The following is a 56,123-nucleotide window of genomic DNA, read 5'->3' as shown; positions in this document are numbered from 1 at the left end:
GCTCTCAACTTCGCACACTCAAAATTGCCATTGAATGGCGCAGGGCCACGCGCGCGGCCAGCGACAAGAAGACCGCCCCCGATATCCTCGAACGCTGGACGCGAATAGAGGACGAGGTCATAGCCGTATACCGCGCCGTGAGCAACGAAGCAGGGTTGTACTGGATTTAGGGTTGCCGATCACCCAAGAACATGGTTTAATTACTGGTGTCGGAAGGGGGAGGGCAGCCCCCCGTCCGACACCGCGGGGCCAGCCGGCCCCGGACGCCTATCTCTCACCAGGAGGACCGCGACATGCCCCGTAAGCCGAAGATGACCGACGAAGAGCGCCGGGCCTATTCCGCCAAGATGCGCGGTGAGCTCGAAGCCGTCATGGATCGCGCGTACGGCGCGATGGTCGACAGTGAAGAGTTCTGGGACGCCGTCATGCGCACGGCCGCGAACCTGACCCACACGGACCGCGACGACCGCAGCCCCACCAACTGCATGGCCATCGCCGCCCAGTGCCCGAACGCCACCCACGTACTCAGCTCCGGAGACTGGCGAAAGGTCGGGCGCTTCCCGGCTAAGGGGACCACTTCCCTCCGCATCTGGACGCCGATCAAGCGGCGGTCCGAGGAGGGGCAGGAGGTCCCGGCCGCAGCCGCCGACGGCGGGCAGCGAGAGGCCGCCAGCGAGGCCGCCGAGGGTGAGACGCGAAAGGTGTCCGGGTTCAAGGCCGGGCCGGTTTTCGACATCAGCCAGACCGACGGCGACGCCTACGAACCGCCCGCCGCCGCCCCGCTCGCCGCCGAGGTCATCCGCGATGTCCTGGTGAACCAGTACCGCGACCAGTACCACGAGGACCCCGAGCAGGCCGGAGGGTTCGACTTCACCCAGGACGCCCCCGACAACGCCGTCCGCATCCTGCTGTACGGCCACGCGTGGCGACGTATCACCGAGGCGGACGCGCCCCTTCCCGGCCAGCACGCCGCCGAGGTCGCCTCAGCCGCGCACGTGGCCGCGCTCATCCTCGGAATCACTCCGGGCCCCGCCGTCATGCCGCCGCTCGCGGGCATCATCACCCAGGACAGGAAGCCCCCGGTTCACGAGTCCGCCGTCCGGGCCATCGAAACCGGCCGCGCCATCGCCCGCGCCGTCAGGGCCGCCGCCGGGCACTGCCGCGAACTTGCCGTGACCGGTTGACCCGAACCCAGAAACATGGTTTAATTAATGGTGTCGGAAGGGGGAGGGCAACCCCCCGACCGACACCGCCGCCGGGGCCGACCGGCCCCGGCGGAATCTCTCACCAGACAGGACGCGACATGCTCACCACCGACAAGAAGCCCACCGTTCAGGACTTCCCCACCGCGACGCTCGTGATCGGCGGCCCCTGGTTCCGGGGCCACCAGCTCGACACCCGCCCCGCCGTCGTCGTCGGCCCGTTCGGCGAGCCGGAGTTCGCGGACGAGGCCACCATGTCCGTGGTCTGGTTCTTCACCCTCGGTGCCCCGCAGCCGGGCGACAGCGTCCAGGCGATGTTCCCGCACGAGCTGACCCCGCTTGACGACACGCTGACCACGATGCACCAGGACACGTTCCGCGACATCGTCCGCGACCTGCGCCGGGGACGGTTCGCCTACGACGACGGGGACGCGCTCTGCGCCGCCGTCCGCCAGGCATGGCGCGAGCGGACCGGACTCGCCGACGCCGACCCGGCCGCCCGGCACACGCTCCACCGCAGCTGACACCACGGCCCGCCGGTCCGGGGGAGGGCAACCCTCTGGACCGGCGGGCCCCCAGCACCCCAGCGGACACCCCCTTCGGGGCGGCAGGACAGGTCCGGTGCGTTCACCGCCGCCGGCCGACTCCGCCGCAAGCGGCTCCGCCGACCGACGACGGGCACCGGACCGCAGCGGACGCGCCCCGCGGGGGCGCGACAGCCCCTGTCGTTGCGCAGGCGCGACGACCCGCGATCCGATCGTCCCTCACGGCCCGCGCCCGTGGTGCAGCGCCGCTGCCAACGCACGGTCCGCCCTGCGGACGGACCAAACTCTCACCAGGAAAAGCCAGTTCAGTGACTATCGAGATCACCCACACACGCCGAGAAGGAACCCTGATCGAGGGGACCAGCCGGGGCGACGGATCGGCCGAGATCCTGCGACTCCGCGAGTACGGCCGGACCCAGCGCCAGCCCTTCCGCTGGAGCAGGAACCTTGACTGCTGGTATCTCCCGCACAGCCGCGACCACGCCACCTACACCCCCTCGCTCGAACTCCTGGCGCAGCGACTCCGAGACGCAGGCTTCGAGGTCACGTTGACCATCGACAACGCCGACCGCCGCTCGTTCTCCGACGCCGAGAAAGAGCGGGAAGAAAAGGCCGAAGGCCGGGCGGAGAGGTTCGGCGGATACGCCTCCAGCGCCGCCCAGAATTCCGAGGCCGCATGGAAGTTGAGCCACGAGATATCCGAGCGGTTCGCCTTCGGTCAGCCGATCCTCGTCGGACATCACTCCGAGGGCCGCGCCCGCCGTGATCACGCGCGGATGGACAACGCGATGCGCATGAGTATCGGCGAGAGCGACCGCGCCGCCCACTGGACCGGCCGGGCACAGGCCGCCGCGAACTACGAGCGGTTTAAAAAGGACCCCGGCCGCACGCTCCGCCGTCTCGACAAGCTGCGGACCGACCTCCGCGCGGTCGAGAAGTGGCAGCGCGGCGAGTCTGCCAAGGGGTTTTCCCGAAGTCCGGCAGACCCCGAGCTGGAGACCGAGCACCAGGAGCTGACGGAAGAGATCGCCCACTGGGAGCAGGTCATCAAGGACGCCGAGGCCGAGGGCTTCAAGACGTGGTCGAAAGCCGACTTCACGCGCGGGGACTTCGTTCTCTACCGAGGCACCTGGTACGAGATCCTGCGGGTCAACCCGAAGTCGGTGACGATCCCGCACATTCACAACGGCGTCGGTCAGCGCGTCGTTCGCGCGGCGGACAACCGTCACGACGGCTGGACCTGGACCGCTCCCTACGACGACGTGTCCGGGCGCAAGAGCGCTGACGAGATGCAGCAGCCGCCTCGGGCCGAGGCCGTCGAGCACCAGGAGAAGGCCCAGCAGGCCCCGCCGGTCAAGGAGCCGGTACCGGCGGTTGAGACGTGCCCGACCAGTCACCCCAGCCCCTGGCACGCGAAAGCGCACCGCTGGGCTCTCGGTCAACACGTCCCTGAAGGGAGGCCGACCCCGGCGACGGCCCCCGCCGAAACGGCAAACGGGCAGGAGGACATGGCATTGGTGCTCATCACCTCGAAGAATTCCCGCCGCTCCCGCAAGCGCGCCTTGTGGGCCCTGCCCCGCCGCGAGGCAAAAGCGGTGTGCGGCGATCCCCGGACCTCCGGCCGCTCCTACATGCTCACCTGGACCGACCGGCCCGGCGTCGAAGGTACTGACTGGGAATGGACGCCGGACAACGGGAGCTTGGATCCGGTCCTTACGGACCTGGGCATCACCCCGCGCCGCGAATGGACCGCCGCCACGCAGGCCCCCGCCGAGGCCGCGTAACCACGCCCCCGCCCGCCCCGGCGGCCGAGCGCACCGGGGCGGGCCTCTCTCTCACCAGAACAGGGCACCACCATGACCACGCAACTCCTCGAACGACCCGCGACCATCACCGCCCCCGACACGGTTACCGCCCCCGACACGGTTGCGGGCAAGCTGATCGTCCCCGCAACCGAGGGCACCACCCTCCCGAAGTACCGCGTCGGCGCCCCCGACATCCAGTGCCGATACCCCGTGATCGTTGGCGAAGACCAGGTCATCGGCCGCGCCTTCAGGTGGCACCGGGATTGGCTCGTCCTCACCACCGAGGGCGAACGCAACCTCCGCCGTCCGCCCAAGGGGACCCCTGGCACCGATATGGCCGCCGCCCATCTCGCGGAGGAGTACACCGCCGGTCGGATCGGCGCCGTCCCCCTGGACCAGGTGCTTGCCGAGGCCCCCACGCCCTTGTGCGGGCCGGTGCCTCTCCTCCACCCGCGGATGCCGGTCAACGATCGCAACATCGAGGGCGCCCAGATCGCGTTCGCGGGACTCCGGGCCCACCACTGGCGGGCAGTCCTCACCGGGTTTCCCGGCAGCGATAACCACTGGTTCCTCAGCTGTGAATTGTGCCCGTGGGAAGGCCCGAAGTTCTGGTCACACCTGCGCGGACGCAACGGAGAGCCGCCGAGCGTGCGCCGTCACAAGGGCGGCTGCATCGGAGAAGACAAGGTCCGCCGCTTGATCCCCGCCTACCACTAGCAGCCCGACCGAGGGGCGGCGGCAGCGCGCCGCCGCCCCCGTTCTCTCCGAAGGACAGCACCGTGCCGACCCGCCACACTCCCGAAAGCGTCGTCATCGCCGACACTCCGGCCGCGATCCTGGAATGGGCCGCCCGCCACATCGAACACGTCGGCCTCCACCAGGGCCACCACCTGTTCGCCGGTCCGGGCCGTACGGCCACGTTGCCGTGCTGGCCGCGCGGCGCCCTCGAAGTCGCCACCGGCCACGGGCGGGGAGCCGCCGGCCGGACGTACGACTGGGACCGCATCGACCGCGCCCGCGACCAGGCGTTCGCCATCCTCGCGGAAACCCTCGCCGGTCACCCCGTCGCCGCCGACGACCCCACCGCCGCCAGGGCCCTGCACCGCGAGGCCATCGACCGGTGGAGCGCCGAGCCCGGCCGTACCGCCGCCGATGCCGCTCACGCTTTCCGTACCGCCGCCGCTCGCGCCGAGCACGCCCTGTTCTGACCCCCGACGCCCGCCAGAATCCCGAGCCACCGAAGGCCACGCGATGGACGAGACGACAGAAGACCGCAGCACCACCAGGACGCCGAGCCGCCGAGGAGCCGCCACCCCCAGCCGGGACGGCGTCCACCGACTCAGCGTTCCCCTCCACCCCCGGCTCAGCGCGACCGAGCTGATCCGCGCGCTCCTCGCGGCCCCCGGGGAAACTGACCTCTCCGCCCTCGACCCCGTACAGGTCCGGTCGCTCATCGCAGACGTGCTCACCCAGCACGGCTATGACGTGCTCGACCGATCTCCGTACTACCCGGAACTCAACCGCCACCAGGACGCCCGCCGCGCCGTGCGCCGCGCGTACGGGCCGCGGTTCCTCGACGCCCCCGACGAACAAGCCGTGCTCGCTGACCCGCTCCGCGAAGTGCTGGCCGCCGGAAGCAGGACGTCGTGACCGCAACCGTCGCCAAGCCGACCGGAGCACGGGCACGGCAGACGTACTACTGGCGAGTGCGCAACGCACGGACACGCCACCGGCCCGAGAGCGCGGCCCAGGCGTGGCACATCCAGCCCGGACATCCCGGCGGCGCGTACAGCGACCTCGGCCACGAACTGGACCCGCCCGCACACCACACCCCGACCCTGCTCTCCCGCAGCCGGCCGACCGGCCGCCGGAGAGACGAGCAGGAGTTCCGCGGCGGGTGTCTCGCGTGCGAGTGGGAAGGCCCCGTGCACTCCGGCGACGAGTTCGGGAACGGTGACAACGAGGCCGTAGAGGACGCCCACGACCATGCGTTCCCCGACTGGCGGTCACTGCCGCCGATCACCACGGTCGAGGACCGGTGGGCCGTCCCGCAGAATCGGGGCCGATGGGCTCAGCTCACCGCCCGGTACCCGGCGGGCTGGATCGACCAGGGCGCACCCGTCGTGGCCTGGAGACGGTACCGCCGCGAAGCTCACGCCCCGCCGCACGCGGGACGTCCCCGCTACGAACTCCACGTCACCCGGCCCCCGCGCGATCGGGGCCACCGTCCCGCAGATCAGGGTGCCCTCTTCTGATGACTGCCGTCCTCCGGATCAGGGCCCCACCCGCTCAACCCAAAGGTGGTTTAATTACTCCGCCGTCAGCGGAGCGGGCAACCTCCGACCGGCCGTGCGCCCCCGGGCGTCACACACCCCAGACAACAGATGACGGCCAGCGCACAAGGGCAACAAGGCGCTGGCCGTCGGTGTCTCTCTCACCAGAAAGACCACACCATGCTATGTGACCGACACCCCGACTGTCCCCAGCCTGGCGACATCGCCCAGCTCACGAGGGGTAACAGCATCGGCGCCGATCCCACCGACACCTTCGTCATCGTGGAGGACTTCCCCCCGACCGGCCGGCACCTCGTGCTCAACCTGCCCGTCGACCACCCCGGCCGTGCCGACTGGGCCGCCGCCGTCCCCGTGGCCGACATAGCCACCCTCACCCGGCTCGAACCGGCAGGCAGCCGCACGTGGACGCCGGCCCCGGACCCGGACGACATCCAGTGACCGCGCCGAGCGGTCGCGATCCCGACCAAGAACAGGAGGCGACCGTGTCCCGCAAGACCGGCCGCACGCTCTACTCACGCGCGGCCCTGCGCAAGGTCCACAGCATCAGCGAGCCGACGCTTCAGAATCTCTGGACCGACCGGGAGAACAACGGGCACCCGCCCGTCGCGGACACCATCGACGGCGTCATGCACTGGGACGGCGACGTATGGGCAACGTGGCACCACGAGCTTCAGCGGCAGCGCGCCGCAGCCAGCACCACCAACCCGCCGAAGCTCGACGGCGACCCCGAAGAGATGGTCGGCCCCGCCGAAGCCGCGAAGGTCTGCGGGTTCGCCGACTCCACCACCGTCTCCCACTACGTCAAGAACCCGCCCGAGGGGTGGCCCGAGCCCGACGACTGGGACGAGCTTCCGACCCGGCGACGCCCGAAGTGGAAGCGCTGGAGGCTGTGGCAGTACCTCGCAGACCGCAAGGGCCGCGGGCACGCCGGCGGACGGCCCACCGGCCGCCGCGGACTGGCCTACCCCTACCAGGGAGACGAGCGGCTGATCCTCGCCCGGCAGGCCATCGCGGCGAACCCTGGCGCGAAGAACGCCGACCTGATCCCCCAACTCCAGGGCCAGACGGAGAAGACCTACTCCCGCCCCACCTGGAACCTCATCCTCAAGTCCGCCCGCGAGCACCCCGAGGAGTGACCCGTGTCCGACGCCCGCTGTCCGCGCTGCGGCGGCCCGCTCGGTGAACGGCCCGCACGTTCCCGGCTGACCGCCGCCCGCGAGGTCTTCATCTGCACCACGTGCGGTACGGAGGAAGCCGTGCGCCATGCTCACGGTCAGGCGCCGGTGCCGTTCGGCGAGTGGCCCCTGAACACGTAGCCGCCGGCCGAACCACACGGCCCGCATGACGAAGGTCCCCGCTCCGCCGGAGCGGGGACCTTCGTCATGTCACCTGGCGCTGTCGGGCCGAGCAGGGCCCAACCATGACCGCACGACCCAACAGCAGGCGACGGATCAGCGGCTACGAGCCACGGAACGGGAGCCCGCTCCGCCCCTCAGCCGATCGCCTCGGGTGCGGGGGCGGAGGCTGATGCCCCGGTCTGAAACGGCCCTCCGCGTCACCCCCGTACGCCGGGGAGTCCGAGGACATCCAGTACGAGCCCGACAACTCGGCGAACCGGCGGGAAGCCGCCTGGTCCGGGGTGTGCTCCATACCCCGACCAACGACATAGCCCCGCGCAGGTGCCGCACCGACACCGGATCGTCATACCGCCTCAGCCACGCACGGCACCTGAGCCCGCGCACCTCTCGCAGAGGTAACAGTCCAACAGGACATCAAACTCCACGAGCCTGATCCGCAGGAGCTACCAGGCCACTCCGAGTGCCCGAGGTCCCCCTCCGTTGATCATGATCTTGAAATTAGGGGACCAAGGTATCGTCACTTCGTGACGATACAATCAGCCAAGACGGCCGAAACTGACCGGATGAGAGCGGGGGGTGAGCGGGTCGATGGGATGGGTGACCATGATCGGCCCCTCCGACGAGCAGGTTGAGTACCGCCTTACCGGCGGTCACGGATGCGGGAAGTCCGTAGCGGTCGACGCCGCGCCACTCATTGCCGCCATCGAGGCGAAGGCCGAAGCCGCCGGTGCCCCCGTCGCCTCCCTGCTCGCTAACCGCGAGGCCAAGCGCACCTTTTTCCGCGCCCGCGGACTCATCCGCAGCAAGGGCACTGCTCGGTTCACGGGATTCGACGCCGTCGAAGTCGCCACCGCAGCCGGACTCGACGCCCGCGACCTCTACGGCGAACAGGCCCTCCCCCCACGGGCCGCCGACGGACAGGTGGACTACCACCTGGACGCCAGCGAACGACCCCTGGTCTGGATCGGCGGCGGGCTCACCGAGTTCGACATCACGCCCGGCAGCACCCTCGCTCCCGAGCAGTTCCCGGCCGCCCGACGCCTCATGCTCGGGGAAGACCCCCGGACCGGGCAGACCCTCGTGGAACCCAAGCTGGCCATCGCGCCGGCCGCCAAGCTCCCCGCCGCCCCACTGGCCCGCGCCATCCGCCGCGCCGCCGCCGAACGCAGCGTGAACCCCGTCTCTCTGCTCGACTCCAAGCGCAAGCAGGACGCCTTCCGCCGGATGGAGAGCCAGCTCAAGCGGTTCGGAGAGACGCACCGCGTCCCCATCTCCACGGTGCTGAAGCTCGCCGATGCCGTCGGTATCAACGCCGTCGACCTCTACGGCGAGAACACGGTGGAGACGGCCATCGCCGCAGAGGCGGGCGGCCACCTGGACGCCCGTGCACTCCTGCGCGCGGTCGAGGCCCACGCCACCGAGACCGGACAGCAGCCCGCTGACCTGTTCGACGCCGAGTCCATGAAGCGCCGGTATGCCCAGACCGAAAGCGAAGGGGCACGTCGGCTCCGGGACCTGCCGATGGACGTCCGCGAAGCCGTCGCGATGGCCAAGGCGGCAGGGCTCACGCCCGAGGACATATGGGACGTCGAGGAGATCAAGGCCGCCCTCCTCGAAGGCCGCGTGCAAGTCGGCAACCGCGGTGCTGACGTCACCTTGGACTTGGCGAAGTCGAAGTCCGCGTTCCTCGCGTACGCGCCCGAGGAGATCGCCGCCCAGGTCGAAGGCATCTACACGGCCGCCGGCCGGGAGTCGATCGGTGCGCTGGAGCGGTGGACCGCATACGCGATGCGCGGCCACCACGGCGATGGCGACGAGGCCGAGACCGTGAAGACGAGCGGGTTCTCCGGCTGGATGATGGTCCACCGCGCCGCCCGCCCCGTCGACGGTGCCCCGTACGGAGACCCCCACTTCCACCTGCACTTCACCCTCGCCAACATGGTCAAGGGCACCGACGGCAAGTGGTCCACGATGGCCAGCGGGGGCCGAGACCTCCACCGGCACACCCGCGCGACCCAGTCCCTCATGAACGCCCGCATCCGCCGCGAGCTGACCAACGAGTTCGGCATCAGTTTCCGCCGCGAGGAGCGGACCGGAGCGTGGGAGATCGCAGCGATCCCCGAGGCCACGATCCGGCTGTTCAGTAAGCGCGACAGCCAGGTCCGGGACCTGCTGACGAAACTCGGCATCGACTACGACAGCGCCTCGACCCGCGAGCGCACCGCCGCCTCCACCGCGTCCAAGGCCGCGAAGAACGGCGAGGCCGCCGGGGTCGGAGACGATGTCCTCCGCGCCTACTGGCAGGCCGAAGGCCGTGCGGCCGGAGACGACCCCAACGCCATCGCAGCCAGCGCGATGGAACAGGACCGAGCAGACCAGAGCCCCACCCTGGACGAGCTGTGCGCCCAGGTCTTCGACCCAAAGACCGGCCTGACCAGCCACTCCAAGGAGTTCACCCACGCCGCCGCCATCGCCGCCGTGCTGGACGCCCTCCCGTACGGCGTCGCGGACGCCGCCGAGGCCGAACAGCTCACCAACTCCGTGCTCCGGCACGCCGGATACGCGGTCCAGCTCAATCCGAAGGGCGCCCAGCACTTTGCGCACGCCGACCGGTACACCACGGCGGATGTCGTGGCGGCCGAAGCGCTGATCGTCTCCGAGGCCACGAACCGGCTCGGGACTCAGGCCGCCGCCGTCAGCAGCGACACGGTCGACATGACGCTGTCCACCGTCGAGGCCCAGCACGGCGGCAGTTTCACGTTCTCCGACGAACAGCGTGCCGTCCTCGAACGACTGCTCACGGCCGGGCACGGAATCGACGCCGTCGTGGGTATCGCCGGATCGGGCAAGACCACGATCATGGACACCGCGCGCCAGGCATGGGAGGCGCACGGTCTCGTCATCGCCGGCGCGAGTACAGCCGCCGTCGCCGCCGCGAACCTGAAGGCCGAGGCGGGCATCGAGTCCCGCACCCTCGCGTCCTGGTTGACCGGCATCCGCAACGGAGGCTCCGGCCTCACCGGCGTGGACGTGTTGGTCGTGGATGAAGCCGCTATGTGCGATGACCGCGACATCGCCGAACTCCTCACCCACGCCGCGGAAACCGGCACGAAGGTCGTCGGCATCGGTGACCCCAAGCAGCTCCACTCGCCCGGCATCGGCGGCAGCTTCGCCGCCGTGCACCACCTCGTGGGCGGGCTCACCCTCAGCCAGAATTTCCGCCAGAAGGACATGGTCGAGCGCCGGGCCCTGGAGCTGTGGCGCGACGACAACCGCGTGGAATCGCTCCGTACCTTCGCCGGGACCGGCCGCGTGCACGCTCTCGCGGACAAGGACACCACCCTCGCTGCGATGCTCACCGTCTGGGCCGGCAAGCGGGCCACGCACAACGACGACCACACCGCCGTGCAGCAGCTCCTCATGCTCGCTGCCACCAACGAGATCGTGGAAGAGCTGAACACCGGCGCCCGCGCACTGCGGAAGGAGAACGGCGACCTCACTGGTCCCGAGCACGCCTACGCGCTGCCCGGTGGCGGCGAGCTGACCCTGTCCGTCGGTGACCAGGTCCTCCTTCGAGTCAACGACTACCGGGGCAAGAAGAGCCGAGGGCAGAACGAAGACGTCCTGAACGGCTACCGCGGAATCGTGCGTGCCGTGGACGACGAACGCCGGGTGCTGGTCGAGTGGCGCGAGAAGACCGAGGACGGCCACCGCGACGTTGCCGAATGGGTGGACGCCGACTACATCGCACAGGGCGGGCTCAGCCTCGGATACGCGATCACCGGCCACAAGTCGCAGGGCCTCACCGTCCAAGAGGCTCTGGTATACGGACCCGGCGCTCAGGCGAACGCCCTCTACACGATGATGAGCCGCGACAAGAAGGAGTCCCACCTCTTCCTGCCGCTCTCCGTCTACGAGACCGACGCCGACCGCGCCCGCCACGGCGACGCACTCACCGACCAGGAACAGCTTGACCGCGCCGTCGCGGGCCTCATCCGCGAGATCGAGACCGGCACCGAGGAACGCATGATCCTCACCGAACTCCCGAAGAACGCGGTCCCCGCTCACGTCCGCCAGGCCGTCGCGGACCTGCCGGCCCCGGGCGCACGCGATACCGGAGAACCGTACGACGCGGACACGCCCGACGAGGACATGGAGACCGAGGACCGCCCCGCCCCGGTGCCCGCCGTCGAGAGCGAGCTGTTGACCGCATCTCCGGAACCTGTGCCGACGGCCGACCGCCCATACGCTCACCTCACCACTTCGGCTCTGCGCGATGCAGCGCGCAAGGCTGCCGTGGCAGCGCGCGCCACCAGCGCGGCAGCCGATAAGGCGGAGGTCGCCGCCGATCACGCCGAACAGCAGGCTGCCGCTGGGACAGGCCCGAACGCACTCGCGCTCAGCCGCCGACAGCAGGACATTGCCCAGCGTGCCGTGGCGATCCGCGAAGTCCAAACACTGGGCGGCACAATCACGGAGTGCACTGCCCGACTCCACCACACACAGGCTCGTATCCATGGGCTCGAACAGCGGCTATCTGAGACAGGCCGTTTCGGGCGGCCGGTGCTGCGTGGAGAGGATCGGGCTGCGGTCGAGGCAGACCGTGAGGAATCGCTTCGTACACGCGAGGAGGACACGCGAGAACTGGAGCAGATGATCACGCGGCTCCACGAGGTCACCCAGCGGTCTGGGCCGGTCAGTGAGCAGGAAGCTGTGCTCATCGAAGTGGAGATGCCGCAAGAGAAGAATGCTTTGCTCCTTCGGCGGGCCCAGAAGAAGGACAACCAGGCAGCGAAGCAAAATCGTGCCGAGGCAACCAAGGCGCGCAACACGTCTAACGGTGCGGCCTACCGCGTCACTGGTCTTCGGAACGAATTGTCAGCGCGGGCCGAAGGGAAGCCGCCGTCGTTGAGTGACGAGCCCCGTCACCAGCATGGGCGAGATGGGGTCCCTGTCTCTCCCTACACCGGGCAAGCCGACGCGCATGTGCATCAGCCGCACGATGGACCGACCGAGCCACCCGTTGGGCCGCTTCTGTGACCTAGTCCGCTGGTTCTTCTCGTCCAGGTGACCGGCATGCACCAGAGACAGGGGCGGGGTTCCGCATGCCGGAGCGCTACGGTTGGCAGCGTTGCGCAGGGCGACGCTGAGAAACACGGCAGTGGCGCGCAGCCGGGCCTGTAGACGCCGATCGAGCTGGTCGTTCTCGACACAGTCGGCGTTCTCCCGGCGCGATGCATCGGTCGTGGCCGGGCGTCAACGCCTTGCTCGCCCCATGTACGGAGTTCAGCGGCCAGACGTTGCTGAGAGACGCCGGTTCGAGCAGAAGATGTGTAGAGACGCTTCGCTCACTACTGCACGCCGCCCTCCAAAAACTTTCCGTGATAGGCAGAGGTCACAGTGCTCCCCCGTCGCTGATCCTGGTCGGAGCGGACCGGACTGCGGCGCCTCCCAGCCTCTCCGGGGATAGGCTGGGGACTTCCCCTTGCCCCGCCGCGGAGGTACGCACCCGGTGCCTGATTCCTTTGTTCACCTGCACAATCACACCGAATATTCCATGCTCGACGGGGCTCAGCGGCTCAAGCCGATGTTCGCTGAGGTCGACCGCCAGGGCATGCCCGCCATCGCGATGTCCGATCACGGGAACATGTTCGGGGCCTACGAGTTCCAACAGGTGGCGAAGGGTTTCGAAGGCGTCAAGCCGATCATCGGGATCGAGGCGTACGTCGCACCGTCCAGCCGCCGGAACCGGAAGCAGGAGTTCTGGGGCCCTGGCGGAGTGCGCGCCATGTCGGATGACGGCGAGGGATCGAAGGATGTCTCCGGTGGTGGCCGTTTCACCCACATGACGATGTGGGCCCGGAATGTCCAGGGCCTGCGGAACCTGTTCTACCTCTCGACCGAGGCCAGCTACACCGGCCAGTTTCCCGCCGGCAAGCCCCGCATGGACATGGAGCTGATCGCCGAGCACTCCGAGGGGATTATCGGGACGACCGGATGTCCTTCCGGCGCGATCCAGACGCGGCTGCGGCTGAACCAGTACGACGAGGCCCGGGAGGTGGCGGCCTCCTACCAGGACATCCTCGGGAAGGAGAACTACTTCCTGGAGCTGATGGACCACGGCCTGGACCTGGAGCGCAACGTCCGCGCCGATCTGCTGCGCCTGGCCAAGGACCTGAACATCCCGCTGCTCGCCACGAACGACGCTCACTACGTCCTCGAAGAGCACGCTGACGCGCACGACAACCTGCTCTGTATCGGCGTCGGCAAGGACAAGGCCGACCCCAACCGCTTCAAGTTCAACGGCAGCGGCTACTACCTCAAGACCGCCGCCGAGATGCGGCAGCTCTTTTCCGAGCTGCCCGAGGCGTGCGACAACACGCTGCTGATCGCCGAGCGCATCGAATCGTACGAGGAGGTATTCGCCCCCGAGGACGAGATGCCTCAGTACCCCGACGTTCCGGATGGCGAGACCCAGGAATCGTGGCTGCGCCGGGAGTGCATCAAGGGCCTGGAGATGCGCTACGGCTCTCCGATTCCGGATCCGGTCATGGAGCGGTTCGAGACAGAGATGACTGTCATCGGTCCGATGGGTTTCTCCTCGTACTTCCTCGTCGTCGCGGACATCTGCCAGTACGCCCGGGATCAGAAGATTCCTGTCGGACCGGGCCGTGGTTCGGCGACCGGATCGATCGTCGCGTACGCGACCCGGATCACGGAGCTGTGCCCGCTGGAGCACGGACTGCTCTTCGAGCGGTTCCTCAACCCTGAGCGCATCAACCCGCCGGACGTCGACTTGGACTTTGACGACCGCCACCGTGACCGCATGGTGCGCTACGTCGTCGAAAAGTACGGCGACGAGTTCACCGCCATGGTTAACACGTTCGGAAAGCTCAAGGCCAAGAACGCGATCAAGGACACCTCGCGGCTGCTCGGCTACCCCTTCTCCCACGGCGAGCGGATCACCAAGGCCCTGCCGCCGGACGTCATGGGCAAGTCGATTCCGCTCCCTGGGATCTTCGACAAGAACCACCCCCGCTACGGCGAGGCCGGCGAGATCCGGGCGCTGTACGAGAACGAGCCGGACGTCCGCAAGGTCGTCGACGGCGCGATGGGTGTCGAGGGGCTGATCCGCAACACCGGCGTCCACGCAGCCGCGGTGATCCTGTCCAAGACCCGGCTGACCGACCGTATCCCGCTGCACATGCGGGCCAAGGACGGCGTCAAGATCACCGGATTTGACTACCCGTCCTGCGAGGACATGGGTCTGGTCAAGATGGACTTCCTGGGGCTGCGGAACCTGGGCGTCATCGATCACGCGATCCAGAACATCCGCGAAAACCGCGGTGTGCGCATCACCACCGACACTGTCCCCCAGGACGGCGACCAGGCCATTCCCCTGGACGACGCGACCACTTTCCAGCTTCTGGCCCGTGGCGACACCTTCGGCGTGTTCCAGCTCGACGGTGGCGGGATGCGCACGCTCCTCAAGGCGATGGAACCCTCACGGTTCGAAGACATCGCCGCAGCCCTCGCCTTGTACCGTCCGGGCCCGATGGCGGCGAACGCGCACATGAACTACGCGCACCGCAAGACCGGCAGGCAGGAGATCGCCCCGATCCACCCCGAGCTGGAAGCCGCCCTGGAGCCCATCCTCGGTAACACCTTCCACTTGCTTGTGTACCAGGAGCAGATCATGGCCATCGCCCGGCAGCTCGCCGGGTACACCCTTGGCGGCGCCGACCTGCTGCGCCGCGCGATGGGCAAGAAGAAGCCCGAGGTCCTGGCCGCGGAGTGGGAGAAGTTCCACGGCGGCATGAGGGACAACCAGTACTCCGAGGAGGCCATCAAGGCCCTGTGGGACGTCATGCTCCCCTTCTCCGGGTACGCGTTCAACAAGTCGCACACCGCCGGATACGGGCTCGTCTCGTACTGGACGGCCTACCTCAAGGCGAACTACCCAGCCGAGTACATGGCCGCTCTCCTCACGTCCGTCGGTGACGACAAGGACAAGGCCGGGATCTACCTGGCCGACGCCCGCAAGCTCGGTGTCCGCGTCCTCCAGCCGGACATCAACGAGTCCGTGGCGAACTTCACCGCCATTGGCGACGACGTCCGCTTCGGCCTGCGGTCGATCCGCAACGTCGGCGACAACGTGATCGAGTCCCTGGTCAGCACCCGCAAACAGAAGGGTAAATACTCGTCTTTCGCCGACTTTCTCGACAAGGCTGAGATCGGCGCGCTGAACAAGAGGGCCGTGGAGTCCCTGATCAAGGGAGGAGCGTTCGACTCCCTCCAGCACACGCGAAAGGGTCTGTCCGCAGTACACGAGGACGCCATCGACTCGGTGATCCCGGTCAAGAAGCAGGCCGCCATCGGCCAGGACGACCTGTTCGGTGATCTCGGGGCGGACGATCCGGAGACAGCGGCCTTCGGCCTGGACTTTCCCATCGACGACGGCGAGTGGCCGCGTAAGCAGCTTCTCGCCACCGAACGGGAAATGCTCGGCATGTACGTCTCCGCGCATCCCCTGGACGGAACCGAGCACATCCTCTCCCGTCAACGGGATACCACGATCAGCGAGCTGCTCGGCTCCGGCCGCAGCGAGGGCATGGTGCAGCTGGCCGGCCTGATCACCGGCGTCACGTTGAAGATGACCAAACAGGGCAACGCTTGGGCGATCATCAACCTCGCGGACCGTGATGGCGAAATGGAAGTCCTGTTCTTCCCCGCAGCGTTCGCTCTTGTCCAGTCCGCCCTGATCCACGACAGTGTGGTCTCCGTGACCGGCCGGCTGAACGACCGCGAAGGCACCATCAGCGTCTTTGGCCAGGAACTCCAGGTACTGGATGTGTCATCGGCCGAGAGCGGTGGCCGACCTCCGGTACAACTCCAACTGCGTTCCCACCAGGTCAACGACCGGACTGTGAAGGAACTCAAGCGGATCTTGGGAGCACACCGAGGTACCAGCCCCGTTCGCCTCCAGGTGCGTGGGCTGGACAAGACCGTCGTGTACGCGCTCGGCTACGAGGTGGACCCGACGTCGGTGGCTTCCGACGTCAAGGGCACCCTGGGTGCCGACGTATGGGTAGGAGTCGTATGAGCAACGAACCGGCGCCCGTCGTCCAGCTGGATGACGTACCGCCTTGCGGACGCTGCGGGCGGCCCGGTCTGATGCTGACCCGCTTCTCGAACTCGTGGAAGAACCAGAGGGGGGAGGTCGTCCCCGGAATCCGGGAAGTAGTGCTGTGTTCCTCCTGCGACGCAGCGGACCCGGCCGCCGTACAGCTCCTTGCCCTGTTCGACGTGCACGGCCAACTGAGCGAGCAGAACCTTCCCTTGTTCGCTGACCTGGCGGCGGACTGGACCGCGGAAATTGCCCGCCGGAGGGTCAACGAGCAGGATCTCGCCGACGAGGAAGAGCGCTTCCGGCGCGGTGAACTGTAGGAGCTGCTCTGGGCGCCGGAAGCCGTGCGGCCCGGCGATTCTCTACGTGGGCGGGACCTGGGCGAGTACCGTGTCCAGGGCCGTGGTGAGGGTGGGGATCTGCACGTTGGGGAAGTGAATCCAGGCGTCCGTGCCGAGGTGGGTGACCCCGTCGTCGTGGAGAAGAGGAACGTTCATGCGCCAGCCCTCGGGCCCCCAGCGATCACTGATTGCCTCTGCGAAAGCAGGCATGCGGGCCACGAGGTCAGCCAGCGTCTGAGCGTCCTCTCGTGGCATTTTCAGCAGGGCGTATCCGTCGTGATAGGCGATGAACCCGTCACCGCTGTACGCGAGCGGTGACGGGTGCCGGCCGTCGCGTACGGAGCGGGTGGCTTCCCCGACGTCCTGGCAACAAGCTGTTGTGCGCAGACCGATCTTCCACAGCCGTTCGATGACCGGGACCATCCCGATGTCGACGTTCACCTCCTCCCCGGCCGGGGTGGTGAGCGGTTGATGCGGGTGGATCAGCGGGTCTTCGAGCATGAGCGATCCTCGGTTGGATGATCTTGGAACGGAGTGTGCGGGGCCGACGAGGTACCGTCGGCCCCGCACACCTGGCACCCGCGACTAGAACGGGTTGTCTTCGCCGCAGCCGAGCATGACGTCGGTGCTGGAGACCTCGTCCAGGTTCTCGACGATCTCGAACTCGTCGTCCGTGGCCTGCGACGGCGTGGTGATTTCCACTGCGATGGCGGTCATGGTGTGTTCACCTCCTTCCGGTTCTTGGTGTGCTGGCAGTAGGACCCCAGGGGAGCGTTGGCCTGGCGATAGCGCTGTGCCAGAGGCATGCAGGTGCTGCACTGTGAGCTGAGCGTGCAGCCGGCGCATCCTCCCTGGCGGAGCAGAGCCTTGTCAGCGATTCCCCCGAGCTTGGTGAGCCCGTCGAGACCTTCCTCCAGAAGTGGGATCGGATGGTCGCGGGCAACTTTGCAGACGCTGGCTTTCCCGTGCGGGTCCACGTGCAGGGAGGTGTGGCCGGCGTCGCAACCGGTGAAGACCTGACGTTCGCGCTGCCGGGTCTGGGACTGGGTGGCGAGCGGAGAGCTCGTTCCGAAGTAGGTCGGGGTCATGTTGTTGTACTCGCGGATCTTGGCCCCGTACGACTTTGCGAGGGCGTGCATCGCGTCGACTTCGTGCTCGTTGTCGCGGGTGACGATGATGCTGAACTCCAACGGCAGACCCGCTCGGTGAGCGGCCTCGACGCCGTCGCGGAAGGACTTCCAGGCCCCCTTGCGCTGCGTCATCCTGTCGTAGGTGTCCTGCGTCGCCCCGTACACGCTGAGCGTGACCCGGTACGGCCTTCGCTCCGTGAGCAGCCCGAGGATGAGCTTGTTGTGGAGGCGCGATCCGTTGGTCAGGACTTCGATCATCATGCCGAGGTCGTAGGCCAGCGAGTACACCGCGGCGAAGTGCGGATCGATGGTCGGCTCACCTCCGGTGATCTGTAACCAGAGAACGCCTGCGTCGCGCAACGTGTGCAGGAGACGCTGTCGTTCCGGCCACGGCAGACCGGTGAACTCCTTCAGACCCAGGTAGCAGTGAGGGCAGTCCCAGTTGCAGCCCAGGTTGAGTTCGTAGGAGGCCCGCCCGTAGGAAAGGGACGACGGCGCGCGGACCAGGAGGGCCTCATGCGCGGGGCGGCCTGCGAGATCGATGCCCCAGAGCCGATGCGCGAGGCCGGTCAGCCAGTCAGGAAGGCCAGCGTCCTCCCGGGTAGTCGCCTGTTGGAGCTCCAGGTACCGGTGCGGCTTGATCTTCACGCCGCGGGCGTTCCCAGCCCGGAGAATCCAGTGCTCGCCGAGGAACGGGGACACAATCAGCTCGTGCACGTCTTTTCCTCTGTTCCGGGGAGACCGGGTCGGCTGTGCACCGATTCCGGCCTACCGAGCGGCTGATGCTGATGCGGACTGCTTCTGGTCGTGGGCATGGAAGGCGATGCGCATGGCGGCATTGAACTTCTCGGCGACCTCATCGCCGATGGCCTCCTCCTCGCGGACAGCGGCGAACCGAGCCCAGTACCTCCGGCAGGCCTCGACGTTCATGAGCGCGGAGGCGTGAAACGGCAGTTGCCGCTCGGTGACGAAACCGAGGCGGTTTCGCAAGCTGAGCTGGCAGAACATCCGGTTCGCGGTCATGTACTCCTGATACGCCCTGGCTTCCACACCCACAGGCGCCCACATCTCGGCGAGGTCGGCGTTCGCGGAAACCTGGGACAACCATTCGATCTGGTGGCCCGCGAGCACGGTCTCGTTCCGCTGCCGTTGGTGCCGGGTCTCCTGGACAATCCGGGCCGCACCGACGGCAGCAGCGGTCACGCCCGCCAGGAGAATTGAAGTGCTGATATTCATGTGTTGCAACAGCCCTTTCGGTCGTGCTGGTGGTGCCGCCCGGGTCCGGACATGCCGAGGACGGCGGCGGGTCTGTGTGTGGGGCGTTCAGGCGGATAGCGCTGCTCGGTCAGATCGGGTCCATCTGCGCCGCCGTAACGATCGTGCCGATGGCGCCGACGAAGTCGAGGATCTGCAGGGGCCGCTTCACCGCCCGCTGCCCAGCAGGGGCGGGCCGTCGTGCTCCTCGACCGGGGCGGGCGGGTCTGCTGCGAGGCGAAGACGAAGCACGTGCAGGGCCTCGTCCGCCGGCGGCAACGCGGCATCGGCACGGCGTGCGTCCAGGGCATCCGGATCGCGCACCGGCTGACGTTCCGGACCGCCGGGGCCGAGGCGGTACTGCGTACCGAAGAGCTGCGGCACCCCGGCGTTGAGGAGACAACGGTCATGCAGACGCGCCCACTGCCGGAGCGAGGCGTTGCCCCGCTGCACGGCCGCATACATCAGCCGGGCAGCCGACCCTTGTACGTCCGGCTGGGTATCGGCGTGGAGCGCGATCAGGAAGGCCGCTGTCGACCCGTCGTGACCGACCAGAGGGACGCCCGGCCAGTCGTGTTCGGCGAAGATCCTGCGCAGCACGCCGGCGTTGGCGTGGTCGACGTGGCGCCCCCGGCCGATCTCCTGATCGGAGAGCTGCATGCGGGCGAGGCGGGCCCAGGTGGAGCGGGCCGTCGCCGCGCGCGCCATCAGTTCGCGTTGCATGTCGGGGCGCTGCGGTGGGGGGATCACGGCGCTCCCTTCCGGGTGACGTTCCGCAGGCGCGGGCGGGCGGCCGAGGTCGAGCATGGCAGTCATGGACAACTCCTTCGGCGAGGGGGCCGGGTGGGGAGCGCGACCGCGCCCCGCCCGCCCGTGCGGGGGGCTGGGGGTGGGCAGAGCGCGGCGTTCTGGGGGGAGGAGGACGGTCAGTCGATGGAGCTTCGTACGTCGGTCGCGCTTGCGAGGCGGGAGGCCCAGAGTTCGGGCCGCGTGGGTTCGTCGGCGGCAAGGGCAGCGACGGCGTCGGCCACCTCGTCCTTGCTGGGCAGGAGCAGCGGGTTGGACCACACCACGTTCAGCTCCTGCGTGCCCACGGTGTCGATCGCCGACGCGACGAGGGCTCGGCCCACCTTGTACGGGTTGACCTTCGGTCTGAGGCGGGCGATCTCCTTGCGCCCGGCCACTTCCTTATACCGCTCGGATTTTGGTGCGCTGTCAGCATCAACTGAGGCGCCGAACAAGTCGCGGGTGATGATCTGGTCCGCCCAGCGGGCGTGTCCTTCCTCCAGGTAGGCCACGCCGTTTCCGCGGACGAGGACCTTCGGCGTGTGCGCGGCCCAGTCGGCTCGGTGTCGGGATGCACGGTTCTGAGCGTGGTGGACCAGTTCGTGCACGATCACCTGGGTGAGGAACTCCGGGTCGGACAGGACACCGGTGTGCTCCAGTGCCTCCGGGACCAGAAGCGTCTGGGATTCGTCGGCTCCCGGCCCCGGCTGGGTGGCAGCCATCACCATGACCCCGCCCAGGTCTGCGGAGAGCCGGCGGAAGGTGCGGAGCATCGCGGTGCCGAGCAGCGCGATCCCGGGCCGCTTCCAGAACGGATTCAGCTCTCGGTATGCCCGCAGGAGGCGGGCCGTCTCCGCGGCCTGCTCGGACTGCCAGGTCTCCACGGGGACGATCCGGACGGCCACCAGCCCCGGCAGGTCCAGGCCTGTCGTCGGCTTCACCAGCGGGGCGACCAGGGCCAGAATGCCGCCGACCTGCCTGCGCAGGTCCTCGTGGCGGCCGGTCTCGTCTAACGCCATCACGTCCATCAGAAGCCCATCCAGGTCCGGAGGTCCCCAGCGACGGGCGCGCTGTGCGGCTCGATGATCTGGCCGTCCGGCTGGAGGCCACCGGTGTCCTCGAAGAGCAGGATGCCGTTGCAAAGCCGGGAGGACCCCACGCCGCTGTCCCGGGCGACGACCTTGGCGCCCTCGCGGTCTGGCCTGTCAGCGGGCGGACAGGGCGGAGTGTGCGAGCACATGGTTGTCCTTTCTGATGTGCTGCTCTGAGCCCTCTCCGGCGCCGGCCGCCCGGGGGGAGCGAACTGCCAGCCCGGCACCGGAGAGGGGGTTTATGGGGAACGGCGCTCCACGCACGTTCAGGCCTGGCCCTGGTCTTCGTCGTCCTCGACGCGGAGACCCTGGGTCCTCGCTATCTCGTCGAGGAGGTCCGAGAGCGTCGAGGCCAGGCGGCGTACGGGGCCGAGGGCCTGCGTACCGTCGCCGATCGGCTCGTCACCGATTGCCCTCCCGGCGTTGACCAGCCGGAGGACGTCGGCGGGGGGAGGGAAGCGCTGGTCCGCCGTGGCGATGGTGCTCAGCCGTTCGTGCCAGGAACGGAGCTCCCAGTGGACGTGAACCAGCTCTCGATCGGGAGGCGGGGTCGGGGACTCCAGCACCTGGTGCAACGTGTCGAGGATCGTCCCGACGGGCAGCGGCTTCCAGAGCCGCAGCCGCGCCACGATGTCCGCGTAGAACTCCGGGGTGCGGAGCGGGACGTGCTTCTCGGGGACATGGACGGAGAGGGGGTGTGGCTTCGGCGGGGCGGCCTCCACGACGGTCATGAGTGGGCACCGCCCATCACCGCGCGCACGGTCTTCCCGTGCTTGTGGGGGTACCAGGACACGGCGGCCCCGTACTGAGTAACGTGCCAGAGTCCTTGTCCGACGCGGCCGGCCACTGCGTCGTCGAAGGAGTCAAACTCGGGGTTGTGGTCAGTCACGTCGATCAGCAGGTCATCGACGTCGGTGAGTCCGACCCGAAGGCCGATGTTTCCGCCTGAGCACTGCCCGAACTTGCTCGCGTTGCGCACCAACTGGTCGACGGTTTGCACTGCCAAACCGCACGGGCCGGACCATGCGAACGCGAGGAGGCACGTCACCGCCTGGAGGCGTGCGCTCTGGGCGTCCTGGGCCGGCAGGTACGAGCGGATCGTCAGCCGGTGCTCCTGGACGAGTGGCACCACGAGCGGTGGGGCGGTGGTGGTCATGCCGCACGCCCCGGGAGAGCGAGCGCGCAGTGGACGGTGGTGCCGTCCTCGCTGATGCCCCACTCTGCGGCCAGCGCCTCAACGATGCACAGCCCGCGCCCGCGCTCCGAGACTTCGTCCACGGCCCGGAGCACGGGGCGTTCGTGGGAGCTGTCCTTCACCTGGATGATGAGGCGCGCGGCGTCCGCGCACCAGGTGACGGTGATGTCGTCCCCGCCGCCGTGCTGGAAGGCGTTCGTGGCCAGCTCCGTGAGGACGAGCTCGGCGTCACCGATGCACGGCCGTAAGCCCCAGAGCTTCAGGAGGGCGCAGTTCAGCCGCCGCAGCTGCCCCGGCCGACGAAGGTCATCGACGCCCATCGGCTCACCGGCCGGCGTTGAGCGGACGATGCTGACCTGGCAGTGGCGGACGCTGGGTGCCCTTCTCACACGACCGCCGGGGCCCTGCGGCCCTACTCGGTCGAACGCGGTGAGTGTCATTACCCAGTCCTCCAGCTCAGGGGATGCGGCAACGTAGGGACGCGGCGGCGAGTACTGATGCCCCTGTCTGGGTCCCTTCGCCTCTCGGCACAACTACTCTGTTGCATAGAAGAGTTGAGCTGCAAGGCGCCGTGCAATTTTCACGCAGAATGGCATATCCAACTGACTGGACTCTTGGCTGTGCAAGGGGAACTCTGGGTGCCACACGCCTGACTCACGCATTGCAGAGCGGTACTTGGGGATGATTGAACCGGACTCTCGGACGGTTCGACTGGACTCAGGGACGGTTGGACCCGACTCGACTGGAGCGGGCCTCGGCACAACGGAAGGGGATCGGATCAGTGGCCGCACCAAAGGGACCGACCAGCCGACGGGTGCACCTGGGCAAGGTGCTGGAGAAGATGCGGGAAGACCTCAAGCTGCGCCGCGAGGACGTCGCGACCGAGCTGGGGTTCTCCCCTGAGAAGCTGTGGCGCGTGGAAAGAGGTCGTACGGGTCTGACCAACCCGAAGGACCTGCGGGCGCTCCTGGCGCACTACGGTGAAGACGACCCCGAGGTTGTCGACAGCCTGCTCCTGATCCACCGTGAGTCCTTGAGTGAAGCGTGGTGGACGCCTTACACGCCGCACCTGACCAAGGGCATGCGCGAGTACGTGGGGATGGAGAGCGATGCGCTCAGCATCGCCGCATGGCAGCCCACGCTCGTCTTCGGCCTGCTTCAGACAAAGGAGTACGCCCGTGCGCTTCTCATGTCCGCGAAGGCGGTCGATGAGACGACCACCGAGTTCATCGACGCCAACGTTGAGCTGCGTATGGACCGCAAGAAGCTGATCACCAGCACCCAGCCTCGTGGACTCTGGATCGTCATGGGCGAGGACACGCTGCGCAGCACCATCGGCAGCAGGGAGGTGATGGCCGGACAGTACGAGGAGATCAAGCGACTCGCTGCGCTGGACCACATCACCGTCCAGATACTGCCGAGCAAGGCCACCGGCTACCGAGCCAGCGGGAACTTCATCCTGCTCGACATGGGTGAACCGCTCGGGAAGATCGTCCAAGCCGACCAGCCCAGCGGGCAGGCCAGTATTACGGAGAAGAAGCCCGAGGTCGGAAAATACGGCCGCAGGTTTGATGCCCTGCGGGCGGCGGCACTCGATCCTAGCGAGACGCCGAATTTCATAGACGAAGTCCAAAAGGACCTGGAACGAAAGAAGTGAACATCGTGACCACCACCGGGACACCCGCACTCACCCTCGCGCCTGAGAGCGCGTGGACGAAGTCGTCGTACAGCGGGGCGGAGGGGAACGCCTGCGTCGAGACCGCCGCTCTGGTCTCCACGGTCGGCGTCCGCGACAGCAAGGACAAGCGGGGACCCGCGCTCGTCTTCCCGTGTGATTCATGGAGCACCTTCGTCACGAGTCTCCGCGACGAAGAGTTCCAGACCGCTACACGCGCCTGAACCCGTGAGGAAGACCGACGGAAGGGAAGTCCGTGACCACATCTGTGATGCCCTTGCTCGCTGTTGCGCCCGGAAACACGTGGACTAAGTCCTCATATTCGGAGGGCAGCGGCAACTGCTGTGTCGAGATCGCCATCCAGCCGACCTCGGTCTTCGTCCGTGACTCCAAGGACCTCACGGTCTCCCCGTTCGGCGTCCGCCCTGCCGCCTGGTCCACCTTCGTGAGGCACACCGCCAGCTAGTCAGGGAGCAAGGCGTTCAATACGGCAGTCGGGCCCCCTCAGACATGGTGAGGAGGCCCGGCTTTGCCGTGCACGAGCGAGACTACCCGTAGAGGCCCCGGGCGGCTCGGGAACGGAACTACCTCGGTTGGACCGGAGAGACAGCTGGACCGCTCATCCGCATCCACATGAGGCCGCTACTTCTCTGACGGAGCCGCGCGCGGTGGCCAACTTGGGGAATACACTGCTCGGCGTGCACAGATAGCTCCGAGCTCGGCCGGTGAACGGGTGGCAGTCAATACAACGGGCCCGGGGCGGTTCTAGATTGCTGGAAAGTCGGGGCTCTCCAGCGGGAAAGCATCTTCCAGGTGAGTCCGGTCCTGATACGCGGGCCGAGGCTGCTCCGCCTTGGATGGTTGCTCACCAGGACGAGAATCGGAAGCGCTCAGGGTTACGCCCTTCGTGAATACCTGCTCCGCGCGATCCAGCGTCAACCTCATCGTGCCGTACGGGCCGACGGCGTACCCGGTCCGATGACCGTGCAGGTGCAGTTCCTCCACCGCCCGAAGCCCGGCGTCGAACTCCGGTACGTCGTACGGTGGGACGAGGGCGTGCGACTCCTCCGCCCACTCCCAACCGAGATCACGGAGCACGGTCCGGGCTTCCTCCTGCTCCCAGCCGCTTCGCGCCACCAGTCCGTGACGAGGGTCCGTCGAGAAGACCATGTTCGGGTCCGTCATCATCCGGCCATCTCCTCGACTGGTCCCGCAGATCCCGTCTCCTGGCCCGTGGCCGTGGGCCAGGACGCGAGCTGGAAACGCGCCGGACGGTCGTCGTGCTTGCCGACGCGGCATTCGTCGCCTGCCTTGCCCAACGACTTGTTCATTCGCGTGAGGAAGCGGTCGTACTGCTCGTGCCAGATCACGGACGAGCCCGCCTCCGCGTACGCGTCTCCCCGGGCGAAGGCCAGGGCCGCGATCTCGTATGCCAGGCCCTCGTGCTTCGCCCAGCACGGCGGGATGACGTCCTGCGGCTGCCAGGCGTACGTCCGGTTCAGCCAGCGGCACACGGAATCGAGCCACGCGGGCATCGGCTTGATCAGCTCTGCTGACAGGGCGCCGATGTCCCACGGGACGGGGCCGTCGGCGGCCACGGACTCCTCCGTGATCCGCTCCGCGATGTACTCCAGGATCAGTGCGGGCGGCTCGGGAAAGGGCTCGAAGCGGGTCAGGGTCTCGGTCATGCGGCAGCCGCTCCTTCACGGCCGGCCCACGCCACCGCGTGGGCCTTGGCCTGGTTCTTCTTCTCGGTGGCCCGCCGGTTCCGCTCGGCTTCATTGGCGGCTCTGAGGTCACGGACGTGACTCTCGATCTCGGCCCAGGAATCCCAGGTCCACATGCCGTCGAGCCGGGAGACGATCGGCGGGAGGTTGTCCGCGAGGACCAGGGCGTGCCCCTCGGGAAGGCCCCTGATCTCGTCTCCCCGAAGGACGGGTTCGAGCGCCATGTGTGTGGCCGTCGAGTGACCGCCGCGGTCCCCGCCGGACGTGGTCTTCGTCGTGCGCTCTCGCTCAACCTGACCGCACAGGTCAGACATGTCCTTCAAGAAGTCGGGGTCCTTGTCGCCCGGCAGGACGATGACGTTGTTGGTGAAGGCCGCCAGCTCCTTGGCGGTGTCCTCGCCGAAACGGGCACGAGCCGACGCCCACGCCTGGAGGCCGTAGACAACCGTGATGCCTCGGCCCCGACCGTCGGCGACGCGTTGGCGGAGGGAGGGGATAGGCGCGATGTTCGGCGCCTCGTCCAAGGCCGCGAGTAGGGCGGGGTCGAGCCGCCCGGCTGGGGACGCGAGAGCGTGTGCCTCCGCGAAATCCAGAAGGTCTTCGGCTATTGCGGTGGTCAGCGGCGCGACGCTGTTCACCTCGCTGTCCTTGCCGAGGAGGTAGAGGGTGCCCCCGGCGTCGAGGAACGCGCCGAAGTCCGTGGGGCCCTCTCCGTCTCCCTGAAGGGCGTTGATCACCGACTGGTGCATGAAGGGTTCGAGGGCCGCGTCGAGGGTCGAGGCGGTGTTGCCGACGGTGCGGCTGTCGCCAGTGGTGGCCGTGCGCAGCATGTCCGCCCAACCGGGGCCGGCGCCCGGGTGAGCGTTGAGGATGCCGAGGGGTGCCGGGTCGGTCAGCTTGCGGGCCCACCGCAGAACCCAGTCGAGTGAGGCGCCGTCGAGGGCGGCGGCGTGGAGGAAGCCAGCGAGGATCTTGGACGCCTGCCCCTTGTAGAAGGCGCTGCCCTCGCTGGACTGTGCGGCACCGTTGGGGGTGCGCGAGCCCGCGACGAACGCCTTCCCACGCATCATCGCCACCTCTGTGTCGGCTGCGCCGTTGATCGGCGTCCACCGGAAGCGCGGGAGGCTCGGCGCGATGTTCTGCGGGTCGAAGACGGCGACGGCGCGACCGTCCCGCTGCCGCGCGTCGAGGGTTAGCTCGACCAGATCGGGCTTGGTCGAGGTGGCCAGGACCGGCCCGGCCCAGCGGCGGACGAGCGGGGCGAAGAACCGCAGAGTCTTTCCGCTGCCCATCGGGCCGATGACCCGGCATGCCTTGTCGGCGCGGGACCACAGCTCGACGCCCTTCGGGCGCTGCGAGGTGCCCAGCGAGTAGCCGAAATCGTGAGGATCGAGGGGGTGGTGGTGCATGACGTACTCCGGAGCGAGGTAGGCGACGAGGAGAGAGAAGGTCAGCGAGCGGCGGAGCGGTCCTTCGCGAAGCTCACCCCGGCTGCGCGGCTGGGGTGGGCGTCGTCGCTGGTGAGGGAGGGCCGGATCTCGGTTGCCTTCAATACCGCCTTGGCCGACATCTGGCGCTTGAGCTGTGCCTTGCTCGCGAATCCGGCGTTGCGCCGTCCGCGGTTCAGCAGGAACCAGAGCGTCACCAGGGCCACCGCGCACACGGCCGTCACGGCGTACAGGGCCAGGGAGATTCCGCCGGGCATGATGTCCATTACTCGGCCCGCCGGGCGACGCGGGCCGCCAGGTAGCGCATCCGCCGGCCGCACAGCCGCGACATCGACGAGTCGGGCCCGGCACAGCGCGGGGGTGCAGTGTGGAAGGCGCTGTGCAGGTCCTCGGTGGCTCGCCAGATGTGGGCGACGGCCGTACGTACGCGTCCTCCAGCGGCGGAGTAGTCGCCGTGGTCCAGGACGAGGGCCAGTTCCTTCATACGCCGGGCGAGGTCGAGCGCTTCGGCGTGCAGCTGGTCGATGTCCTGTCGCACCGCGCGCTCGTCGGCGGGAAGCGTGGTGTGGTCGGTGGTGACGGTCATGGCGAGGGCTCGTTCCGAGTCTGCGTGGAAGGGGTCGGCGGTTGAGGGGCGGCGGTATCCGCTCATTCGGCGTCCGGGGAGGTGCTGGTCAGGTCGGTCATCGAGCCGGAGGAGAAGCACAGGTGCTGCTCGGCCTCCACCAAGAGGTGCTGGACGCCGGGGTAGATCACCTCGCCGACCTTCCACAGCGCGATTCCGCGGCGCAGGCGCATGATGTGCTCGGCCGTCCAGGACGGCAGACCCAGCCGGGCCACCGTCGCTTCCGCCTCCGCCTTCTTCTGGCTGTAGATCACGATGGTGTCGGCCATCTTCAACGCCGCTTGGGTCTCCGGGCTGTCGTCAATGTCGGAGAGGTGATGAACGATGAAGATGCAGCTCAGCCCGTATCCCCGCGCGAATTTCAGGAACTTCTCAAGCAGCGAGGCGAGTTGGGGGGTCCCGAGGATGTGCCAGGCTTCCTCGCAGACGAGGATGCGCTTGCGCTGCGTGTAGCGGCGGCAGCCGGAGCCGGGGTTCGGCCCCAGCTCCCAGGCTCCGGAGTTCGCGTCGACCACGACTCGGTCGTGCTGCCCCGGCTCCGTCCCGCATTCGCACAGCGGGCGCAGCCAGACCTCTTCGAGGAAGATTGAGATCACGGCGACGAGGATGGTCATGGCGACGCCACCGGACGGGACCTTGGTCAGGTCGAAAACGATCATGTCGGCGTCGAGATCTACGCCCAGGCTGGTCGGGCCGTCGAGCATGCCCGTCAGGTCGCCGGTGTCGTCCTGTTCACTGCCGCAGAGCCGGTCCAGGACGTAGGACGCCTCCAGGCCGTCACCGAGAAGTTCGTCCCGCGTACGCTTCTTGGCCGTCGCGTCGGCCTCGTCGGGGGATCGCAGCGCGGCGGAGACGTCGGCCAGGACCGGGGTGCGGCCGAGTTCTCCCGCCCGCTGGTGGGCCCTGCGGATCGCGATCCGCAGGGCAGAACCGGCGAACTCGTCCAGGGCCTTGCCGAGACCGAGTTCAACGATCGTGCGTACCAGCTCGACTTGCCGTTTGCCCGCGATGGCCGGGTCCATCGGGTTGATGCACGAGGCACCACGGCCGCCGCCGGGCGCGAACTTCACCGGGGCCTTGCCGGTCAGCGAGCGGCCGAGCGCGGCCCACTCGCCTTCTTCGCGCTCTTTCTGCTCCTTGGTGTCGAGGACGACGACTTGACGCCCGAGGCGGATCTGCCGGGCGGCGTACGTCTTGGTCAGGGCCGACTTGCCCCGGCCCGTGTCGCCCATGACGATCATGTTGCCGCCGGGCAGGCCGTCACCGAACGCCGAGAACGGGCAGTAGATGAACGCCTTGCCCGAGTACAGCTCCCGGCCGATGATCGCGCCTGCCGTGCCGAGGGTCGGCGGGGCGATCGGCAGGTACAGGGCCTGGCTGGTGGTTGTCTCGGTGTAGAGGGGACGGCGCACCGTCTCGTGCATCGGCGACAGCGGGGCGAGGTCGAGGAGGTCGGTCACTTGATGCCTCCGGCGAGGGGCAGGGTCGTGGCGAAGGCACGGGCGTGTTCGAGGTCAAGCCATTCGATCCGCAGGTGCGCGTTGCGGGCGCGGGAGGCGGTGGTGCGCTTGGTGCGCTCCAGCTCTTCGGCGCTGCGCGAGGAGATGGTGATGTAGCCGACGACGGCGGAGCCGGCCGCGCCGGAGGAGGCCAGGGTCATGCCGCGTGATCCGGTGGCGCTGGCGGCGATCTGGTCGCGGGGGTCGATGTTCTTGCCGCGCTTCCGGTCGCGGTCGATCTCGGCCTGGTTGTTCGTGTCCTCCGCGAGCATCCGCTCCACGGCTTTGTCGTTGGGTTCTAGCTGCTGCGTGATCGAGATGGTGCGGATGACGTCGGGCATCCCGATCAGCAGAGGCGAGAGGAAGTCGGGGCCGACGGGGGTCGTGGGCCATCCGACGACGGCGGCCGTGGCGTGGTACCAGCTGTCCGTGGAGCCTGCCGCGCGGGTGGCAACGTGGGCGCCGTCGCGGACGTCGACGTTGCGGGGGAAGGCGTGCGCCTGTCGGAGGTCGGTGTCCCAGATGGCGTGGTCAGGGTCGTAGGAGTTGCGGATGAACGCGGTCATCCGGCCTTCGTCCAGGGGCGCGATCACGGAGAGGTCGGCGTCCTCCGCGCGGGACCACAGCTCATCCAGGTACGCGGCCATGGCGGCGGCGATCCCTTCGTCACCAGTACCGCGGGCGGCGCCCTCGGCCGCCAGGTCGCGGGTGAACCGGGCGTGGATGGTGATGTAGTAGCGGTGTTCCTCGGCGCTGGTGGAGACGGCGTTGGCCAGTACGTCGTACGAGTCCTTCAGCCAGTGTGGGGCGTCCGTCGTCGCGGCCGACTCGTCGCGCTGCGCGATGTAACGCTGGTGGGCGTAGGGGTCCGACTTCATCTGCCGGGCCAGGACTTGGATGCGCTTCACCGGGTGTTCTTCGACGTTCCCGAAGGCGTCGAGGAGTTCGCCCCAGCGCTCCAGGGCCACGATCTGCTCACCGACTTCCTTGCCGCCGAGGCCGGGCGAGGCGATCTCCAGAGTGGCTGTGACGCACCCGGCCTCCGGCTGGAGGACCACCACGGCCTGCTGACCGCGGACCGTGACCGGCACCCACGTCATGCCCGTGACGCCTTCCGGCTCCACAAGAGCGGCGTCCGGGGGCGTGCCGTTGGCACGCACGCCGGCCTCGACAGCTGGGGACACCCACACGCCGCCGGTTCGGCGGAGCGCCTTGCGGTGGTAGCGGTCGATCCGCCACCAGCGGTAGAGGGTGCGCCGCTGGGACGTGCCCTTGGGCCGGTACGGGGCGTACACGATGACCAGGGCGAGCAGGATCGGCAGGACCAGGCACGTTGCGGCGATAGCCGTCACGCCGTTGAAGAGGTAGCCGAAGAGGATGCCGGTGACGGCGCCGCCGCCGAGGACGACCTGTTCGCCGAGGTCGCGGCGGCCGACCAGCCCTGTGGGGCGGTGCTTTCCGAACTGATACGTACGAGTCGACATGGAGGGTCACTGATCCTTGCTGGGGTTCGGTCGTCCGGGTGCCTGGCCGCCCGGGGGCCGCGACGGCGGCGGGGGCGTGACGGGGGGCCCGGTGCCCGAGGTGGTTCCTGATGCGGAGGAGGGGGAGGCGGGTGGTGTCGGGCCCGAGGTTCCCGTGCCGGTTGACGGCGGGGATGGCGGCTGTGCTGTGCTCGGTGCCCCGTTGGCTTCCGGTGCGCGTCCGGCCGAGGCGTGGCCACCAGCCGAGGACCAGTCCGGAGAAGAGCTGACGACCGGGTCGGAGGTCGCTCCCTGGGGATGAGCGGCGGCCGGTGCACCGGACGTTCCAGCGGAATCGTCGCCGCCCTGCTGGCTTTCGGGCTGTTCGGGCTTGCCGCCGCCTGCGGCGTCGGTGCCCTGCGCGCCCGGGGAGCTGGTGGCCTTGTTCTTCGCCATGTCGACGCCGGCCTTGGCAACGGCGAGTCCGGCCGCGACCGGTCCGGCCACAGCAGTTCCGCCGCCCATCTTCGCGCCAGCGGTCTTGGCGCCAGCGGTCTTGGAGCCGCCCACCAAGGAGTCCTGGACACGAGCACCCATGGCCCTGTTGGCGTGCTGGGCGGGGCCGTCGATCGCGGCGGCCGGGCCGGAGGACTGTGCACTCTTCCGGTCATGGTGGAGGCTGGCCATCTCGTCGCCGAAGGCGGGCACCCACTTGTAGAGCGTGGCGGACGCGAAGACGGCGAGCAGGAGGATCAACGCGCCGACCAGGGTCTTGGAGACCGCGTCGGACATGCTCCCCGAGGTGTCGCTGAGGATCGCGCCGCCCAGGCCCAGCAGAGCGAACAAGATCGGCTTACTCAGTCCGATGGCGAAGATGGCGCCGAACCACTTCTTCGACTTGCCCCACAGGTCGCGATCGACCAGCCCAGCGTTGACGATCGGCCCGAGCGCGACGGCCACGTAGATGGCCGCGCTGCGGATCAGCAGCTCGATCCACATCAGCAGGGCACCGCACATCATGATGAGGTTGACGACCAGCAGCTGTCCCACGCCCTCCGTGGGGTTGGCCGCCATGACCTTGAGGATGTTCTCCAGGAACGGTTTGAAGTTGCTCGTCGCATACGGCTCGAAGACGGCCGTGACTTCGTCAATGGCCTTCATCAGCAGCGCGATCGCGCCCGGCGTCATGGCGTTGACCACGAACTGGAGTAGCAGGAAGCCGATCGCTTCGGACACGGCGGTGGTCAGGGCGACTCCGCGAACCGCCCGCTTGGCCACGGCGATCAACCAGAGGGCCACGGTGAGCAGGCTAGAGGCCGCGAAGATGATCGCGTACTGCTTCAGGAAGCCGGGGCTCGTCAGGTCGATCTTCGTGGTGTTCTGGATCAGCTCCAGCATCTTGCGCAGGAACCAGATGTTCGCCTCGGTGAGCTTCTGGAGCAGGAACCCCAGCGGGTCCTTGACGAAGTCGATGGCCGCCTTCGCCTCACACACCATCGGGATGTAGCAGAAGGGGTTCGCCACCGCCGAGGGCACGAACACGAACCCGATGATCACGTTGACCATTGCCACCGCCTGGAGGCGGCGGCGCCATCGACCCGGCACTCCCCGCTCGATGGTCAGCAGGCCGGGGGCGTCATCACGCAGTCGCAGGCGCATTGCTGGCACCCCCCACGTCCGCGAAGCTGTGGGCCGGGGCCGCCTCCTGCATGGCCGGCGGAGACGGCACGAGCGGTTCGGACGGCGTGACGGCCGTCGTCTTCCAGGCGCCGTCCTCCCAGACCAGATCCACGGTCATCCGCAGGAAGGCGACCTGCGGGCGCTGCGTCTCGTCCTTCCCGGCGACGCCCCCAACCGACGCCGTCCACAGCTCCATGCTCGCGGCCTGGTCGGAGTAGGAGATCGAGCGGGTGGCGAGCGCCGCAGTCCGCGTGATCAGCTCGCTGCCGTCGGCGGTCGTCCCGTCCGCACCGACACCGCGGTTCTCCATGACCAGACGAGCCGTCGAGTCGGTGTCCGAGGTGACCGAGTGCAGCACGCTCGACGCGGCCGTGGCCGACAGCATCCGGTGCCGCCAGCCCTCATCGGTGAAGAACCGAGGGTCGCCGTAGAGCATGGTGGCGCTGACGGCCGCGGCACGAGCGCCGCGCTCGTTGTGTCCGTATGGTGCCGGGAATCCACTTCGGTCTTCGGCGCCGCTCAGCACGGGGTCTTCTGCAGCGGCCGGAACGTAGTCCGAGAAGTCGCCCGGTACGTTGGATGCCTGCCGCACGTCGATCGGAGCGACCAGTCCCGTCGAGGCCGAGCTGTCCTTCAGCTTCCAGTCGTCGGACTCCCAGGTGAGGGTGACCGTCACCGACTGGAAGCCCGTCTTCGGCGTCGCGTGCCCGGCCGTGCTACCGCGAACCGTCGTCGTCCACAGCCGCACCATCGCCCCGTGGGCGTCGAAGCCCAGGACATGCGCCGAGAGGACACCGGTACGCGCGACGGTCTTCTTGACGGAGACCTTGGAGGTGTCGCCCCTCAGGGAGCCGACCGCGTCCTTGGCAGCGTGGTCGGCCTTCTTCACCGCCGCATCAGCCGAGCCCTTGGCCGCCATAACTGCCACAGCACGGTGCCGCGCGTCCTTGTCCGTGAGGAACTGCGAGCTCCCGCTGACCGTCGTGTAGTTGGCCGCTGCCGCCTTGGCACCGGATCGAGTGTGCGGATAGCCGACGGGGACGCCGTGCAGCTCCCGCACACCTTCCCCGCTCGCCTGCGGAGCCGAGCGGGCGGGTGCCGACGCGGAGGGTGCCGTGGCCGGAGGGGTGCCCGTCGTCATGCTGACGACCACCCCGGCCGCGGTGACCACGGCCGCGCCGCCGGCCGCGATGCCCCAGAGCTTGGCCGACGAGCGGCGCGCTCCGTTGGCATTCGAGGAGAAAACGTTCCTCCGGGATCGGAAAGGCATGGTCAAACACCCATGCCGTACGTGATGGCGAAGATGGTGCCGAAGCTGGCTACGAGGAAGACGCAGGTCAGGCCGCCGACCATCATGCCCTTGCCGCGCGAGCTGTCCATCGTGGAGTGGCCCTCGCCGAACCACCCCTTCGACTTGCCGACACCGGCGAGGAAGGCACCGGCGCCGACGACGAGGACGACGGCGGCGATGACACCCAGGATGACCTTCGCCGTGCCGCCGAGCTTCCCGAAGGGGCCCCAGTCCGGCTTCACGCCGGACACGAGGTCGGCTCCGGCGGCGAGGGTCGTGTGCAGGGAGGGATCGGCAGCGGCAGAAAGGAGGTTGTGCATGGTTCAGCCCCTTGGTGCTGTGAGGAATAGTTTGGGATGTTTTGGGTGATTAGCCGACGTGCCGCATCGCGATGATTTGCGGTTTCCAGTAGCTGAGCGGCTTGATCCGCACCTGAGCCCCGGTGTGCGGTGCGTCGATGACCTGGCCGCCGCCGATGTACATGCCGACGTGCTCAGGGCCGGCGCTCCCGGGGACGCTGAACAGCAGGTCGCCCGGGACGAGTTGGGAGACTGCCTTGACGGCGGTCCCTGCGTGGACCTGGTCGTACGTGGTTCGCGGCAGGTTCACTCCCGCCGCTGACCAAGCCATCTTGGTGAGCGAGGAGCAGTCACAGCCGCCCACACCCTCGTACGGCATGACGCAACTGCCGCCCCACCGGTACCAAGTGCCCAGGGCCGTCTTCGCGGCCGAGATCGCGCGGGCGGCGCCCTTGCCGGCCGGTGCGTCCGGGCTTACGGCGTCGGCCCATTTCGAGGCCAGCGCGCGGATGCTGCGCACGTAGTTGCGGGTCTCGGGGTACGGGGGGATGCCGCCGTACTTGATCACCGCGCCGCCGCCCGCGTTGTACGCGGCCAGCATGTTGTCCGTCGAGTCGCCCGGCACCTTTTTGACCTCTTTGGCCAAGGTGCAGTCGTACGCGGCCTGCGCGGCGATGGCGTCGGCAGGGTTCCGGATGTCCTTGATCCCGTCGCCGTCGCCGTCCTTGCCGTGTTGTGCCCAGGTCGCCGGCATGAACTGGGCGATGCCGAGGGCGCCGACGGGTGACATCGCACCGGAGTTGAAGTTGCTCTCGGTGTACAGCTGAGCCGCCAGGAGCGAGGCTGTGACCTGCGGGCACTCGCCCGCGTGCTTGTTGATCAGCTCACGGACCCAGCCCGGCACGGGAGCATCCGTCTTGATGCCGCCACCAGGACCGGTTTCCTGCGCGGAGGCGCTGTCGGCCCCTCCGAACGTGGTCAGCATGGCGACACCGGTGATGAGTCCGGCCGTGACGAGTCCGAGGCCAGTTTGCGTGCCCTTGTTCATCGCGGCCCCGTCACGCCCAGGGCAAGGCGGTGACGCGCCAGCCCTTGGAGGTGTGCTCCAGGCGGAGCGCGAGCTGTTCGCTACTGCTGCGCCTGTGGCCGGACTTCGGGGTGGTCGTGAGGGTGTAGCTCACGCGGACGAGAGCGGAGGAGGCCGTTGCCGCAGGTGCGCCGTCGGGGACGACTGCTGACGTGATCTTGGCCGTCTGATGTGCCTTCTCGGCCCGCAGGGCGGCCCAGGCGGCGTCTTGACCCGGCCGCTTCTGGGCGAGCACGCCAGCGAGTTCCCCCGAGGCGAGCCGGGCTGCCCGAGCGCCGGCGTCCGCGTACGAGCTGTCGGCACCGTCGCGGGCGTCGTGTTCCGCGTAGGCCGTAGTGAAGGCCCGCGCCGTCCGTGCAACGTCTTTGGGGAGTCCGGTAGCTGACGAGGAGGAGGTAGCGCTGCTGTGCGGCGTGGCCGTGTCGGGGAGTCCCGCCGAGACGGAGTGCGGCTGCGCGGACACGGTCGAGGCCGCGGAGGCGTCGTTGGTCGAGTTGGAGCAGCCGGTCGACAGAAGGGCCAGGGAACCAGCCACACCTATTGCTGCTGATATAGGTATGAAACGGGTGGATCGAGGCATGCGGGGACCACAACCTTGGTGCAAGAGATTTCGGAAGTGCGAGCGGCGCGGTCCCGCGGGGGCTGGGGACCGCGCCGCTCCTTCGCAGAAAAGAGGGGGATTCCTCCTGCGGGCTTTACCGGCGAATGCCGGGGAAAGCGCAAAGCAGGCCGGAGCATATAGCTCTATCTGCCTGTCTCATCTGCGGAAGAGTTCGATCTTGTTTCGCATCTGCGAGACGGTTGAGCTGACGGGTGCGTTACTCATATCAAGGCCATCAGCCCCTTCCGCGATTCGGGCGAGATCGTGAGCAGATCTCTACGGCCGGAAAACGCCTTGTGGCGTTGGCCGTGCCTGAATCCTTGCAGGGGTTCGCGGACAACTCGAATCACGAAAAAAGCCGGAACTTAATTCCTGGAATTAAGTTCCGGCTTTCGCTCGGGGGAGGCTTTGCGGACCCTATGCCGCCCCGTGACGCAGGTGCTCGATCGCCACGCCGAGCCACGGCGCGGCCGGGCCGGAAAGACGCAAGGGTGCGCACGTGCTGTACGAGAGGACAACGGCGGACGGCTCAGCAGCGACTCCGGTCAGAAGGGCGTGGTCGAACGGCATCCACTCACGAGCCCTCAGCGGCAGGAGCCGTACCCCGGTTGAGGTGAGCACCACTCGGGCGGCGGTGTGATCGCGCCACTGCGGAAGGGCGGCATCCTCCGCTTCCTGGTGCCGACGGGCGTCGAGACGACCGTTGCTCACCCACCGCCGGCCGAAGGTCGGGTGATCCTCGAAATACCCGCTGGCCGAGGTCGGGTAGTCGACCTCTGTCCCATAGAAGCGGGCGGCGGAGCACGCCACGTCCGCGAAGGCGACTTCACCGGCCGCAAGTACAAGGCCGTCCGCTTGGACCGGCACAAGACTGCCGCCGCCCTGGAGGTGAACCGTGAGGGCGGACGCTGCCTGTACGGCATCGGCGTGGACGGCGTCCTCCGCCCGGTCGCGTCGGCGAGACCACATCGTCGTTCCTTCCTGATCAAGCTGACCGGCCGGGGCATGCACGGCGCGAGCCACGCAGGCCCCGGGTCCGTCATGAGATGAGATCACCAGAGGGCGGTGGAGGCAGCGGCGGGTGTCCTCGCCGCCTCGTCGTCCTCTTCCTTCAGCCGGGCCAGCAGCACACCAAGACGGTCGTTGCTGATCGCCTGGTGCTTGCGGACGGCGTCCCCTACAACCTCACGACTGGTCCGTCCGGCCCGCTCGGTAGCGGCCCGCGCGATCGGCAGCAACTCTGCCAACCAGTCGTCGTCCGGCTCCCGGTCCTGGGGGCATTCCGCGTCGTCTGGGACGGACGGCTTTTCGCCGTCCGTAGGGGTCCGGACCGCCGTGGGGTTGGGGGATTTCGTGCTCTCCGGCACTGCTGTGGTCGGCGCATGGTCCGCAGGTCCGCCGCCCGGTCCGTCCGCGCTCTTACCCTCCGTCTCCTCTCCGTCCGCTCCCGCGGACGGGTGAGCCGCAGCGTCCTCCGTACGTGGTTCCACGTCGGGCACGGGCCCGGCTTTCCGCAGGTCAACGGTTACTGCGGCGGCATTTTGGGGCGCGGACGGACCGCTCGTCAACCGCCGCGGAGGCATCGACGCGGGTGCTTCCAGCGGACGAGGACCCTGCTGGACCGTGACGCGTTCGAGCGTCGGAGACTCCTCGCGGACCGGTCCGGGACCAGTGTCAGCCCGGTCCGGGACCGCTCGCTCAGCCGTCCGCGCCATCAGGATGTAGAGGTGGACAGATCCGGCCAGTGCGAGCGGCGCGAGCATCGACAGCACGCCGACGACGCTGTCCGTAAGGTGCAGCGCGGACCGTCCGGCCCGAGGAGAACCGTTCAAGGTGATGGCGTGCAGAGCGTTCGCGCCGAGGCTCGCCCCGGTCGCCGCGAGGAACAAGAACCAGGCGTATAGCCGTGCGGCGAACCGCTGGTGCCGAAGGAGCACGATCGCCCGCACGCCGTAGGCAATGAACCCGTCGATGAACACCGGGAAGAGGTAGGACAAGGTCTCCCTGGCGTGGATCGCAAGGGCGATCTGACGCAGTGCGTCGTACGAGAAGGCGAAGCCGGCCGCGCCGAGCAGGATGATCGCGCTGCGGTCCCAGGCCGTCATTCCGCGCAGGCTGTAGCTCTCCTGCTGTTCGGTTCCCGCCGCCGTGTCTATGTGCGCGTGTGACATCAGAGGTTGCCCCCGTCGCGCGGGCTGATGTCCTGCCAGGCAGGGGTCTGCGAGAGGAGCTGTCCGAACTGTTCCAAAGACGTGACCTCGTGCACCTGCTGACTCGGACAGCTCACGCACGACACCCGCAGCGAGATTCGTTCCGTGCTGCCCTGATTGGTGTAGTACAGCTCCAGGTGCTGGCCTCCGGTCGTGTCGAGCGACGCGAAGGCTTGCAGGTGTTCCTCGAAGCTGAGAAGCCCCAGTACCTCCCAGTCGAGCGTGACTGCGGCGTCCCCCAGGAGGGTGCGTGCGTACTTGGACGCTGCGGTGATCGACCTCGGACCCCAGGTGCGGAACGCGGCCTCCCGAGCGGTCTTGCGCCGCCCCTCTGCGGTGGTGAGGTGCTTGGCCGCAGCGAACATGATCGGGTGACTCATCAGGGGCCTTCCAGAAGATCGGTAGTGCAGGGTGCGGTGCTGCCGCCGGGCTCATTGGCGAGGCGGAGGAGAACGTCCGCGTGGCACGGAGCGTCAAGGGGGCATGTGCACATCAGGTCGAGCCCGCGCAGGACTCGGGCGAAGCGAGCGGCGTAATGACGTCCGACCGGGCCCCGGAGCGTGGCGGCGAAGAGGTCCACCGACTCCGCAGCGTCCATTGGGGAACCGAGCGGGGACCGCACCCCGGCTGTGAACGGGTTCGCGTACCGGCTGCGAGGACCGACGTATGCACAGGCTGTGGACAACGCTGCGGCGTCACGGGACGCTCCGCGGAGGCGGCCGGGCATCACGCCGCCCTCCCACCACGGCGCCGATCGGCGCCGATCATCGGCACGAGGGTCGTGACCATCTCGGCCAGACGGCTCGCCACGCGGGCCCCGACGAAGTCGCTCAGGTCCGGGCCGTTCTCATCACGGGCCGGAAGGTTGGACGTGATGATCGTTGGCAAGCAGTGGTTGTACCTGAAGTTGATCAGCCGGTACGTGATCTCTTCGGTCCATTCCGAGGTCTTCGCCGTGCCGAGGTCATCGAGGAGCAGGTACTGAACCCGGCTGAGCCGTTGCAGCTCGTGTTCTGCTACCCCCATGACCTGTGACGGGCGCAGGTTGCCGTACATGTCCGCTGAGTTCACGGCGATCAGCTCGAACCGGTCCGGTCCGCCGGCCGCGATCCTCCGCAAGGCCCCGTACGCCTGGTGCGTCTTGCCCGTCCCCGTGAGACCGGTGAGGAGCAGAGCGCCAGCGGCAGCGTTGTCCGTGAGTGCCCGGTCGGCCCAGCTGATGACCTCCGGCAGCGTGGCCTCAGCATCACGGAAGCGGGGAGGGGTTGCCCGCTGCCAGCGGCTCACGGCGTAGTCGGCCCGAGCCCGGCAGTGCCACTCGCGGTCTCCCGGGTTCTCTTCCGGTGCCTCGTCGGCGGGGTTGACGTCCGGCACGACCTGAAGTCCTTTCGCAGCGAGTATTCGTTCCATTGCGCGCATCGACCTGGCGCTGCCCGCGCGTTCCGGCTCTGCCATGATCAAAATCCGTTCTGGAAAGCGCTGGGGGCAGCGGTGTTCTGAAAGGGAATCCAGCCTCCGGACTGCCGACGCAACGGCACGACATTCCCCGGGGAGGCTGCTGCGGGAGCGTGCGAGGGCAGATCAGCCCAGATACGCAGCAGATAGCGGGCGGACTGTGGCGGGCGGTCGGCGTTCCATCGCCGCGCCACCATCTCGACCAGCCGTTCATTTCCCCAACGTGCTGCGAGAGCTGTTACCCGATCCCATTCTGATTCAGTCAGTCGCCAGCCGACGAGCATTCCAGCGCTTGTTATGGCTGTTACCAATTCCTTGGCTCCGTCCGGAACCTTCACCGAGTCCTGCTTGTCGGTGCTGTTCTCTCGGTAGGACCCCAGCAAGCTAGCTTGCTCTTTGGTGGTGGTAATACTCCCGTAGGGAGTATTACCACCACGCACGCGCGAGGAAGAAACTTCCAAGTCTGGGTGTTGAAACTTCCCACTTCCGGCTTCCGGAGCGGAGTTCTGGGAGGGAAGGTCCTGGAACCTAGTTCCCTCTTCTGAATCTTCAGTGTTGGGAGTAGGAAGTTCTTTCTCTGAACCGACACGGCCAACGCCATTTCTGCACAGCAGTATCGAGTAAGCATTCGGGTTCGAAGCACCCCCTCCCCGCTCGTGGCTCAGTTCTCCGAGCTTCGCCAGCTCTCCGAGGCACTTTGTTATCGAACGGGGAGTAAGGCGGGTAAGCGTCGATATCTCTTCCAGCGTCAGCGTCGCCTTGCCGTCGTCGTCCGCCTCACGGGCCAGAGCCAGCATGACGAGGCGTGAGCCCCGACACGACTTTGACTGTGACCAGACCAGTTCGGTCGCTATGTCGCTCATCGGCGCTCACCGCAGCCCATGAATATGCGGCGGCTGAGGGAAAGACCAAAAGACTGGTCGTCTTCCGGGACATAGCCGTTTTGATGCGGCTCCGGGGTGAGGTACAGCGTTTCGGTAGGGAGGTAGAAATCGTGGGCGCGACGCCAGTCGGCCGCCCTGCCGAAACCGCGCCTGACCATTCGCGCCACTTCCTCTTCGGTCCTGCGGTCGATGAGCATGCGGTAGAAATCCGATTCGAAGAGGTGGGTAACAGACCGACTTACGGGAAAGACCCGTACGAGCACGGCCGTAGGTGCAATTTCTCGGATCTGAGCACCGATGTTCGTACGGCGAAATCCGGAGGGGCTGTTCTGAAGCATGGGAGAACTCCCGTGAACGCAGGGTCCGCCGTGCGGAAGAATCGTTTCTTCGGGAGCGGAGTCAGGCGGCTACGGCGCGGAGCGGGGGCATGCCCTGCCCGGCCTGAGACTTTCGGAAGCGACGGGCGAGTTTCAGCAGATACTCGTGCGTCACGCCAAGCCCGCGGGCAACGGCGGCAGCGTCCAGTGAGGGATCAGTGGCGAAGCGCGCAATCACCGCGTCCCGGGCGGGCTTTGTCAGAGGTGAGGTGCACCCTCTAAGCGCGCCTTCTACGGCTTTCTCGGTGTCCCGGTCTTGCCAAGCACGCCGCAACTCTGAGCGCTCCGAAGCCAGAAGACCGCCCCGAATGCCGTACTCGTCGTCATCCTTGAGGGATTCCACCAGGCACCGGGCAGCGACGGCCACAGGGCATGACGCGCAGAAATTGCGAGGACGATTGAGGGAGATTCCCAACTTGGCTTTCACTACGTCGGGGTCTTCCCGCGGGCCGTCTGCGAGAGGGACGAACATGTTGATGTTCTGGTTGGCGCACCGGGCAGATTCGGCCCAATGTTTACCCGGAGCTTTCTTCGACTCCTCCAGGAGGGGCAGCCAGTTTCCCTGATGCACAGCCTTGATAAGGCTAGATATGTCAGTGCTCATTTGTGTCTCGCGATGTTCGCAGCGCCGCGAATTGTTCCATCGGGCGCGAGAGGAGATCAGGAACGCTTACGAGAGCGCTTGGACGGCTGAAGCGCCATCAGTACCGACTCGTCATCCCTCTGGGGCCTTGCGCCAGGGCTGACGAAGTGCATATCGGAAATCGCGTGGAGGTCGTCCTCCGTGAACTGCACGAATTTCCCGAACTTCCGGTGCGGGAGCGTCGATATACGCTCGCGAAGCCACTTTTCGGGAATGTTCAACCGTTCAGCGGCTTCGCTGTACCCGATGTGCAGACGCTTGTCGCGGGAGTCCGTAGCCTGAATGCCCAACAAGGTGTCCAGGCCGCCGGCCTGAGCCAAGAGGCCGACCATGGCCGCGAGTCCCTGCAAGTCGACGGCCGGGCCCGCGTTCGCTGGTACCACGGCCGCCATCACGCCTCCAGCCCGCGCAGTTCGGCGGTCCGCAGATCGAAGGCATGCCCGCCGGAGGCCGCCCATCCGGCCTGGGGAAACGAGCGAATGATCCACCGGGCGATGGTGAGCGCCTTCGCCCGAGGGATGCGAAGGGTCCGTCCACGGGCGTTCACGGCGGTCAGCCCGAGGTGAGGCCACAGAGTTCGAGGCCCCTGAAGGCGAACTTGTACAACAGCGGCTTCCGGCAGCATGGACGACAGTTGCGCCGCCAGCCGTTCGGCCGGGCCCGAAGGGATCTCCACCTTCGGGTTGCAGTCCGTAGTAGGGGACATGCGACACTCCTTTATGTGGTACGCCGCTCCGTCGTGCCGTGCGAAAGGACACGGAGTGGCCGTGCGAGTGACCAGCGCCCTTGTCGGGGCTGCGGATCACGAGCTGTCTGGCGTCCGAGAGGTGCGAACTCTCGGACGCCGATGGCGTTTTGAGGGGAGGGAGCGCACCCGAGTGATGCGCGGTAGCCCCTCTCCACCAAGTCGGTCCACGATGCGAACCGCAGGTGTGCGAAGGCTGAGAGGGGTGCGAACCCCCTCGTTTTTCGCTAAGATGAAGCTATCTTGTTTCGCATCAAAAATCAACAGTCCGAGGATTCCTCGGGTCACCCCAAAATCGAGGTCCGATGCCAGCTCGCCGTTTCGACAGAGAACGTGTGCGCGCGGTCCGTCGAGCCGCGGACGTCTCGCAGGCCGACGTGGCGTCCGCCCTCGGTGCCGCGGACTCGACCGTGGCGGGGTGGGAGTCGGGAGCGACGACACCCGATCAGGAGAAGTTGCCTGCTCTCGCCAGGGTGTTGAACCGGGATCTGGACGACCTGTTCCCGCGCGACGGCTTGCCCGATCTGACCGACCTACGATGCGACGCGGGCCTCTACCGGTACGAGACGCGGGCGGTCATCGGAACTAAGAGCGATGGGCCGGTGGCTGGAGCTGAGCAGGGCGTCCGACGGCTTAAGGACCGGTACGTCCCTCTCCTGGCGGCTGCGTATGGGGTGACCGAGGACGAGCTGAAGCGCGCCCAGGACCGGTCTTTCGGAGAGGCTGACGAGGACGCCGCCGAGGCCGAGAAGGTGCCGGAGACGCTGGCAGAGAAGATCACTCTCCTGCTGGAGCGCTCCTACCCGGGCAGAAGCGCTCCGGGGGATCAGGAGATCGCGGACTCGGTGAACGCCTACGCGGGCTCCCAGGTCACATCGGCCGAGGACATCGAGGCCCTGCGGACGGGTGGAGACGACGCACCAGTGCCCGTGGTCCTCGAAGGTCTGGCCAACTTCTTCGATGTCTCCAAGCTGTACTTCGAGCCGAACGAGTCCGTCGCCCGGCAGGTCTACGAAGGACTCCGCCTCATGTCGGCGGCCAAGCAGGGCAAGGTGGGCCGAGTCCGGGCCCGCGGAATGAGCGCCGAGGGCCTGCCGGCCGATGTCCTCTCGATCCTGAACGACCTCGCCAGCGAGCTGGACAAGAAGGCCGGTCCAAGTACCACCAATTAGTGCTTCGCCCTGTAGCGCCTCGGGATCGGGGCAGAGGCCTGCAACGTCGAGATCGCCAACGGCCCAGACGCAGAGCGTCGATCGGTTGCCACCAGAGGTAGGCAGCGGGGGTGGAGCGGCCGGTTCGATAAGAACGGACGGCTGTGTCGGTGTCCACGGCTAGGATCGCGAACGTGATTACTGGTGAAGTGAAGAGCAAGGTCGGACGCGTCTGGGAAGCGTTCTGGTCCGGTGGTATCGCCAACCCGCTGGAGGTGATGGAGCAGATCACGTACCTGCTCTTCATCAAGCGCCTGGACGAGCTTCAGACCGTGAAGGACCGCAGGGCGAACGCGACGAAGGTCCCTGACCCGGATCCTTTCTTCGACATCGAACAGCAGGACTTGCGCTGGCAGAACTTCAAGGTCCGCGACCCCGAGATCATGTACGGGCTCGTTGCCGATGGCGTCTTCCCGTACCTGCGCCGCATGGGCGGTGACGACTCGACGTACTCGCACCACATGAAGGACGCCCGCTTCACCATCCCGAACGCGAACCTCCTGGCGAAGGTCGTCGACCTCCTCGACGACATCGATATGGGGAGCAGCGACACCAAGGGCGACATCTACGAATACCTGCTCGCGAAGATCGCCTCCGCCGGCCAGAACGGGCAGTTCCGCACGCCCCGGCACATCATCGACCTGATGGTCGAGATGACCCAGCCCGGCCCCGGTGACGAGGTCTGCGACCCGGCCTGCGGCACGGCGGGTTTCCTGGTCCAGACGGCGTCGTACGTCAAGCGCACGCACGCCGAGGCCCTCTACGGGGCGGAGCAGCGCAAGCACTTCAACGAGTCGATGTTCCACGGCTTCGACTTCGACTCCACGATGCTGCGCATCGGCTCCATGAACATGCTGCTCCACGGTGTGGAGAACCCGGACATCCGCTACCGCGACTCCCTTGCGGAGTCGGCGGCCGGCGAGTCCGAGAAGTTCTCCCTGATCCTCGCCAACCCGCCCTTCGCGGGCAGCCTCGACTACGAGTCGACGGCGAAGGACCTCCAGGCCATCGTCAAGACGAAGAAGACGGAACTCCTCTTCCTCGCACTCTTCCTCCGCCTCCTCAAGCCCGGTGGCCGCGCGGCCGTTATCGTCCCCGACGGCGTCCTCTTCGGTTCCTCGAAGGCCCATAAGGAACTCCGCCGCATGCTGGTGGAGGAACAGCAGCTCCAGGCCGTGGTCAAGCTCCCCTCCGGCGTCTTCAAGCCGTACGCCGGAGTCTCCACCGCGATCCTGTTCTTCACCCGCACGGACAGTGGCGGCACGGAGGACGTCTGGTTCTACGACGTCAAGGCCGACGGCCTCTCCCTCGACGACAAACGCAACGAACTCCTCCCCGAGGACCGCCTCGGAGTCCGCCCCCTCCTTGCAGACCAGCCCCTGACCGAGGAGGAGCACACCAAGAACAACCTCCCCGACGTCCTGACCCGCTGGTTCAACCGCAACACCACCGAACGCGACCGCCCCCGCACCGCCCAAAGCTTCTGCGTCCCGAAGTCCGACATCGCCGCCCAGGACTACGACCTGAGCTTGAACCGCTATAAAGAGATCGTCCACGACGAAATCGAGACGCGGGCCCCCCTGGAAATCCTGGCCGACCTGGAGCTTCTCGATGCCGAGATCGCCAAGGGCGCGGAAGACCTCAAGGGGATGTTGGCATGACCGCAGTACCGGATGGGTGGGAGCAACATACTCCGCATGAGATTTCTGGCCTGGAAAAGAGAGCCCTGGTCATTGGTCCGTTCGGAAGCAATCTCAAGACAAGTGATTATCGCGACGAAGGTGTACCTCTCGTCTTTGTTAAAGATATCCGTGCAAGGAACTTCTCCAGTCCGCGAGCGTATGTCTCTACTGTTAAAGCTGCCGAGCTTGGCGTGCACGAGGTTCAGCCTGGAGATATCCTGATCACCAAGATGGGGGAGCCGCCGGGTGATGTGGCGTTGTACGACGCTGACGTTCCAGGAATCATTACCGCCGACTGTATCCGTCTGAGGCCAGCATCCGGGTTCGATTGCAGATTTCTACTTCACGCGTTCAGGACGCCAGCTGTGCGCCGACAGGTAAATGAAATTACCACCGGGGCGGCGCAGCAAAAAGTAAGCCTGGATCGATTTCGGACCCGCTTGCATATTTCCGCTCCTCCCCTCGCGGAGCAGAAGCGCATTGCCGCAGTCCTCGACCAGGTAGACATCCTCCGCGCCAAGCGCCGCGAGGCCGTCACCCTCCTCGACGACCTCGCCCAATCAATCTTCCTCGACATGTTCGGCGACCCTGTTGGGATTATGGAAAAGTGGCCGGTTGAGGAACTTGGTGAGGTTCTTGAATTCTTGACGAGTGGCTCTCGTGGGTGGGCGAAATATTACACAGATAGCTCGGGTCTATTGTTCTTGAGGATCCAGAATGTGAAAAATGGAGAACTGCATCTGGAGGATATTGCGTACGTCGATCCGCCTGCAACCAAGGAGGCTATCCGGACGCGAGTGAAAGTGGGCGATGTGCTTTTGAGTATCACCGCAGATCTGGGTCGAGTTGCGGTGGTTCCTTCAGGGATGAAGGGTGCACATATCAATCAACATCTTGCTATTCTACGTGCGCCGTCATATAATTCGACATTTTTTGCGGAGTTCCTTTCGAGTCCAGCGGGAGAGCGTCAGATTTTCGGCAAGAATCGTCAAGCTGTGAAAGCGGGGCTTAATTTTGACGACGTTCGGTCTTTGCGGATCCCGGCTCCTTCGAGAGATTTGCAAGATCGATTTGAACTGCGGCTGCGAGCCGTGAGGGATTTGCGAAAAGTGCACACTACCCACCTCGCCGCCCTCGACGAGCTCTTCGAATCTGTGCAACAGCGTGCCTTCGCGGGGAAGCTCTGGGATCATGAAGCTGCGTAACCCGTAACGCCACACCCGCATCACCGCACCACCACGTCGACCGCGCTCGGTCTGGGGAGACTCCGGGCGCGGTCGGTCCTGCCGCACTACGTAAGCCACACGCGTACAGCGACAAGTAACGCCGCAACAGGGGAGAGGGGCGCCATCACCATGGCTGGCAACCGAGGGAACGACGGCACCGACGCAACCGGCGGCGAGACGAACCCGCCTAAGCCGGGGCCGCGCCCCACTCCTGGCCCGCCGATGGCGAACCGGTCGAGCGACGGGGCCGCCGCCCGGAACCTCGCCTGCCCCGCCGGAAACTTCGCCTTCCTCCGCGCCGAATGGCCCGCTCTCCACGAGGAAGCCACCCGCGCCGAGCGCTTCACCTTCTCCGACCCCCGAGCCGCCTGTTTCTACGCCCGGCGGGCGATCGAGCTGGCCGCGCACTGGATGTATGACAACGACACCTCGCTCCGGCCCCCGTACAAGATGGACCTGAACGCGATGCTCCACGAGCCGTCGTTTCGGACGCTCGTCGGCCCCACCGTGAACGCGAAGATGGACATCATCCGCCGCCAGGGCAACCAGGCCGTCCACAAACAGACCCCCGTACCCCAGCAGGCCGCCGTCGCCAGCCTGCGCGAGCTGTTCCACTCGCTGTACTGGTTCGCCCGCACCTACACGGGTCAGGCCCACGAGCTCCCCACCGCCGGCATGGAGTTCGACTCCACCGCGATCCCGCGCCCTCTTTCCGCCGAGGCCCGCCTCAAAAAGCAAGCGGAACTCCGCAAGCAGGCGGATGACGATCAGCGGCGCTACCAGCAGCAGGCCGAGGAGATCAGCAAGGCCCGTGAGGAGAGCAACGCCCTCGCCGCCCAGCTCGCCGAACTCCAGGCCCAGGTCGCCGCCGCCAAGGCTGTCAACCAGAAGGTCCAGGACACCCACGACTACGACGAGAAGGCGACCCGCGACACCTTCATAGACCTCCTCCTCAAGGAGGCCGGCTGGGACCCGGCACCGGCCGGAGCGGCCGACCCCGCGGGCAAGCTCACCGTCGAGCGCCCGGTCGCCGGCATGCAGACCGCCTCCGGCAAGGGCTTCGTCGACTACGTTCTGTGGGGCGCGGACGGCAAGCCCCTCGCCGTCGTCGAGGCCAAGCGCACCCGTCGCGATTCCCGTGACGGCCAGCAGCAGGCCAAGTTGTACGCCGATGCCCTCGAAGCGGAGTTCAACCGCCGCCCGGTCATCTTCTACACCAACGGCTATGAGACCTACCTCTGGGACGACGGCCTCAGCTACCCGCCCCGCAAGATCCAGGGCTTCCTTACCCACGACCAGCTCCACTGGCACCTCCGCCAGCGCGCCTGCCGCCTCCCCCTGAACACCACCCCGGTCAACGAGAAGATCGCCGGACGCCCCTACCAGCTTCGCGCCATCAAGCGCGTCGGCGAAGCGTACGAACGGGACCGCCAGCGCCAGGCTCTCCTCGTCATGGCGACCGGCACCGGCAAGACCCGTACCACCGTGGCCCTCGTCGACCAGCTGAAGAAGGCTGGCTGGGCCCAGCGCGTTCTGTTCCTCGCGGACCGCCAGGCCCTGGTCGCCCAGGCCAAGAAGGCGTTCACCGAGCACCTGCCGAACACTCCGGTCGCCAGCCTCCTCGACGACAAGGCCGCATCGGCGCACGTTTTCGTGTCCACCTACCAGACGATGATGAAGCAGATCGACGCCACCGACGCTGCGGGCCGCCGCCGCTTCGGACCCGGATACTTCGACCTGATCGTCATCGACGAGGCCCACCGCTCGGTCTACGACAAGTACGGCGAGATCTTCCGTTACTTCGACTCGCTCCTCCTTGGCCTGACGGCCACCCCCAAGGACGACATCGACCGCAACACGTACAAGCTCTTTCAGCTGGAGGACGGCGTCCCCACCGACTCCTACGGCCTGGACGAAGCCGTGGGGGAGGGTTACCTAGTCCCGCCGAAGGCTGTCAAGGTGACCCTGAAGTTCATGGAGCGCGGCATCCGCTACGCGGACCTCTCCGAGGAGGAGAAGGCCGAGTGGGACTCCAAGGAGTGGGCCGAGGACGGCCAGGTCCCGGACGCGGTGAGCCGTGACGAGCTGAACAAGTTCCTGTTTAACGCGAACACCGTCGACAAGATGCTCGAAGTCTTGATGACCCGGGGCCACCGGGTGGCGGGCGGCGACCGGCTCGGCAAGACGATCGTCTTCGCGAAGAATAACGACCACGCCCGCTACATTGCGGAGCGCTATGACCTCAACTATCCGCAGGGAGCCGGCCACACGGCGCGCGTCATCACGTACAAGGAGACGTACGCCCAGTCCCTCATCGACGACTTCTCCAATGCGGACCGGCAGCCCGACATCGCGATCTCGGTCGACATGCTGGACACCGGCATCGACGTGCCCGAGGTCGTGAACCTCGTCTTCGCCAAGCCGGTCTACTCCCGGACCAAGTTCTGGCAGATGATCGGCCGCGGTACCCGCCTGCGCAAGAAGCTCTACGGCCCCGACGAGGACAACCCCGACCACAACAAGCAGAACTTCTACGTCTTCGACTTCTGCGGGAACATCGACTTCTTCAACAGCGAGCTCGCCGGCACCGAGGGCCGCAAGGGCGCCTCGCTCGCCGAGAAGCTGCTGCAACGCCAGCTCGACCTCATCCGCGCCCTTGACCGCCGCGAGCAGCCTGACACGGGCCGGGACAGAGGCGCGGACGCCATCGCAACCGAGCATGAGATCCGCTGGGCGTTCGCCCACCGCCTCCACGAGACCGTCACTGGCATGAACCTGGACAACTTCCTGGTCCGCCCCCACCGCCGCGACATCGAGGCCTTCAGCGACTTCACCAACTGGCACCGGATCGACGACGACGCCGAGGCCGTACTCCGCGAACGCCTGCTCGCGCTCCCCAGCGAGCACCGGCCGGATGAGACCGAGAGCGGTGAGGAGGCCAAACGCTTCGACCTGACCGCGTACAGCCTCCAGCTCGCGGCGCTTGAAGGCGGCAAGGAGTACGCAGCCCTGCGCGGGAAGATTCAGGGCATTGTCGAAGACCTGCTCACCAAGACCAACATTCCGGCCGTCGCGGAACAGGCGGAGCTCCTTGAAGCCCTCGCCGGTGACGACTGGTGGCACGACGTCACCCTGCCGATGCTGGAGGAGATGCGCCGCAGACTGAGGGGCCTCGCCCGGCTCGTCGATGACAAGGTCAAACGCAACATCGTCTTCACCGACTTCACCGATGATGAAGCCGTGATCGCCGAAGCCGAGCTCAAGGGATTCCCGACCGGCACCGACGAGGCACGGTTCCGTCAGAAGGCCCGTGCGTACCTGCTGCGCCACGAGGACCAGCCGGCCGTCCACAAACTCCGCCACAACGAGCAGATCACCACGGACGACCTGGCGGCACTGGAAGAGGTCTTCCTCGCCGAGGCGGTCGCCTCACCTGAGGACCTCGAAGAGGTGCGCTCCCAGGGCGGCCTGGGCTTGTTCGTCCGCAAGCTGCACGGGCTGGACAGCCAGGCCGCCCAGCGGGCGTTCGAAAGCTTCGTCATCGGCAAGAACTTCGGTGCGACCCAGCTGGACTTCGTGTCACTGATCATCGACGTGGTTTCCAGCCAGGGCGTGCTGGCGTTGGGCGATCTGTATGAGCCGGGCAGCGCCTTCCTGGACCGCGCGCCTGGTGGCCCGGACGACCTCTTCTCCCCGGAGCAGATCGACGACCTGAACATCGTCTTCATGGAGCTCCAGCGCACCACGCAGCCGACCGCGCTCGCCGCGTAGGTGAGTACAGATTGCCAGCTGCCTCCGCTGGCAAGCCAAACCCAAGGCGATTCAGTGCCTACTGTCCCGTGCCGTTCGGCTCGTGGTGCAGACCGGAGGTGAACACGGCCCGGACTCCGCTCAGTGCGGAGAGATCCGCGAGCGGGTCACCGTCCACGAGGAGGAGATCCGCGCGGTAGCCGGGAGCGACCTTTCCCGTGATCTTGCCCAGGCCCAGGGCGGCAGCCGCTTGCGACGTCGCCATGTCGATGATCGAGGCGTTCGACAGCCCCAGGTGCGAGTAGAACGACAGGGCCTGAGCAAGTCCGTCGAAGCCGGCACGCTGCACGCCTGCATCTGTCCCCGCGATCAGGCGGACTCCGGCGTCGGCCATCTGCCGCACCAGGTCGAACATCGCGTTGGCGCGCTCCTCGCCGAAGAAGCGCGGGAGCATCTGCCAGTGCGGGCTTACGGCCGGGCAGACGGTGATGTCCTTCGCGATGATCTGCTGAACCACGTCGGGCCGGAAGTCCAGGCCATAGCTCGACATCCACGTGCAGTGCTCGATGGTGTCGACGCCGGCCTCGACGGCTGAGGCGATGCCGTCGGCACCGTGCGCGTGGGCCGCGACAGGCACGCCCGCTTTGTGGGCTTCCTCCACCAGGGCAGCCAGTTCCTCCGCCGTGAACTGAGACTGGTGGCTCCTGGGGCCGTCCTTCGTGAGGCCGCCGCCGGTGACCATCGCCTTGATGACGCCTGCCCCGGCCGCGAGGTTACGCCGTACGAGGTCGCGGATCTCGGTTTCGCCGGAGACTTCGCCGCCGAGGAAGTGGCAGTGTCCGCCCACGGTGGTGGCCGGGGTGCCCGCGGAGACGATCCTCGGTCCTGGTGTACGCCGATCGCTGATTTCCGCAGCCAGGCGAAGCGCCAGTCCGCCGCGGTCGCCGAGATCGCGGACGGTGGTAACGCCACTGCGCAGGAGCTGTTCGCTGCGCCGCCGCATGTCCTCGAACAGGACTTCATTCGTCGAGCCCTGGAGGGTGGACACAGGGTCCGGCCCGCCATCGAAGGCCAGGTGAACGTGAGCGTCGATGAGCCCCGGCAGCACGGTTCCGCCGAACTCGAATCGAGGCACGTCGGCCCCGGCCCGCTCCTCGATCTCCTTGCGCGGCCCGACGACAGAGATCGAGTCGCCCTCGATGAGAACGGCACCGTCCTCCAGGTAGGTCCCCGAGTCGACGAGCACTCGTCCACCGGTAATCAGCATCGTGACTCCTTGATCTTGCGAGGTCATGCGGCTGCGCGCAGTTCGTCGGATACCGCAATCAGTTGTTTCACATCCGACTCGCGGTCGCTCCCCAGCGCCATCGCGAGCGGGACGGCGCGGCGGGGCGCGGGGGCCCCCTTCTCGATCCGAGCGGAGGCCCGGCGGAGCCGGGCGGCGAGCTCGGCGGAATCGATGTTGAGGACTGTGCTGTCGTCACCCTCGTCCAGCAGGTACGGGCTGATGTCCACCAGGCCGTCGCGGCACTCCACGATGCGGCGGTGGTAGCGCCGGTGCACGCCACGGGCCCGCCATCGGTCCAGCGGAGCAGAGGACGCCGGCCTCAGCACGTTGTCCGGATACGCCCCCGCCAGCAGCTCCCACAGAGGCGAGAGGCGACGGTGATCACGCCGGTGTTGGAGCCAGAGACGTAGGGAGGAGAACCGCGCTCGGGCTCCGGAATAGGTGACACCGGCGGCGAACAGCAGGATGGATGCGACCAAGAGGAAGGCCACGGCCGCCATAAGGGGATGTGCCACGTCTACGTCTGCTGAGCGAACGGCGACGATGACGGCTCGAATCGCGCACGCTACGGCCATCGCTCCCAGGCCGACGGCGGTCATCCAGAGCCCGGTGGAGTGCGGGCGCCGGGACATGCGGGCGTATTGGCGAGTCCACCGAAACGCCATGCCGAGGGCATACATGAGGTACAGGCCAGCGCCGCCGTAGAAGAAGGCGATCTGGGGAATCGTCATGTCGGCTGTGCTGAAGCTTCCGGCGAAGACCTCATGCGGCACCGACACCGCAGCCACGGTGATCGCGACTGCGACGACCCCGACGAGCACGGCTTCCCTGCGTGCCCGCCGACGCCCCGCTTCTTCGTCAGCGGCGGAGTAGAGGTAGAAGCACATGAGGAAGTAGACCGTCAGGAGCAGCAGCACGTTCTGGATCAGCTTCGCCGTGCCGTGGCCGGCGACGGTGTCGACTCCGGACGCGCCGCCGGGCATCGCTACGGGGTACGAGAGCGCAGCGCAGAGCAGGCAGAGGGTGACCGAGCGGAGAGGTGCGTCATGCGGGCTTCGCTTCCACTGGTAGAGCTTCCAGACCAGTGCGGCCAGGAGCCCCAGGAGCAGGAGTTCCACGAGTTACAGCCATCCTCGCCGGTCGCCAAGAGCCGCCTCGACCCGGCGCAGGGCGGGATCATCAGCCGGAGGAGTGGAGTTTGCGAGCAGGGCCGACCACTCCAGGATGATCGTTGCCACGAGTTCGACGGAGCACTCCTCGCCGTCGTCGTACGAGCAACGCTGGGCGACACGCTTGACCGCCTCGGTCCCGAAGACCGGCAACAGGGTGGCCCACCCCTCCACGTCGACGGTCGCCGCGTCTTCATCAGGGGCGGTGTCCTTGGCTGCCTTCTCGTTCTCCGCCACGAGGATGTGTCCGACCTCGTGCAGGATGATCCCATCCTGGTGCAGCTCGGTCGTCTCCTGCTGGTACAGAATCACGTCGTACGTGTCGTACTCCGCCCACATGCCCGACGGGCCCGGCTTGGGCAGCGGAGCTTCGCGCAGGTACAGAGGGCGCCCGCGCCGTCGGCTGAGTGCCGTGCACAGTCGCTCGACGTCGAGCGGGGGATGGACTCCAAGGTCTTGCAGCTCCCGGCGGATGAGGCGGTGCAGATCCCTCTCCACTGGGCGCATGCCGGCAGCACGCCAGCGGCGTACTAGCCGCCCACGACCTCCACCCCCTTGAGCTGGAACCGCAGGCTCGTGCCCGATTTTTTCAGACCCCATGGATAACCCTCCTACTTGTGGCTCCCCCCGAGGCGGACGACTTCGCGCCCGCACGGACGACTGGATTCCCTTCACTCTGCCGCTAGGTCCGGAACGATCCTGATTCGCCAGGCCAGCGAAGCGCCGGTCGCCGATATCCGGAATGCCGCATCTCTGGCTTGCATCGCTCTAGCGAAATAGCAGAGTTCTGATCTGATCCATTCGGGCAGGTGCCGGGAACCAGTACTGGAGATTACGCGAAGGGTCTGACGCGATCAGTCCAAAAGCTGATCCGCAGTTGGTAGTGACGCAGTGTCAGAGTATCTTCGCAAAGGTGACATAGTGCCATCTTCGTTTTTCGATCAAGCTCTGACATGCGAGTTTTCTCCGATAGTGCCCATGTCAAGACGTGGATCACAAGGGTGGCGTTGCTCCTGATGTGACATATTTCGCGCTCAAAACCCAACGTCGGGTCGGTACTCACCTAGGAAAAATGATCGGCGTCATGCGCGTGGCAGGCTCGTTTGCAGTGGTGTCGAACAGTTGCCGCAGCGGGCGGAGTGGGCGGAGGGGCAACTTTTGGCCAGCTATGCATTACGAAGAGTAGCCACTACGCCCAAGGGTGCTCGTTAGTAGCAAATGCCTTCTTCGGCTGGCGCTATTGCCAGCCGAAGAAGGCGGTGATGCACGCCGTCACGGAAACGCTCACCCGGGCGTGACGGCTACCAGGAGTCCGACGGCGCTGATCATGAGCATCATCGCCGCTATGGCCCCAGCGACCGGAACGGACCACTCGGGGCGACGCACGAGCAGTACGAGCGTTCCGGTACCGATGAGCATCGTGACGACGAGTAGAAGCAAGATCAGGAGAAGGGAGGGCAGGTTCACGCGTCCCCTTCCACCCCACCGGCACGCGCGAGAGCTCCCTCGGCGTACTGCCGGCCAAGCCGCCTGAGCTTTCGCCGTACTCGTTCCCCCAGGGCGTTCGCGGTAGCTCTGCTGGCACTGGCCTCGGCCACGGCCTGGGCGGCGGCCTCCGCCCAAGTGGTGGTCCGGAAGTTGGCCCACGCTGCTGCTACGGCTCGCTCGGTCGGCGTGAGGCGTTTGAGCACCGCTGCCACTCTCGGGTCGTCGGGTAGTGCACCGACCAGCACTTCGAGAGGGTCCGGCCCTCCAGCGATGAGGTCCTGAACAGACAGGCCGCCCCCAAGGTCGACATCCAGACTATGTACGCGGTTGCCGTTGACCTTGCGCCGCCAGATGGGGGTCAAGTGCCGGTGAAGTTCCCGAGTCTCCGTTTTGAGACGCTCAAGACCGCCAGGGCCTACCTGACCGTCAATGGGGAGGGTGCCGACCCAGTCACCCAGCAGAGCGGTTGCGACAGGCTCCTGCCAGCGGGCACCGCGACACAGGCCCAGTACCTCGGTCATAAACGTCTCGACCACCTGATGGTTGCCCGCCGCGGCGGCGTGCCGTGCCGCGATGGCGCGGGCGGTGCGCACCACTGCACTTTCGGGCGGAGGTGTTTCGGCTTGGATATCCTCAGGCGTAGCTCGTGACGGGCGGCGGAGGGGGGCCTCTCCGTTCAGGGTGAGCATCATGTCGGGGAGGGTGTCCCTGACGGTGGGCAGTACGGAACCGTCGGCGTGAACCTCAATCAGGCCGGCCACGTCGGTGGTGCTCGTGTTGAAGGCAAACAGCGTGAGGTTGGGTCCTCCGCCGATGTAGGTCAACAGCTGATCTTTAAGAGGCTTACCACTGAAGGGGTAAGGCTCGTGTTCTCCCTGTCGCGGGGAAAACGTCGACGGTGTGCTGGAGGTCATTCGCGGTGTCCCTTCGAGATCGGAGGCTTCACCTCCCGGTCCCGGTGCGGTCCTGTTCCGGCAATCAGACCACCCTTTTCTTATGTGATGCGCGCCACTGTGGCTCTGCTTGGGGTTGGTCCCGCTCGCGCCGACTCGGAGGCTTGGCTTGTTCGCGAGAACCGACAGGGGATAGCCGACCTCTGCGGGTTCCATCGCCGACCATGGCTGGCCCGCCCCGAAGCTGGCGGGCATCCTCCATGCATGTCCACTTCATCCTCGGAGCGCCCCGTCGTCTACTTCGACGAGTCCGCCAACTCGGGCCAGAACCTCCTCGACCCGCACCAGCCCGTTTTCACGGTGGCCGGAGTCCACCTCCCTGATGACCTCGCCGCTTCCATCGTCGATGACGTTCGTGGGCAGCTCCCGCGCAATCTGCGCGAGCCGAAGTACACGTCGCTGGCGGGTTCCAGTCGCGGACGGAAGTCGCTGATGAACGCTTTCTCGCGCCTGCCCGAGGGGACTGTGCGGACCTACCTGGTCGATAAGCGCTTCATGGTGATAGCCAAGATGGTCGACGTCATCGTGGAGCCCATGGCTCACCGGGACGGCTACAACCTGTACCAGGGGAAGGAAGCCCTCGCCCTGGCGGACATGCTGCACCTGGCCGGCCCGGTCATGGGGGATGCGGACGCCTACGACCGGATGCTCCACGCGTTCGTGAACTGGGTCCGGCAGAAGGCCACCACCGACGAGCTGTACGCGGCCGTGGCCGCTCTCAAGTCCTCCGTACAGAACCGGCAGTTCGCCGAGTGGGTGGAGGTCCTGGAATACTGCCGGTCCGTCGCTGACGAAACCGCAGCGGAGATCGCATCCCAGGTATGTCGGGACGAGCTGGATCCGGCGATCCCAAGCCTGTACTGCCTCGCCACCACATTCGGTCAGACCCTTGGTAAGTTCCGCCTGGTACACGACGCATCGAAAGTCGTCGACCGCAACGCCACGCACCTGCACACCGTGCACCTCATCCCCGACCCCGCCCGGCCGGGCGAGTTCATGAACCCCCTCATGGGCTCCATCGAGTTCGCGGACAGCAAGGACCACCCGCAGCTTCAGGTGGCGGACTGGGCCGCTGGCGCGACGCGCCAGTGGGCACAGCAGATGGCAGGTGGCGGCGGGGACCAGTTCTCGCGTGAGCTGGAGTCGGTTGCCCGGCCTTGGCTCGTCGGCGGCATATGGCCGGCGCCCGTGGAGAGCTGAGGGTCATGACGACGACGAGGTGCGCCTTGCAGGATCTGGACAGACGCCCTGAAGCCGGAGTCGAGGGCCCGCACATGAGCAGCTCGTCGCCCGAGAGCCTTCAGGGCGAGGGCCCTTCTGGCTTCCGTGTCCGCCAGCTTGCTCGGGGCGGGGGCTGGAGGGTCGAAACGCAGCTGCCTCCGCCGGGGGCTCGGGTCGTTGACTGGCCATTTGCTCGTTAACCAGATCTACCGGCATGTGAGGCCATAAAATAGGGGTAGTTGCGCAGGTTAGATTGCGCCTGCAATCACTTTGATGTGTGTGCCCACCGGTGGGCACA

General features: G+C 67.1%; 59 protein-coding genes (1 of these 59 only partly in view). 22 read left to right on the top strand and 37 right to left on the bottom strand.

The window, feature by feature from the left end:
• The 14 genes from ACGF2Y_RS03355 to ACGF2Y_RS03290 all read left to right on the top strand — a co-directional run.
• Positions 1–170 carry the final stretch of a hypothetical protein gene (locus ACGF2Y_RS03355; protein ID WP_392942861.1) on the top strand. 190 nt of this gene lie to the left of the window's left edge, so 170 of the gene's 360 nt are visible here — the last part of the coding sequence; the start codon falls outside the window, past its left edge; the stop codon is at positions 168–170.
• Positions 171–293: 123 nt separating this feature from the next.
• Positions 294–1,184 (top strand): hypothetical protein, encoded by an 891-nt coding sequence (locus ACGF2Y_RS03350; RefSeq protein WP_392942859.1) that lies wholly within the window; start codon positions 294–296, stop codon positions 1,182–1,184.
• Between the two features lie 119 nt (positions 1,185–1,303).
• The gene (locus ACGF2Y_RS03345) at positions 1,304–1,726 is read left to right on the top strand and encodes a DUF6409 family protein (protein ID WP_392942857.1); all 423 of its coding nucleotides are present in this window, start codon (positions 1,304–1,306) and stop codon (positions 1,724–1,726) included.
• Positions 1,727–2,055: 329 nt separating this feature from the next.
• A complete protein-coding gene (locus ACGF2Y_RS03340; RefSeq protein ID WP_392942855.1) occupies positions 2,056–3,531 on the top strand; it encodes a DUF3560 domain-containing protein in 1,476 nt (491 codons plus the stop codon).
• Positions 3,532–3,603: 72 nt separating this feature from the next.
• Positions 3,604–4,269 carry a hypothetical protein gene (locus ACGF2Y_RS03335; RefSeq protein WP_392942854.1) on the top strand — a complete coding sequence of 222 codons (666 nt, stop codon included), beginning with the start codon at positions 3,604–3,606 and terminating at the stop codon, positions 4,267–4,269.
• Positions 4,270–4,331: 62 nt separating this feature from the next.
• Positions 4,332–4,760: a DUF6197 family protein gene (locus tag ACGF2Y_RS03330; protein ID WP_392942852.1), complete on the top strand. Its 429-nt coding sequence runs from the start codon at positions 4,332–4,334 to the stop codon at positions 4,758–4,760.
• A gap of 43 nt (positions 4,761–4,803) precedes the next feature.
• On the top strand, positions 4,804–5,202 hold the full coding sequence (locus ACGF2Y_RS03325; RefSeq protein WP_392942851.1) for a DUF6181 family protein: 399 nt from the start codon (positions 4,804–4,806) through the stop codon (positions 5,200–5,202).
• Positions 5,199–5,807 (top strand): DUF6349 family protein, encoded by a 609-nt coding sequence (locus ACGF2Y_RS03320; protein WP_392942849.1) that lies wholly within the window; start codon positions 5,199–5,201, stop codon positions 5,805–5,807. The genes ACGF2Y_RS03325 and ACGF2Y_RS03320 overlap by 4 nt, the downstream gene beginning before the upstream one ends.
• A 198-nt stretch (positions 5,808–6,005) precedes the next feature.
• Complete coding sequence (locus tag ACGF2Y_RS03315; protein WP_392942847.1) at positions 6,006–6,284, top strand: DUF6211 family protein; 279 nt, start codon at positions 6,006–6,008, stop codon at positions 6,282–6,284.
• Between the two features lie 44 nt (positions 6,285–6,328).
• Positions 6,329–6,982: a hypothetical protein gene (locus ACGF2Y_RS03310; RefSeq protein WP_392942846.1), complete on the top strand. Its 654-nt coding sequence runs from the start codon at positions 6,329–6,331 to the stop codon at positions 6,980–6,982.
• Between the two features lie 3 nt (positions 6,983–6,985).
• Positions 6,986–7,162 (top strand): hypothetical protein, encoded by a 177-nt coding sequence (locus ACGF2Y_RS03305; protein ID WP_360790242.1) that lies wholly within the window; start codon positions 6,986–6,988, stop codon positions 7,160–7,162.
• A 645-nt stretch (positions 7,163–7,807) separates the two neighbouring features.
• Positions 7,808–12,244: a MobF family relaxase gene (mobF, locus tag ACGF2Y_RS03300; RefSeq protein ID WP_392942845.1), complete on the top strand. Its 4,437-nt coding sequence runs from the start codon at positions 7,808–7,810 to the stop codon at positions 12,242–12,244.
• Between the two features lie 472 nt (positions 12,245–12,716).
• Complete coding sequence (dnaE, locus tag ACGF2Y_RS03295; RefSeq protein ID WP_360790236.1) at positions 12,717–16,307, top strand: DNA polymerase III subunit alpha; 3,591 nt, start codon at positions 12,717–12,719, stop codon at positions 16,305–16,307.
• Complete coding sequence (locus ACGF2Y_RS03290; RefSeq protein WP_392942843.1) at positions 16,304–16,651, top strand: DUF6300 family protein; 348 nt, start codon at positions 16,304–16,306, stop codon at positions 16,649–16,651. Before dnaE ends, ACGF2Y_RS03290 begins: the two co-directional genes overlap by 4 nt.
• Before the next feature lie 42 nt (positions 16,652–16,693).
• Here the strand turns inward: ACGF2Y_RS03290 and ACGF2Y_RS03285 are convergent, their stop codons facing one another.
• From ACGF2Y_RS03285 to ACGF2Y_RS03240, 10 genes are all read right to left on the bottom strand, one after another.
• On the bottom strand, positions 16,694–17,173 hold the full coding sequence (locus ACGF2Y_RS03285; RefSeq protein ID WP_392942841.1) for a hypothetical protein: 480 nt from the start codon (positions 17,171–17,173) through the stop codon (positions 16,694–16,696).
• 84 nt (positions 17,174–17,257) lie between these two features.
• On the bottom strand, positions 17,258–17,389 hold the full coding sequence (locus ACGF2Y_RS03280) for a hypothetical protein (RefSeq protein WP_392942839.1): 132 nt from the start codon (positions 17,387–17,389) through the stop codon (positions 17,258–17,260).
• Positions 17,386–18,519 (bottom strand): radical SAM protein, encoded by a 1,134-nt coding sequence (locus ACGF2Y_RS03275; protein WP_392942837.1) that lies wholly within the window; start codon positions 18,517–18,519, stop codon positions 17,386–17,388. The genes ACGF2Y_RS03280 and ACGF2Y_RS03275 overlap by 4 nt, the downstream gene beginning before the upstream one ends.
• A 51-nt stretch (positions 18,520–18,570) precedes the next feature.
• On the bottom strand, positions 18,571–19,038 hold the full coding sequence (locus tag ACGF2Y_RS03270) for a DUF6082 family protein (RefSeq protein ID WP_392942836.1): 468 nt from the start codon (positions 19,036–19,038) through the stop codon (positions 18,571–18,573).
• Positions 19,039–19,224: 186 nt separating this feature from the next.
• The gene (locus ACGF2Y_RS03265) at positions 19,225–19,872 is read right to left on the bottom strand and encodes a DUF6624 domain-containing protein (protein WP_392942834.1); all 648 of its coding nucleotides are present in this window, start codon (positions 19,870–19,872) and stop codon (positions 19,225–19,227) included.
• Between the two features lie 110 nt (positions 19,873–19,982).
• Positions 19,983–20,861: a hypothetical protein gene (locus ACGF2Y_RS03260; RefSeq protein ID WP_392942832.1), complete on the bottom strand. Its 879-nt coding sequence runs from the start codon at positions 20,859–20,861 to the stop codon at positions 19,983–19,985.
• 8 nt (positions 20,862–20,869) lie between these two features.
• Positions 20,870–21,082: a DUF5999 family protein gene (locus ACGF2Y_RS03255; protein WP_392942830.1), complete on the bottom strand. Its 213-nt coding sequence runs from the start codon at positions 21,080–21,082 to the stop codon at positions 20,870–20,872.
• Between the two features lie 117 nt (positions 21,083–21,199).
• Complete coding sequence (locus tag ACGF2Y_RS03250; RefSeq protein WP_392942828.1) at positions 21,200–21,664, bottom strand: DUF6415 family natural product biosynthesis protein; 465 nt, start codon at positions 21,662–21,664, stop codon at positions 21,200–21,202.
• Entirely contained in the window at positions 21,661–22,089 is a 429-nt protein-coding gene (locus tag ACGF2Y_RS03245; RefSeq protein WP_392942826.1) for an ATP-binding protein, read from the bottom strand. Before ACGF2Y_RS03245 ends, ACGF2Y_RS03250 begins: the two co-directional genes overlap by 4 nt.
• A complete protein-coding gene (locus tag ACGF2Y_RS03240; protein WP_392942824.1) occupies positions 22,086–22,448 on the bottom strand; it encodes an ATP-binding protein in 363 nt (120 codons plus the stop codon). The genes ACGF2Y_RS03245 and ACGF2Y_RS03240 overlap by 4 nt, the downstream gene beginning before the upstream one ends.
• 461 nt (positions 22,449–22,909) lie before the next feature.
• Between ACGF2Y_RS03240 and ACGF2Y_RS03235 the strand changes: the two genes are divergently transcribed.
• From ACGF2Y_RS03235 to ACGF2Y_RS03225, 3 genes are read left to right on the top strand one after another with little or no spacing between them, the layout of a single operon-like run.
• A complete protein-coding gene (locus tag ACGF2Y_RS03235; protein ID WP_392942822.1) occupies positions 22,910–23,785 on the top strand; it encodes a helix-turn-helix domain-containing protein in 876 nt (291 codons plus the stop codon).
• A gap of 5 nt (positions 23,786–23,790) precedes the next feature.
• Positions 23,791–24,027 (top strand): DUF397 domain-containing protein, encoded by a 237-nt coding sequence (locus ACGF2Y_RS03230; protein ID WP_392942820.1) that lies wholly within the window; start codon positions 23,791–23,793, stop codon positions 24,025–24,027.
• Positions 24,028–24,059: 32 nt separating this feature from the next.
• Positions 24,060–24,269 carry a DUF397 domain-containing protein gene (locus ACGF2Y_RS03225; RefSeq protein WP_360790195.1) on the top strand — a complete coding sequence of 70 codons (210 nt, stop codon included), beginning with the start codon at positions 24,060–24,062 and terminating at the stop codon, positions 24,267–24,269.
• Positions 24,270–24,568: 299 nt separating this feature from the next.
• On the opposite strand, the gene ACGF2Y_RS03220 is transcribed toward ACGF2Y_RS03225, so the two are convergent.
• The 22 genes from ACGF2Y_RS03220 to ACGF2Y_RS03115 form a co-directional block, all read right to left on the bottom strand.
• On the bottom strand, positions 24,569–24,991 hold the full coding sequence (locus ACGF2Y_RS03220; RefSeq protein WP_360790192.1) for a hypothetical protein: 423 nt from the start codon (positions 24,989–24,991) through the stop codon (positions 24,569–24,571).
• Entirely contained in the window at positions 24,988–25,491 is a 504-nt protein-coding gene (locus tag ACGF2Y_RS03215) for a hypothetical protein (RefSeq protein ID WP_392942817.1), read from the bottom strand. The genes ACGF2Y_RS03220 and ACGF2Y_RS03215 overlap by 4 nt, the downstream gene beginning before the upstream one ends.
• Positions 25,488–26,939 carry a type IV secretory system conjugative DNA transfer family protein gene (locus tag ACGF2Y_RS03210; RefSeq protein ID WP_392942815.1) on the bottom strand — a complete coding sequence of 484 codons (1,452 nt, stop codon included), beginning with the start codon at positions 26,937–26,939 and terminating at the stop codon, positions 25,488–25,490. Before ACGF2Y_RS03210 ends, ACGF2Y_RS03215 begins: the two co-directional genes overlap by 4 nt.
• Positions 26,940–26,980: 41 nt before the next feature.
• Entirely contained in the window at positions 26,981–27,235 is a 255-nt protein-coding gene (locus ACGF2Y_RS03205) for a hypothetical protein (protein ID WP_392942813.1), read from the bottom strand.
• Positions 27,236–27,243: 8 nt separating this feature from the next.
• Positions 27,244–27,564, bottom strand: a complete 321-nt coding sequence (locus ACGF2Y_RS03200; RefSeq protein WP_392942811.1) for a DUF6238 family protein — start codon at positions 27,562–27,564, stop codon at positions 27,244–27,246.
• Positions 27,565–27,626: 62 nt separating this feature from the next.
• Entirely contained in the window at positions 27,627–29,063 is a 1,437-nt protein-coding gene (locus tag ACGF2Y_RS03195; protein WP_392942809.1) for an ATP/GTP-binding protein, read from the bottom strand.
• Positions 29,060–30,586 (bottom strand): SCO6880 family protein, encoded by a 1,527-nt coding sequence (locus ACGF2Y_RS03190; protein WP_392942807.1) that lies wholly within the window; start codon positions 30,584–30,586, stop codon positions 29,060–29,062. Before ACGF2Y_RS03190 ends, ACGF2Y_RS03195 begins: the two co-directional genes overlap by 4 nt.
• A 6-nt stretch (positions 30,587–30,592) precedes the next feature.
• A complete protein-coding gene (locus ACGF2Y_RS03185) occupies positions 30,593–32,224 on the bottom strand; it encodes a hypothetical protein (protein ID WP_392942805.1) in 1,632 nt (543 codons plus the stop codon).
• Positions 32,205–33,515: a hypothetical protein gene (locus ACGF2Y_RS03180; RefSeq protein WP_392942803.1), complete on the bottom strand. Its 1,311-nt coding sequence runs from the start codon at positions 33,513–33,515 to the stop codon at positions 32,205–32,207. Before ACGF2Y_RS03180 ends, ACGF2Y_RS03185 begins: the two co-directional genes overlap by 20 nt.
• Before the next feature lie 2 nt (positions 33,516–33,517).
• Entirely contained in the window at positions 33,518–33,856 is a 339-nt protein-coding gene (locus tag ACGF2Y_RS03175; protein WP_392942801.1) for a hypothetical protein, read from the bottom strand.
• 49 nt (positions 33,857–33,905) lie between these two features.
• Entirely contained in the window at positions 33,906–34,883 is a 978-nt protein-coding gene (locus tag ACGF2Y_RS03170; RefSeq protein ID WP_392942800.1) for an NlpC/P60 family protein, read from the bottom strand.
• A gap of 10 nt (positions 34,884–34,893) precedes the next feature.
• The gene (locus tag ACGF2Y_RS03165; RefSeq protein ID WP_392942798.1) at positions 34,894–35,457 is read right to left on the bottom strand and encodes a hypothetical protein; all 564 of its coding nucleotides are present in this window, start codon (positions 35,455–35,457) and stop codon (positions 34,894–34,896) included.
• Between the two features lie 483 nt (positions 35,458–35,940).
• Positions 35,941–36,492: a hypothetical protein gene (locus ACGF2Y_RS03160; protein ID WP_392942796.1), complete on the bottom strand. Its 552-nt coding sequence runs from the start codon at positions 36,490–36,492 to the stop codon at positions 35,941–35,943.
• Between the two features lie 83 nt (positions 36,493–36,575).
• On the bottom strand, positions 36,576–37,694 hold the full coding sequence (locus ACGF2Y_RS03155; protein WP_392942794.1) for a DUF2637 domain-containing protein: 1,119 nt from the start codon (positions 37,692–37,694) through the stop codon (positions 36,576–36,578).
• Positions 37,694–38,113 carry a DUF6195 family protein gene (locus ACGF2Y_RS03150; protein ID WP_392942792.1) on the bottom strand — a complete coding sequence of 140 codons (420 nt, stop codon included), beginning with the start codon at positions 38,111–38,113 and terminating at the stop codon, positions 37,694–37,696. Before ACGF2Y_RS03150 ends, ACGF2Y_RS03155 begins: the two co-directional genes overlap by 1 nt.
• Positions 38,113–38,460 (bottom strand): DUF4326 domain-containing protein, encoded by a 348-nt coding sequence (locus ACGF2Y_RS03145; protein ID WP_392942790.1) that lies wholly within the window; start codon positions 38,458–38,460, stop codon positions 38,113–38,115. Before ACGF2Y_RS03145 ends, ACGF2Y_RS03150 begins: the two co-directional genes overlap by 1 nt.
• Complete coding sequence (locus tag ACGF2Y_RS03140; protein WP_392942788.1) at positions 38,460–39,107, bottom strand: ATP-binding protein; 648 nt, start codon at positions 39,105–39,107, stop codon at positions 38,460–38,462. The genes ACGF2Y_RS03145 and ACGF2Y_RS03140 overlap by 1 nt, the downstream gene beginning before the upstream one ends.
• Positions 39,108–39,190: 83 nt before the next feature.
• The gene (locus tag ACGF2Y_RS03135; protein WP_392942786.1) at positions 39,191–40,051 is read right to left on the bottom strand and encodes a hypothetical protein; all 861 of its coding nucleotides are present in this window, start codon (positions 40,049–40,051) and stop codon (positions 39,191–39,193) included.
• The gene (locus tag ACGF2Y_RS03130) at positions 40,048–40,410 is read right to left on the bottom strand and encodes a hypothetical protein (RefSeq protein WP_392942784.1); all 363 of its coding nucleotides are present in this window, start codon (positions 40,408–40,410) and stop codon (positions 40,048–40,050) included. The genes ACGF2Y_RS03135 and ACGF2Y_RS03130 overlap by 4 nt, the downstream gene beginning before the upstream one ends.
• A gap of 61 nt (positions 40,411–40,471) precedes the next feature.
• Positions 40,472–41,053: a WhiB family transcriptional regulator gene (locus ACGF2Y_RS03125; RefSeq protein ID WP_392942782.1), complete on the bottom strand. Its 582-nt coding sequence runs from the start codon at positions 41,051–41,053 to the stop codon at positions 40,472–40,474.
• 56 nt (positions 41,054–41,109) lie between these two features.
• Positions 41,110–41,484: a hypothetical protein gene (locus ACGF2Y_RS03120; RefSeq protein WP_392942781.1), complete on the bottom strand. Its 375-nt coding sequence runs from the start codon at positions 41,482–41,484 to the stop codon at positions 41,110–41,112.
• Positions 41,484–41,798 (bottom strand): transcriptional regulator, encoded by a 315-nt coding sequence (locus tag ACGF2Y_RS03115; RefSeq protein ID WP_070200836.1) that lies wholly within the window; start codon positions 41,796–41,798, stop codon positions 41,484–41,486. The genes ACGF2Y_RS03120 and ACGF2Y_RS03115 overlap by 1 nt, the downstream gene beginning before the upstream one ends.
• A 374-nt stretch (positions 41,799–42,172) precedes the next feature.
• Between ACGF2Y_RS03115 and ACGF2Y_RS03110 the strand changes: the two genes are divergently transcribed.
• From ACGF2Y_RS03110 to ACGF2Y_RS03095, 4 genes are all read left to right on the top strand, one after another.
• Positions 42,173–43,009, top strand: coding sequence for a helix-turn-helix transcriptional regulator (locus ACGF2Y_RS03110; protein WP_392942779.1), 837 nt, complete (start codon positions 42,173–42,175; stop codon positions 43,007–43,009).
• Between the two features lie 173 nt (positions 43,010–43,182).
• Entirely contained in the window at positions 43,183–44,709 is a 1,527-nt protein-coding gene (locus tag ACGF2Y_RS03105; protein WP_392942777.1) for an N-6 DNA methylase, read from the top strand.
• Positions 44,706–45,935, top strand: coding sequence for a restriction endonuclease subunit S (locus ACGF2Y_RS03100; protein ID WP_392942775.1), 1,230 nt, complete (start codon positions 44,706–44,708; stop codon positions 45,933–45,935). Before ACGF2Y_RS03105 ends, ACGF2Y_RS03100 begins: the two co-directional genes overlap by 4 nt.
• Before the next feature lie 150 nt (positions 45,936–46,085).
• Complete coding sequence (locus tag ACGF2Y_RS03095; protein WP_392942773.1) at positions 46,086–49,727, top strand: DEAD/DEAH box helicase family protein; 3,642 nt, start codon at positions 46,086–46,088, stop codon at positions 49,725–49,727.
• Positions 49,728–49,785: 58 nt separating this feature from the next.
• Here the strand turns inward: ACGF2Y_RS03095 and ACGF2Y_RS03090 are convergent, their stop codons facing one another.
• The 5 genes from ACGF2Y_RS03090 to ACGF2Y_RS03070 form a co-directional block, all read right to left on the bottom strand.
• Positions 49,786–50,973, bottom strand: a complete 1,188-nt coding sequence (locus tag ACGF2Y_RS03090) for an amidohydrolase family protein (RefSeq protein WP_392942771.1) — start codon at positions 50,971–50,973, stop codon at positions 49,786–49,788.
• A gap of 23 nt (positions 50,974–50,996) precedes the next feature.
• Complete coding sequence (locus ACGF2Y_RS03085) at positions 50,997–52,112, bottom strand: MAB_1171c family putative transporter (protein WP_392942769.1); 1,116 nt, start codon at positions 52,110–52,112, stop codon at positions 50,997–50,999.
• A 3-nt stretch (positions 52,113–52,115) separates the two neighbouring features.
• Entirely contained in the window at positions 52,116–52,670 is a 555-nt protein-coding gene (locus ACGF2Y_RS03080; protein WP_392942767.1) for a hypothetical protein, read from the bottom strand.
• Positions 52,671–53,447: 777 nt separating this feature from the next.
• Positions 53,448–53,630 carry a hypothetical protein gene (locus ACGF2Y_RS03075; protein ID WP_392942765.1) on the bottom strand — a complete coding sequence of 61 codons (183 nt, stop codon included), beginning with the start codon at positions 53,628–53,630 and terminating at the stop codon, positions 53,448–53,450.
• Positions 53,627–54,475 (bottom strand): hypothetical protein, encoded by an 849-nt coding sequence (locus ACGF2Y_RS03070; protein ID WP_392942763.1) that lies wholly within the window; start codon positions 54,473–54,475, stop codon positions 53,627–53,629. The genes ACGF2Y_RS03075 and ACGF2Y_RS03070 overlap by 4 nt, the downstream gene beginning before the upstream one ends.
• A 333-nt stretch (positions 54,476–54,808) precedes the next feature.
• Here ACGF2Y_RS03070 and ACGF2Y_RS03065 point away from each other — a divergent pair, with 333 nt between their 5' ends.
• Positions 54,809–55,804: a DUF3800 domain-containing protein gene (locus tag ACGF2Y_RS03065; protein WP_392942761.1), complete on the top strand. Its 996-nt coding sequence runs from the start codon at positions 54,809–54,811 to the stop codon at positions 55,802–55,804.
• Positions 55,805–56,123 lie beyond the last annotated feature (319 nt).

This window comes from Streptomyces sp. NPDC048142 (genome assembly GCF_043202835.1).
Lineage (GTDB): Bacteria > Actinomycetota > Actinomycetes > Streptomycetales > Streptomycetaceae > Streptomyces.
This window is presented reverse-complemented; position numbering and strand designations above follow the sequence as displayed.

Coding starts and splice junctions, on each gene's coding strand:
- ACGF2Y_RS03350 (WP_392942859.1), top strand. CDS start 294: ATGCCCCGTAAGCCGAAGATGACCGACGAAGAGCGCCGGGCCTATTCC.
- ACGF2Y_RS03345 (WP_392942857.1), top strand. CDS start 1,304: ATGCTCACCACCGACAAGAAGCCCACCGTTCAGGACTTCCCCACCGCG.
- ACGF2Y_RS03335 (WP_392942854.1), top strand. CDS start 3,604: ATGACCACGCAACTCCTCGAACGACCCGCGACCATCACCGCCCCCGAC.
- ACGF2Y_RS03325 (WP_392942851.1), top strand. CDS start 4,804: ATGGACGAGACGACAGAAGACCGCAGCACCACCAGGACGCCGAGCCGC.
- ACGF2Y_RS03315 (WP_392942847.1), top strand. CDS start 6,006: ATGCTATGTGACCGACACCCCGACTGTCCCCAGCCTGGCGACATCGCC.
- mobF (WP_392942845.1), top strand. CDS start 7,808: ATGATCGGCCCCTCCGACGAGCAGGTTGAGTACCGCCTTACCGGCGGT.
- ACGF2Y_RS03290 (WP_392942843.1), top strand. CDS start 16,304: ATGAGCAACGAACCGGCGCCCGTCGTCCAGCTGGATGACGTACCGCCT.
- ACGF2Y_RS03285 (WP_392942841.1), bottom strand. CDS start 17,173: ATGCTCGAAGACCCGCTGATCCACCCGCATCAACCGCTCACCACCCCG.
- ACGF2Y_RS03280 (WP_392942839.1), bottom strand. CDS start 17,389: ATGACCGCCATCGCAGTGGAAATCACCACGCCGTCGCAGGCCACGGAC.
- ACGF2Y_RS03270 (WP_392942836.1), bottom strand. CDS start 19,038: ATGAATATCAGCACTTCAATTCTCCTGGCGGGCGTGACCGCTGCTGCC.
- ACGF2Y_RS03265 (WP_392942834.1), bottom strand. CDS start 19,872: ATGACTGCCATGCTCGACCTCGGCCGCCCGCCCGCGCCTGCGGAACGT.
- ACGF2Y_RS03260 (WP_392942832.1), bottom strand. CDS start 20,861: ATGGCGTTAGACGAGACCGGCCGCCACGAGGACCTGCGCAGGCAGGTC.
- ACGF2Y_RS03255 (WP_392942830.1), bottom strand. CDS start 21,082: ATGTGCTCGCACACTCCGCCCTGTCCGCCCGCTGACAGGCCAGACCGC.
- ACGF2Y_RS03250 (WP_392942828.1), bottom strand. CDS start 21,664: ATGACCGTCGTGGAGGCCGCCCCGCCGAAGCCACACCCCCTCTCCGTC.
- ACGF2Y_RS03245 (WP_392942826.1), bottom strand. CDS start 22,089: ATGACCACCACCGCCCCACCGCTCGTGGTGCCACTCGTCCAGGAGCAC.
- ACGF2Y_RS03240 (WP_392942824.1), bottom strand. CDS start 22,448: ATGGGCGTCGATGACCTTCGTCGGCCGGGGCAGCTGCGGCGGCTGAAC.
- ACGF2Y_RS03220 (WP_360790192.1), bottom strand. CDS start 24,991: ATGATGACGGACCCGAACATGGTCTTCTCGACGGACCCTCGTCACGGA.
- ACGF2Y_RS03215 (WP_392942817.1), bottom strand. CDS start 25,491: ATGACCGAGACCCTGACCCGCTTCGAGCCCTTTCCCGAGCCGCCCGCA.
- ACGF2Y_RS03210 (WP_392942815.1), bottom strand. CDS start 26,939: ATGCACCACCACCCCCTCGATCCTCACGATTTCGGCTACTCGCTGGGC.
- ACGF2Y_RS03205 (WP_392942813.1), bottom strand. CDS start 27,235: ATGCCCGGCGGAATCTCCCTGGCCCTGTACGCCGTGACGGCCGTGTGC.
- ACGF2Y_RS03200 (WP_392942811.1), bottom strand. CDS start 27,564: ATGACCGTCACCACCGACCACACCACGCTTCCCGCCGACGAGCGCGCG.
- ACGF2Y_RS03190 (WP_392942807.1), bottom strand. CDS start 30,586: ATGTCGACTCGTACGTATCAGTTCGGAAAGCACCGCCCCACAGGGCTG.
- ACGF2Y_RS03185 (WP_392942805.1), bottom strand. CDS start 32,224: ATGCGCCTGCGACTGCGTGATGACGCCCCCGGCCTGCTGACCATCGAG.
- ACGF2Y_RS03180 (WP_392942803.1), bottom strand. CDS start 33,515: ATGCCTTTCCGATCCCGGAGGAACGTTTTCTCCTCGAATGCCAACGGA.
- ACGF2Y_RS03175 (WP_392942801.1), bottom strand. CDS start 33,856: ATGCACAACCTCCTTTCTGCCGCTGCCGATCCCTCCCTGCACACGACC.
- ACGF2Y_RS03170 (WP_392942800.1), bottom strand. CDS start 34,883: ATGAACAAGGGCACGCAAACTGGCCTCGGACTCGTCACGGCCGGACTC.
- ACGF2Y_RS03160 (WP_392942796.1), bottom strand. CDS start 36,492: ATGTGGTCTCGCCGACGCGACCGGGCGGAGGACGCCGTCCACGCCGAT.
- ACGF2Y_RS03155 (WP_392942794.1), bottom strand. CDS start 37,694: ATGTCACACGCGCACATAGACACGGCGGCGGGAACCGAACAGCAGGAG.
- ACGF2Y_RS03150 (WP_392942792.1), bottom strand. CDS start 38,113: ATGAGTCACCCGATCATGTTCGCTGCGGCCAAGCACCTCACCACCGCA.
- ACGF2Y_RS03145 (WP_392942790.1), bottom strand. CDS start 38,460: ATGCCCGGCCGCCTCCGCGGAGCGTCCCGTGACGCCGCAGCGTTGTCC.
- ACGF2Y_RS03135 (WP_392942786.1), bottom strand. CDS start 40,051: ATGAGCGACATAGCGACCGAACTGGTCTGGTCACAGTCAAAGTCGTGT.
- ACGF2Y_RS03130 (WP_392942784.1), bottom strand. CDS start 40,410: ATGCTTCAGAACAGCCCCTCCGGATTTCGCCGTACGAACATCGGTGCT.
- ACGF2Y_RS03125 (WP_392942782.1), bottom strand. CDS start 41,053: ATGAGCACTGACATATCTAGCCTTATCAAGGCTGTGCATCAGGGAAAC.
- ACGF2Y_RS03120 (WP_392942781.1), bottom strand. CDS start 41,484: ATGGCGGCCGTGGTACCAGCGAACGCGGGCCCGGCCGTCGACTTGCAG.
- ACGF2Y_RS03115 (WP_070200836.1), bottom strand. CDS start 41,798: ATGTCCCCTACTACGGACTGCAACCCGAAGGTGGAGATCCCTTCGGGC.
- ACGF2Y_RS03100 (WP_392942775.1), top strand. CDS start 44,706: ATGACCGCAGTACCGGATGGGTGGGAGCAACATACTCCGCATGAGATT.
- ACGF2Y_RS03095 (WP_392942773.1), top strand. CDS start 46,086: ATGGCTGGCAACCGAGGGAACGACGGCACCGACGCAACCGGCGGCGAG.
- ACGF2Y_RS03090 (WP_392942771.1), bottom strand. CDS start 50,973: ATGCTGATTACCGGTGGACGAGTGCTCGTCGACTCGGGGACCTACCTG.
- ACGF2Y_RS03080 (WP_392942767.1), bottom strand. CDS start 52,670: ATGCGCCCAGTGGAGAGGGATCTGCACCGCCTCATCCGCCGGGAGCTG.
- ACGF2Y_RS03065 (WP_392942761.1), top strand. CDS start 54,809: ATGTCCACTTCATCCTCGGAGCGCCCCGTCGTCTACTTCGACGAGTCC.